Below are 57,671 nucleotides of genomic sequence, written 5' to 3'. Positions count from 1 at the left end.
TGACTACCGCTGCAAATTTAACGACTTTGCAGAGTGCTCCTTCGGTGTCATAAACCGGATTGTACGTCGCTTCCAGCCATACGGTTTGACCACGACTGTCAATACGTTCAAATCGACCTGCAACAAACTCTCCCTTGTTCAAAGTTGACCAAAAGTCTTTGTATTTTTGGGATGAGACTTCCTCTGGCTTGCAGAAAATACGATGGTGACTGCCTTTAGCTTGGCCCAAACTGTAGCCCATCGATTTTAAAAATTGCTCATTAGCCATGAGAACCTGCCCGTTGAGATCGAATTCGATCACCGCCGTCGAACGAAGCAGTGCGTCAATGAAGGAGGCGTTTTCCGATGTTTTTTCCACTCGAGAGGTAATGTTCGTCGCATAGCAGGTGATATGACTCATCCGGCCAGTCGCATCCGCTATGGGCTGCCAATGTGCATGAAGCCACACCAATGAACCGTCAGCATGTAGGTACCTGTACTCGTCAGTGATGGACTTGCCTGCGGCGACTGCTTCTCGAAAGTTGTGAAAGCACGGAAGCTTGGATACGTACTGCGGAACAATATCGGCCATGGCACGACCTAGGAGCCGATCCTGGGGGTAGCCCAAAGCCTCTGCAAAATTTTCGTTGAATGAGATAATTTTAAACGTCGAATCGATACTCAACGTTAGCATTTCACGGTTCAGCCCATCGCGTAGTTGGCGCAGCTCCGATAGCTCGGCTGTCTGAGACTGAAGCTGTTTCTTGATTTTGGTATTGAACACGGGAAATCCCTTTTGGATCATGACAAGTCTATCGGCATGGCCGGCAGGATATTGAGGTCGCCCGACGTGTAGAACACGATATGCCGTTTAGTCTTACTGCGAAGTGGGTGGGCCAGGAGAAAGCCCGGTTGATGTACCTTGGCAAGCCGTTGAAGGGCTAATCACATGGCGAAACTTAAGGTCTGCTCATGCCCACTCATGCGCGATCAGATATCCAGACAGATTTTGCCGAAATGCTGGTTGGTTTCCTGATACTTGAACGCTTCGACAATCTCGCTCAATGGGAAATGACGATCAATAATCGGGCGCATGCCATTAGCATTGATGGCTTGGATCATGTCTTGCTGCTGGCTGCGGCTACCCACCAATACACCCTGCAGACGCACTTGCTTGATCAGTGCCGGTACAAAATTCATTGCACCGCTTACGCCACTCAATATCCCGATGATGGAAATGTGACCAGCAACCCGAATTGCAATCATCGATTGTTCAAGCGTCGCAGGGCCGCCGACTTCGATGATGTGGTCAATACCACGTCCACCCGTTAGAGCGCGTGCAGTTTCGCCCCAGTTAAGGTCTTTGCGGTAATTGATTACATGATCAGCGCCTAGAGCTTTCAGACGTTCAAGCTTTTCGTCGCTTGAAGAGGTAGCAATGACGGTAGCACCGGCCATTTTAGCGAACTGCAGGGCGAAAATTGAAACGCCACCAGTGCCTTGGACGAGCACGGTGTCGCCCGGCTTGAGGGAGTCATCGGCCATCAGGGCGCGCCATGCAGTAAGGCCGGCGGTGGTAAGTGTCGACGCTTCAGCATGGCTGTAGCCAGTAGGCGCGAGGGTGAACGATGTGGCTTTGGCCGTCACTTGCTCACGAGCGTAGCCGTCAATGCCATCACCTGGCACGCTAACAAAACCTTCAACCAGTGGCTCACCGTTGATCCACTCTGGGAAGAAGGTGCTGACGACCGAGTCACCCACCTTGAATTCAGTGACATCCGGGCCGACAGCAATTACTTCACCTGCACCATCGGCCATGGGGATGCGTTTTTCGCTAGGGCCCCACATGCCGCTGACCACCGCGAAGTCGTGGTAGTTGAGCGAGTTGGCGTGGAGGCGTACGGTGATTTCGCCACGCGCTGCGGCTCGGACTTCGCTGCTGCCAACCAAAACCTTTTCATAGCCACCACCGGGTTGGACGAAGATAGTTTTGCTGCTCATAGGGGTTTCCTTATGTTTTCTAATTACGCGAAATAACGAAATGAAAATTTAAAAATTACAATTCGATGATCAGCCTAGCCGCAAAGTCATCAATAGCCTGCTCATTGCGCCGGTAGTAAGTCCACTTACCGATACGGGTGGTTAGCACGAAGCCTGCACGTTGCAAGATAGCTAAATGCGCAGACGCGGTAGAAGGTGAAAGCCCGGCCTTGTGCTGCAAGTGGGTTACGCACACTCCTATCGCAGGATCGCCGTGATCCTGAGGTGGGAAATTACTGAGTGGGTCTTTGAGCCACTCCATCATTAGCATGCGAGTGTCATTGCCCAAGGCTTTGAGCTGTTCGAGTATCATGGTTGGGAATGTTACGCTTTTTTACGAAATGTTCAATAAGTAATCTATTACCCTTCGGAAGGGTTTGAAATCAAAAAAACGCATCCAGCTGAATCGACCCTACGTTTATAGACGCATTGAATGACTGCTTGGACTACCCCGCTCGGCGTGTTGTCATCGTCTTAACGCAAATCGAGGTGAGTTAGAAGGCAGGCTCCAAACCAGCCCGTTAGAACAGGCCTCCCGACGTAAATTTTTACAACGCCAAAATTCCGAGGCTTTCCAATCTGTCGACCTCGCGCTTTGGCACTTTGTGTATCTGAAGAGTTCCTCGGTTACGAATCATCGACAGCTTATCCATCAGCTTGTCCACATAACGCCGACGGAAACTCTCCGTGTATCGGTAGTTCTGCTCTGCGCTTCTTAGGAGTGTTCATATTCGCCTCAAAGCTATCCATAAAAAACGGGGATATACCTGTGGATATTGGCCCGAACACTACGGAATACAGGGTGTGCAATGCAATGGTCAGTAACTGAGCAAGTTTTGTGTTCGGCTGAGCCTTGTTGGCGGTGATCTGCCCGTGATCAAAACTGTGCAGCAGTATTACTCTCAATCGCCTCTGCAGCTGTCAGAGTATTTCTCATCAAACAAGCAACGGTCATAGGACCAACGCCGCCAGGAACTGGAGTCATGGCCGCCGCGATGTCCTTGGCAGAGTCGAAATCGACATCACCGACTAAAACCGAAACTCCGTTTTTCTCGACCCTGTTGATGCCAACGTCAATGACCACTGCACCCGGCTTGATCGCCCTTGCATCAATAAATTCCGCCCGTCCAATCGCTACCACCAGGATGTCGGCCTGACGACATTCAGCGATGAGATCTCGCGTTCGGGAATGCACAATCGTGACTGTGCAGTTTTCCTGTAAGAGCAAATTCGCCATTGGCTTTCGGACGATGTTGGGCCTGCCGACAATTACCGCTTTTTTGCCGCTAAGGTCACCGATTTGATCCTTCAACATCATCAGGCATCCCAGAGGAGTGCAGGGAATCAGTTTGGCTTTCCCCTGGCCCAGCAGACCCACATTGATCGGATGGAAACCGTCGACATCCTTGGCGGGATTTATGGCCGCGATAACCTTCGATTCATCGATGTGGGCGGGCAGCGGAAGCTGCACCAATATCCCATGCACATAGCGGTCATTGTTCAGCTTGTCGATTAGCCTGAGCAGGTCTGCTTCGGACGTATCGCTTTCGAGCAGATGAGGGAAAGAGTCAATGCCGGACTCAAGCGCCTTCTTCATTTTGGTCTTCACGTAAACTTGGCTGGCAGGATCGCTCCCGACTAGTACGACAGCCAGCCCGGGGGCTCTGCCGCGCTTCACCGACGGCAACATTCTTGCGCAAGATTTCGGCAACCGCCTTTCCATCGATTATGGAGGCCTCTGCGTTGGGCGCGTTTTCCAAAGGTTGTGTAGTGGTCATTTCGTCCTACCCATTAGCGGTTATTCGCCGCGACAACATGAACATGGTCATAGCTGAAAAAGCGCTCCAGCGTCAACTACTCCAGGGTGGCAGGATGGCTCTTGCGGCACAGGCAGACGTAGCGATGGTGAAACAGGCGTTGTGGAAAAAAATCCGCTTGAAGGTGAGGCAGCAATCCGACTGCGGGTTGATCGCACTATCCTGAAGATCTTGGGCTGGGGTATCGGTGTTATTGCGCAGCGTACTGATCGAGCACCCCGGTGGATTTCTACCCCTCAAGTCGGGCCGGAATCGACCTGAAGAAAACGCTTGGCGATCTTTACGACGCTATGACTACGCAGTACTAAATCTGTCTACTTATGACGGCGGTAGGGATCCAGTTGCGGCGTACGCTGGAAAAGAAATCATCGACTCGGTCGGTGGGTGCTCGTAGGTTGAGGACAAAACAGCACTGAGTCGGTCGCCCAACAGGTTCCAGGCGTTTTTCTTCTCGGCGGCATAGTCGTGGTGCAAGTAATGGCGTCTCACCCGAGAGCCGGCCAGCACATGGTTTTGGCAGCGATCGATGACGTCCAGGCTGACACCCAAAGCCTGCATCATGGTCGCGCCCGTGCGGCGCAGGTCATGCGGCGTCCAGTCACCGTTCTGGCCGTCGGCCAGGACCAGGGTGTCGTCGTGACGCCGTCTGGAGAGGGCCTTGCGGTTTTTGAACCGGGCTTGGCGATCGCCCACCTGTTTGCTCACCACCTTCACGTCCACGTGCCCATCATCCTGCTTGTTCGGAAAGCACCACAGGGAGTCTCCCGTCAGGGTCTTGAGTTCCTGAAAGAAATGCAAGGCGAAGGAGGAGAGGAAGATATGGTGGTCCTGTTTCTTGCCGCGGGTGCCTTTGACGTTTTCGCTGGGGAGGAACCAGGTTTGCTGGTCCAGATCGACATTTTTCCATTCGGCCTGCAGCAATTCACCAATTCGGCACAGCGTGCCCAGGCTAATCCAGAGCGCGAGCTGCGTTTCCTTCTTTAGCGGACGAATGCCGTCGTATTTTTGGCCCGCGGGGAGGGCGTCGTAATCGGCGGTCATTTGCTGGAAACGGTTGTGCAGTTCCAACAGCTCCGCCGGGGAAAGGATACGGCTTCTTTCCGCCTCGTAGTCGGCGGGGATCAGAGGGGAGATGTCGACCAACTCAGTCGGATCGCCCTCGATCAATAAGTTCCGCCAGGGCTGACGCTTTCTAGCCCAGCTAAACATCTGGGTGAGGTCGGCGAAGAAACTGATGGCTTGCCGGTGAGCGCCGCGGTTGACCACGGCCCGGATCAGCGCCCGAACATCGTGTTCGGAAATATTGTTCACCGCTGTCCTACCGAGTGCTGGCAAAAGGTCCTTGTTAAAGCGCCGTTGCAACTCGGCATTGCCGTCTTTACGCGCGACGCCATCCAGCAGCCAGGCCTTGGCCAGATCCTGGACGGTCAGAGTTTGGACCTTCGTCGATTTTTCCTGATCGGCTTTTGCGTTCGTCGCGGCATGAGCCTGTGCCTTGGCGGTTTTCTTGTGCTCGTTGGGATTGATTTGCTCATCGATGAGCGCTCGGGCCTGGTTGCGGGCCTTGCGGATGTCCGTCAGGGATTTGCGCGGCCAAGACCCGCAGGAGTACTCTTTGTTCTGCTCGCCCCACCGATAGCGATAGAAAAAGCTGACCGACACACCGTCCTTACGGACTGAGATTCGACCGGCCAGATTGCCATCCTCCCGGAGGATTCGGCCGGCATCGTTGGCGGTCAGCGACTCGAGTTCTTTGATGGTGATTTTGGCCATAAAATGGGTTCCCCCTACTTTTACCCCCACAAAAACGTCGGCTCTTGATGGACGTTACTGGACTCTCGTAGAGCAGAACACCGCTGGAGCTCAAGTAAATACTAGCTTAGAAAAATCCACAGTAAAATTTTGGAGTCTTTCAAGAAGTATGAAAAAGGAGATGGGGTGCTAGGGGTCGAGTGTTCGAATCACTCCGTCCCGACCATATTATTCAATGACTTAGCCCAATCTGAAAAGGTTGGGCTTTTTCATGCGTAGGGACTTTTGCGGGGGGCATCCCGTTTTTCTCCTCAAGATTGTCAGCGCCGGCCCGCGAGAGTCGGTTGCAGATATGTAAGGAGGCGTCGGATTTGGCACCGCCTTGCAGGATGTTTGGCACAGGGTGTCTGCCTTAGAAACGCGGGATTTCGCGGAGTTTTTGGCACCGTGGGGCGGCGCAACTCGGCGTGAACCCTGGCCCAGTCGGGCATTGGACGCTGATCGCTGGGAACGGTGGGCGGCGGTGGAAAAAGCCGCTGTTGCAACTCGGCGTCCGTTAGCGAAGACGGCCAAGTCAGGCCGCTGGCAGCAAAGCGATTGAGATACTCACCGACGCTGGCTCGACCCACTTGCAAGCTGACAGCGACCTGCCGGGCAGATAGGCCGACCTCGAATTTGAGACGTAGCACTTCTCGAATCTTACGCATGGATAACCGCTCCACGACGACCTCTCTGCTTCGATAAAAGAGGTCGATGGTAGTGAATTAATCCTGCGTTGCTGCCTGCTTTAAGGGTGGCCGGATGGCCGTGGAGTCCGCAGGCCTCCTTTGCCGCCATACCAGCGCCCGCGAGAATAGTCGGATCGGCGTTGCGCAGGGCGCTTGCCTGGCCGATAGCATCAATACTAGACTTCGCGGCCTTTGGACTGAGACCACCAGCCAACAAGGCTTCTGCACCGCCCAGAATAGAGTCGGGATCATTGCCATACGACTTTGATACTCGGAATATCTCTTTGCGCATATCTTCATTTTGAGCCGGCGACATGTTGGCCGTCTGTCCCAACTGGATCATCCTTCGGTCAGTCTTGGTACTATTTGCTACCGACAGCCCAACACCGATACCCAACCCAGCTCCGGCTAAGTGACCATTAACGCCCGACATCATTCCCCTGAGGGGGACGTGCTTAGGTCGCTCTCGTTGAAGTGCTCTTTAGATGTCATCTCAAACCCCCTCGACTTTAGGCTTCAAGAGCGCCAAGGCACCCGCTGGGTTACGTACGCCAATGCCCATCAGAATCTTCCTCATCAGTGGATCGTTTCGTTCCAGCTGTTCGATGTTTAGCGGCAACTCAAGCACCTGGCCAGCCGTGAGTGCCTCGACGATGCGGATGTCATCATCGATAGAAAGCGTACCCATGTTGATGTGGGACATCTCTGCTGCGAGCAGTTTGTCCAAACCCAGGACGAGGCGGTTGACCGTAAATTGAGGTAGGGCGTTGATCAACTCATCGTTAGTGGCGTAGCCCAGTCGCACGGCCTCGGAAATAGCGATGAAGCACTCCCGGAATTGCCAGGCGCCCCATTGAAAGCTTAGCTTCACGCGCGTTGTGCTTGAGGTGCTCACTGTTTTGCCGCAACTGGTCTAGGTAGTTCGCCCATTATTGAACCGCCTCCCGGCGCTGCACTAGCAGTTGAGGGCGCGCATACACAGCGTCCAACGCACCGCTACGACCTGAGAGGAGCGAGCGGTTCAGTTTGGTGTAGGGCAGGGAGGGCCAAATGGCAGTTCTCCATTCCCGGTCAAGACTATGTTCCAAGAATGGCCTACGTCTCTTGCAATGGCTTTTCGGATCCTAGTGGAATGCGCAAGTGAATGCGCCCTGAAAACGCCATCTGGGCTGACCTGATCAGCAACCATGACAGAGACTTGCGTGCTGCGGGTTACTTGCTGGACAAGGAGCCGCCTACCGACGCAGCGGGCGACTGAAATCGATGGGTTGCTGCCGCATAAGTGGCAACCGGTTTAATCACGCAAGGCGTGATGCCCGGACGCATACCCTGCACTCGCCCTGCTAGGGTTTGTACGTATGTTTTATCATGACACCGCGCACCACCAGAATCGGTCGCAAGCTTTGTATGAATAGTCATATTGGGGAGTATCCAAGTTGGAATCGAGCACTTCCCAGGACCAAATAAATCGGGTCTGACGCTATTAACGAATGATACGAATGGCGCCACTGAGCTGGCGCCATTCGGGCAACGGCAGGGCTGGCCAACGAGTGCGAACACTTCGTTATCCATTAATGCCTTTCAGGGCTGCGTGCTCTCTCTGAACCTGAGTGTGGGCTGGAGACGCTGGAGTCGACCCTGGGCCTTCGATTGAGCCCCGGCGTGGGCGAGTTACTGCGCTTATACTGATGAGATTTCATGCTGCCCAGTTTCGGTGGTCCTGGCGTAAAATTTGGCCCCCAAGAGGCGTGTGGCTGCGTTGCCGTCAGGTTACTGTTGTAGTTCACCCCCAGCGCGTGGTCGTTGTACGCAGCGTCCTCACTGAATTGCTTGGCACTGAAAGTCCCCTCACCTGCAGGCGGCCGTTTACCCCCTTTAAAGTCTGTCACAAGCTTTTCATTCCGAGATCCACTCGGCAGGAACGCAATCAGTGTTCCCGTGGGTTCGGTGACACTGCGACCCAGATTAAAGAAACCATTAAGAATGCTTTCATTCATACCCATCACGCTTTTGCTGGCTATATATTTAACGCCCCCTGTCGGTACAAAAACATCACTGAGATCGAGTGTCTTAAGACTGGACATATCGGTGATCTGCGGGGTAGCCCCCGCAACATCCTGCTGCCCCAAGGCGCGCGAGTATTCGTACGAAGGGCTTGCCGGCAGTTCCTTGAAGCCAGCATCGATACCCATCACTTGAAACTTGCTCAATCCGTAGCCCGCGTGGGGGTTGTTGAATACAAGTGTGTCAAAGCGATCGCCATCGGCATTATCCTGGGCCCAGTCGGCCAGAGCTGCCCAGCTATCGGGTGATGTCACATCCAATTGGTTGGGGTAGTAGTGTAGGTTCGCGGGCCCGTTTTCTGGCCGGGGAGTGATGTCGTATTGTGTGACCATGATAGTTGCGTCCGGATATTTTTTCGCCAGCGCAGTGGAGTAGCTGAAATCTTTGCCTTCGCCAGCAACCAAAACTCGTAGCATCCCGTTAGGGTCGGAAAAAATGATTGGGTTGTCACCGACATAACAATAGAGATTCAAGCCATCATCCGGACCGGATGGGTCGGCACTGAGCCAGCGCCCAATGGACGGCTGGTAGTAACGTGCGCCGAAGTAGTACAACCCCGTCACTTCGTCACGCTCTTTGCCTGCATATCGATAACGCTTCAGTTGGACATCCGTTGCATTGTCGCCGGCGATGAAACTTGTCCCTCCGTAGGGAAAGTACTCTTCATAAGTAATGATCTTGCCGGATGAGTCCAGCTCCATCACGGCCGACCCCAGATAGTTCTCCAACTGGTAGCGCAACTGTGGCGAAGCCACGCCATCGCCTGGAGACCCCACAGTCCAGACCAGACGCTGCGCCAGGCAGCGCTCACCATCCATCACGCGAATCGTGCGGTACTCTTGGGTTAGTATGTTATTGATCAAGCGCCGGCGAATCTCCAGGCCATTGATATAGACAGTATCGTCCAGCATCTCGGTCGCACCGGCACTGCCGAACGTACGGGTAACCTTGCGCAGCCGGACGCCATTGGCATCATAAACGTAGAACGAGGTGTCGTTGGTACCGTTGCTGCGCGTAACCAGGGTGATATTGGCGAGGCGATCGGTATAAGACCACTGAGCGCCTGATAGCCCAGCCCATCGAATCTGATTGCCAGCGGCGTCGAAGAACTCATCGACCCGGGTGGGATCGGTTGTCAAAGTTGCGTCGACACCGTGATTGCTGGTTGTCGATATCGTCACCGCCCTGTTCGTCGATATCGCGGCTTGATGCTGTATGCGCAAAAGGTTTCCGGAGAGATCATAGCTGTAGGTTCGAGTGTAGTTTTGCAGGGCCCGGCCGTCATTCAACGCGGAGAGGGGGATAAAGTCATTGCCGCCGTCACTCACTCCAGGGTGTTCACGACCACTAGCGCTGATCAGTCTGTAGGTCGCGTCATAGGTGTAGTTGGACTGCGGGTCGACTCGCTGGTTGGCATTGAACACCACCTGTTGAGACGCGTCGTCGATAGAGGTGATGTTGCCAACAGGATCATAGACATAACTCAGCGCCTGGAGCGTTCTACTATCCAGGGTATGTTGTGAAACTAACGCCTGGAGCCTGAATGTACTGGGCTCGTAGATATAGCGCGTTGTCACGCCATTGGCATAAGTGATCTGTTGGCGCTGGCCCTTGGCGTCATAGGTGATGCTGTCAACATACACTTGGGCGATACCGGTATCTGCTGGTGTCAAACTGACTTGGGACACCAGGCCGGTTCTTGCATAGGTATAACTTACCCGCTCCGCCGAGACATCATTGAGGCGTCGTAACGCTTGGGTTTCTACCCGGTTCAATGCATCGTAGGTCCAGTCGGTCTGGAATTTCTGCGTGTCATCCAGTTGCTTCCAATCGGCTTCCCGAGAGAAGTCGATTGCCAATTGCCGGGTCTGACTTAGCAATTGCCCTTGAATCGAATATGCCAGATTGACTTCAAGCCCGGCACTGTCGAACAGCGTGTAGGGCTGACCCCGTAAGTTAAGTCCCTGGGCATCGGGAACTGACTCGCCGTACTGTATCTTGCGTACCGTGCGGCGTTCCGGCTCATGGGCCTCAATGACTTGAACTTCCAGCAAGCGCCCCAGGAGGTCATAACGACTTGTCTGGATTGCTCCCCGGCTATCGGTGCCCCAGATCGGCTTGCCTGATACATTATTGATAACCCAACGAGTGCCGCTGTCGACACAGGTACTTTTGATCTTCTGTCCATCAAGGGTAAAGATCACCCTGATATTTTTTAAACCCTGTGTAAGCATCCTGTCGTCTGCACTGTCCAGCAATTGTCCTTGGATATCGAAGTAGTTGAACATAGTCAGCCCGGCGTCTTCCAGACGCTGGTTCGTGGCCTGGGGTGCAAGCAGCTTGGTCACCCGTATGGCCTGCCCCAAGGCATTGAACTGGCGTACTGTCGGGGTGTTGAAGAAAACAGCGGCCTGTTGCAGCGCTGTGCGCTCCCGAGGATCGAGTGTCGGGTCATCGATGTGGGTGCGGTAATAATCAGAGTCGAGCACAGTATCGTTGGTGTCGAACAAGTGCTCGGACCATGGGCAAAACAGGGTCTTTGTAAAAAAACCTTTGGGGGTGTCGACGCGGATCTTACGGTTGAGCGGGTCATACCGAATCAGTGGGCTGACCCCGAAGCGAGAAAGCTCTTCATTACTGATATAGCCTCGGCCTGCACTGTAGACGGGCTCGTACTGTCTGATGGGATTGCCCTTGTTGTCATAGACCGTCGCTCCCGAAACGACCCAGCGCTCGATGCTATGAGTCGAGGTGACCGAGTGATTGGCATTGACTTGCCAGCTCGGCCCTGGATCGACCAATGCCTGACACTGGACAAGGCGATTGAAGCCATCGCTGTACTGTATTGAGTATTGGACACGACCAGTTAACTCGTAGGTTTCAGCTTGCAGGGTGGTGGCGTGGACAGGGACTTGGCTGGGCACCATCGCTAGTCGTGCCCCAACCGCTGATGCGACTTGAGGCGACAGACCTGGCAATTGCAATGGCGCACCAAGGGGGCGTTCGCGCCAACGCTTGAGCATGGCGCCACTGCGGCTTATATAGTGTTGACCAACGAGGGACTCCCACACGTTGGACGATGTGTCGTCAAGCCCGTTCAAGGCCTGAGGTGTGATCCGCCCGCACCAACTGAAGAGATCGTAAGCGGTGTAAGTCGCAGCGCCTTGCAGGTAGGTTTGTGGCTGCGAAAGTGCCGTCTCCAGGTCGAAGGGCTGCTCCCTGCGATCAAGGGAGAGTGATTTGAAACCTACGGGTTGTTTACCTTGCATTCCTCTGAGCGAGGTTGCGCAAACCATACCAAGTGCATCGCAGAGTGTCTGCGATACTGTTTGGTTGGGATCGGTAATTTCCCACGGGGCGAGCGTTCGGTAGTCGATACTGGTAACGTTGATCACGTTACCCAAAGCGTCTTCACTGCGCACAAGCACCAAGTCATAGGGGTCATATTCTAGGGTCTGTGTCGCACCAAACGGATCGATGATGCTGCTGGGCAGATAGTAGTGATCTGTGTCCAGAAAGGTCTGGAGCAGGCCAGGGTTCCACCATAGGCCATCGTTCTCGATATATTTTCCGTTCTGTGCCAAAAGCTGCGTAAGGTCGGCCGCGCTCAGGACACCGTCATAGGCAGTTTGAAGATCAGTTGGCGTTGCCAATGCGGTCCATTGTTGACAGAGCAACCCCTGAGCGCTCGTCTGCCCCAACGGCAACGCCGTTTTTGTTTCAGGGCTCCAGTAATAGCTGCGGTACCGACCGAACAAGGTCAAGTCGGCCTCGGGATCCGCCAGGGCAGTGTCGATCAGGTGGGCAAGCTCCTCGACCGTGTAGGTCTGGCCCGAAGAGGGGGGCGGTGGCGCCCTTAGCAACCAGTTGTATGATTCCACCGGCTGCCCCAGCAAGCGCACATCGTTCCCTGTCAGGTCAACGTACTGGTTGGTATTGCTCGTGACGAAACATTGCGATTGTTCCGGTAATCGAGTGGCGATGTCGGCGCGACGCGGATAGGCGATGCTGGCTCGTCGCAGCACACTGCCGTAGTCGTCGACCTGTAAGGTCATGTCCTGGGTTATACGCGGATCAGCCGGATTACGTTCGTAGTGTAGGCTCAGCGTTTGCAGTGGATAAGCGAAAAAGACGGCATGCTGCTTATCGAGTGGCCGTTGGATTTGGCGTACGTCATAGCCGTTTTCCACAACATGATAAGGCGTGCTCTGCGCATCCGTCGAATCCAGACCATAGATTTCCTGTCGCAACTGAAGACCCTTGAGTGCCAGATGAGCCTGACGAACGGACTCTGTACTCGGCTCTCCTAGCCATTGGAAACGGGCAGGCATAACCCTGGGGGCGGAAGCGTCAGCAGCGAAGTAGTCATTCACAAACGCGTCACATAGGCTGCCATCCATCCAGGCTCCGGTGTGGTACCAGGTGCGGGTCAGAGATGCAGGGGTGTGGATTTCTGCGGTGCCGGAACTACTGCGCAGGTACTCTTCCCGGCTTTGTGTATCGGTATGGTCGACCTGCCCGAAACCACAGAACTGGCGCTCGATAGGGTCATAGTAACCATGGCGATAATTGTAGGTTGATACCAATCTTGTCTGCGAGACACTGTCTATGGCATCGATCCGGTCCACGACCTGGACCGGAAAGGGCAGCTCGGTTACCCAGGGGCGTCCATCGCGCCGATCACGTAGCGCGTAGGTAGTGGAAGGCTGGTAGGAGATATGGGTCGACGCCCCCATGTTGTTATCTACTCGATTCAACAGGTAGGGTTTGCTGCGAGAGCCAAAGTCATAAGCCAGCGGCCCCGGCAAATGGGCATCGCTGAAGACCAGTGCGGCGCTGCCGTTACCACGCACGTCAGCGAACTGGATCTTGCTGCCAGGCCCCCAGGTGTTTGGCAGAGGTATTGCAATCGCCTCGGCAAAAGCATTACCGCTGTGGTTCATGTACAGGTCGATATGATCGGGGTGGACATACAACAAGTCGACCGTTCCGGAGCCATCGATATCGGCAAGGAACAGGCGGTCGATGGAGAAGTCCTCACCGAACTGCGGAGCGTTACCCAACTGGACCCTGCTGCCGAAACGTCCAAACCCGAGACTGGGCCATACCTCCACCGAGCCGTTGGCAATGCGTACCAGATGCTCGCGGCCTGATCCAAACATGTCGGTCATCTGCAAGACCACGCAAGACGAATCTTGGGTTGTCAGCGGAACCCCATCGTCGCGTGGGCGCACGAGCGCCGGCCCGTAGCCTTGAGTACCCAGCGAGGGATAGATACGCACTGATTGATCATCCAGGTACACGACATCGTTCAGTCCGTCACCGGTGAGATCAGCCATCAGGCTATGGGGCGACAGCAGATCGCGAGGGACCGCAGGCAGCACCTCGAAAGGTGCCCATCCGCCGTTTGCCAAGGCCTGGGCATAGCGTGAACCATCAGCACTGACGGCGACCCACGCCGGGCGACCGCAACCGGTTATATCCAGCAGAGTCGAACTCCCGTTGAGCCCCAGGCTCGGGAAGGTCGCGGGCGCAACAGGAGGGGTATAGAGAATGACTTCATCGCTGTTGTCATCCGTATCGATGTGCTTGCAAGGCCCTTGGGGGGCCATATACAAGACGGTACTTTGCGACTGAAACAAAATACCGGGGAGTCCTTGCCCTTGTAGATCGACAAATCGATACCAAGGTGCTGATCCAACTAACGGAGCTGGCACCTCATCGCTCCGACGCAATGCTTCGAAGCGGCCACTTTGCGGTGCGAAGTGGGTGTAGCCAAACTCCAGCGGAGGTAGCGCTTGGCTGGTGTAATCCTGCACTGTGGACTGACAACCCTCCGCCTCGACCATGATCAGCCGCGAGGCGACCGGATTCTGGTCGTAGGTGAATCGAGTCAGCCGAACCAACACCGGCTCGTCGCCCAGCTCCTTGAAGCGATGAAACATGAGTATGTGTTGGCACAACCGGTGAGTTCGGATCTCAAAGCCGGCCGTGTAGGTCGAAAACGGATCTTGCCGTGCCGTCCATTGGGCATGCGCCGGTGGTAAGTAAGGCTGTGGGGGCAATGGATCAAGTGTGTATTGGCCGTAATCGAAAACGACCTCGAAATGCCATTCGGTGGTGGCCAGATCTTCGATCGAAAACACCGGCGTGTCGTTTCCGTAAAGAATGCGCTCTGGGTATCGATTGGTCGTCTGTACGCGTCCCTGTTCGTAAATGGCAGTGGCAATATTGGCGGTATTTTCAGCCTGATAGGTGTACAGCGTTGCGTCGCCATGAGCAGTGATTCGATCTTCGAGCAACCAGGAAAAAATATGCTCCGGTTGTGAAGGATCTGCGATACGTGCGTCAGCCGTTCGACCGAAATGAGACTGCACGTTGCTCGCGTCGATGATTCTCCAGAAGCTGCTTTGTGTCAGCGTATTGATCCACTGTTCGATCAGTGCAAAGCCACCTTCATGGCAAGGTAGATATCGCTTGATAATGAGGCCGTCCTGCTCGCGGGACGGGGTCGAACTGTCTATAACGAGCGGCGTTCCATCAGGTAGGACATAAGTGTCGGTACCGTCATAAAGGGGTTGCCCGGTGGATGTACGGCAGGCAATCGCCGGGATATCGACATTAAAGCCTAATCCGAAGATGCCATTGCCTGCTGCCGACTGGTACTGCAGCGAAAGTGCAGGGGCGCTGCCCTTGCAAGCGGTCAGAGCTATTGGAAGAACCAGCGTTGCGGCCCCTGTAAATGCATTGGCCGAAAACGTTTCACCGAGACCTTGAATGGCACCGCCGCCCTTTGGCAGGGTAACGCTCGATGGTTTGATTCGCGGCTCCTGCACAGCAGGAGTGTCTTCAGTGGTGTCGGGCTCGAGAGATGTCATTTCATCGTCCCTGCGTGTTGACACGCGCAAGGGGATCTCCCCAACGGCTGTAGCCGGGGCGATCAGGGTGCGCCCCTGGACATTGCTCATCGCGTAACCGGGCCTTTTTCCCGGTGACGCACCCACAGAGTTCGCAGATTTTACGATTGCTCTCGCCCGTCAGGGCTGCGCCCACCCGATAGGCCAACTTGTCTGGCGTCGCAGTGTGATGCGGGCAGGCCTCACAGGCACTAAGCCGTTGTTCGAAAAGATCGTTGTCGGTGGTCTTGAATCCTCCACGTCCCCAGGCCACAAAAGAGTGTGCCGCTTTTTTCAGCAACGCACTGTTACTCAGTTCGATACTCGACGACCGAGCGCTTGTGTGACTACTGTTTTCGGGTTGCAGAGACTGTTGTGGATGCGCCAGCAGATGGTCACGAAAGACAGGCGCTATACGTGCCGTAAAGAGCGCTGTGGCGTACGTTGGGTTATCGATAATGGCGGTGAAAACCGCTCTGCTGACCGGTCCATCCAGTCCGAGATAATGACCGGTCTGTAAACAGCCGTCGTCGAGGCTGGTAAACGCCTGGAAGTCAGGAGGCATTGCTTGATTGTCGCTGATTGTCATATTGAAGACCTTTTTGCCGAGGTATATGAGCTGCCTCTAACCAGGGGTATCCACCCGAATGGATACCCCTTTGGTTCTGGGTCGATAGCGTCAGCTGGAAGGAGACTGAAAGGCTGCCCGGACATATTGTGGATTCAAGGCATTGCCATCCGCGGAGAGCAGGTCAGAGACCGTTATCTTGTACGTCACCCCCGGCTTCAGGTCGGCAATCAGGTTGATGGTATTCGGTATGCCTGGGGGGCTCACCACGCTCAGTACTTTGGCCGCCGGGTGAAGGAAGTAGTTGGCGACGTCTTGTGCCGAGGCTTGGTCCAGAGGGTCACTGAAAGTCAGCGCGACAGGCGCCTTTATGTCGGCCCCTGGAACGGCGTAGAGCAACTTGAGCGTGGCGGGTTGAGGACCACCGGCGCAGGGAGGGGAGGGTTCAAAAGAAACCGCCCGGCGGTAGGTTTCAATGCGGCAATCCAAGTCCGTCGCATGGCAGCCGGTTTCTGGATGATCTGCCTTGGTCGGGATATGGCTGAAGAATGCCTCTACCTGGCTTATTGCAGCAAAGATGACAGACGGATAAAGCGGATTGAATACGCTTTGCAGGACAGAGGGCGCCAGATAGTCTGCGACTGATTTGCAGAGCAAACCTGTAGGCCCTACCGGTTGCGTATCCGAGAAACGGCTGACCAGATACCCCAACACCAAGGCCAACCCTTGCCACTCCAGTGCTTCGGCACGTACCAGGCCGCCTTGCACCAGGACGTACTTTTCTTTGCCCAGTTTCAGCGAAAAAGCATTGGCCCCGCGACTCGCCGCATCCAGGATGAAGTGGGTGTCCGGGTAGATGGAATGGAAGAGCTTGAACAGCCACAAACAATAACCTGCTCGCTGCGGGTCACGTACCGAATAAGCCTGCTGGGAGTGTTGCGCTTCCTCGGCCTGTATCCGGGTCAGGAATCCCAAATCTATGGCATGCTGCGGAATTTCCAAGGTAAACCCATGGTCGCCCTGCAGGGTAATTCCGCCGGTGCCCGCGCCTGAGCTGCGCAATAAGGTTGCTGCGCTTTTTCCGGCATTAGCCAGGAACGCATCCACGGCTTGCGTCGGACGCGCTGAAAGAGCCGTGCTCTTGAGGTTGGCAGCGTGAGCATTGATTGCCGCGTCATGGGCTCGGGTTGTTACAGCGGGCTCGGTGCCTCGATGAACCGCCAAGCCTTGGTCAGCTAACTCGTCGTAGTACAACTGCACGGAAAAGTCGCCAGACAGGATACCGTCCGTGTCGATCAGGTGCCCGTCCAAGTTGATAGGTTGCCCGATGGACGTCGAGATATTCCACACGCCACCCGTGTAACTTTTGACTTCCAACTTGGTGATTTCAGTGGGTGCGCCGTTGGCTAAGAGCACCTTATAGCCTGGCCTTAGCATCTGCGCCTGGATCAGTTTGCGGTCCGCGCCCAGAAATGTGTGATTCATGGTGACGGTGACAGTGATTTCTTCTGCGCCAAGAAGGAATGAAACATAAGCCATTTCCGGCTGGACACTGGTCACAGTTGTCCCGTTGGAAAAGGCGACGTCACGTACTTGAGACTGACCGTTGGGGTCGTACGCAAGTACAGAATCACCGACCACAAAGGTCTGGATGGCTTTAGTCTGCGTGGTCGACTGGCGCACCGGGGTGTCGAAGGCCAGGCAGGAACAGGTGCAATTACAGCATGTTCCCGTTATTGCATCGCAGACCAGAACCAGATGGTTAACGGGCCATCCATTGGCTTTGCACGTGTTATTGATTTGCGTTGACACGCTGCCACAGTGTTGAGCTTTGCACATATCCGTCATGGTGTTTCTCCTTGTCATAAGCGCGGGGTGCTGCCTAAGGCCGGTTGGCGATGTAACTCACCAGCAGGCCGATAGAGATCAACTTGGTCGGGTCAATCCACCCTGTCTCGGTGGCGGCGATGCCAGATGGCACACCGCTTTTGGTGACGATCAGCGACCAGGGCTGATCGACCCAATCGGTGATGCTAAGGCCGGTAGCCGTCGCGACACCATTGGCTGCATTGAAGGTCAGAGGGACCTTGTTAGCGTTGGCCCCGGCACCTATTTCAAGAGAGGTTACAAGATTGCCTCCCAGCGTGATGTCATCGGGCAGTTGTAGCAGGGCGTCGATCCCTACCACCTGGTTGAGGCCTAGGTTGGCCGGGAACCATCCACGAGCCATGACTACGGTAAAGGCTTGTTGCGTGGCGTCTCTGGGGGGGTGCGTAAAACCGAACCATTGAGTGGGGAAATTGGCGGCAAGATTGAAAGCGCGCTGGGCGCGATATGGAATGTTATTGATCTTGCTGCGGACCTCATTCGCAAAGGGTGTGCCACCGTCCAGTGCGGTGTAGCGCAGCCTGATTACCACATCGGTCAGGCTGGTATAGTCGAGTCGGTTACTCTCTTTGGGCATTTCCAGTCGGTAAGCGCCTATGGCGCCTGTACCTTCAAATGGCAAGTAGCGAGCATCGTTGAGATCCAGCTGGAACATACCGGCATCGTCAATACCGCTTGAAAGGACCACCTTCTGGCTGGCCCTCCAGTTTGCCCGGAGTACGCTGGTATCAGGGGTTTGAGAGCTGAGGCCCAACAGGTAGTCGACACCATCTATATCGGGCTTGATCAGAATCTGGCTGCCGGTCTGGGTCAGCGTGGCCTTGATGTTCTGATTCGGCCCCAGAATCGCTGGAATGGTGATGGAAATCGACTTGACCTGCCTGGCGTAGTGGCCCGGATAGTCGAGATCAAACAAGTACTCGCTGAGCAGGACATCGCATACCCCGGTATTTTGAAAGCGAACAAATGCTTCCGGGTCCAGGGCCAGTAAGGAGATGGTTTTTTCAATCTCGAAACTGCGAGTGTTGTTGCGATAATAAGCGGCCTCCATCTGGCTCAGACTGATCATCAGCTGTTCACCGGCCAGCAGGCCTTTATGCAGCCCGTCCCAATAGTCGAACGTGATGAAACGGTCGGTCGAGTTGATCTCGAACTGGTAAGCCTGCTGCGCGGAAACTGCCAGCTCCAAGGCCATTCGGTAAGCTTGCCCGTAGACGGTGCTCAACCGTGCAACCATCCATTGGTACAGCTCTACATTGGTGAATTTCTTACGCAGGAAGTCATCCACTTCAGCGGCATTCGTCAAGGTTTGGCGATGCGTCGCCAGCTGTTGCTGCAGGGTTTGCAGTTGCAAGTTGGAGGCGACGATTTGGCTGTCCAATACCTGAACATCGTACTTGGCTTGAGTCAGTGCCTGTTGCCATTCCTGTTCGCGTCGCTCGAAGCCTGAGACCATCTGGCTGACATCGCCTACACCCTTGGAAATCTGTGCCATCACTTCAAAAATTGAAGCCGCAGCTTTCAAGCTGTTACCTATCTCTCGCCCACCATAGGTCATGGCAAAAGGTGAGCCGGCGTTGGGTATCAGGAACGCGCCGGACGACAAGCCATTCATGATGGTACTGGTGGTGCTCAGGACGTTTGACAGAATGACCATGGCTACTTGCAGTTGCTCGGCTGGGATCAAGCCCTCATCGATTAACGCCTGGTAGAAAGACTGCCGTGCAGTAACGGCCTGATTACTGATCTGCAACCCAGCAATGCGCTCTTTTGCCTCGGCAATCTGCAAGTCCATCGACCGGGTCGTGAGATTAAGTATCTGGATCTGTTGGCCGGCGCTCAATCGTGCAAGTGCTTCGGCATCGTTCTTCTCCAGCGCGCCCAACAGCAGGCTGCCAATTTGGCTGAGTTGCTGGGTGAAGTCCTTGGCCATACGGAAAATAGTCGTGAAACGATAGGGGGGCGCGCCCGCCTGTAGCTGATCAACCACTTTGGACGCGGCTCCCGCCGCAGAGGCCCGAACCAGTGCCATCGGATCAATGGGTGGTTCAAACAAGGCCAATTGACGCACGACGCCATGAATATTCATGCAATGACGGATCTTGAACAGGCGTTGTTCGACCATGTCCCAATATTTGATCAGGTCGCTGTTTTCAGGTACGCAGAAGTAAGAGTCCAGATCATTGAACGGGACGTAACGATCGCTGCTATCCAATGGTATGGCGACTGCCTCGGAGAGCCCCGAGACGTTTTCCATGTCAATCAAAAATTGCGGGATATCGGTACCGTACTTCGTTTGTATATCTTTGAACGTCGCCGGTGCTTCAGTCGCGCAACTCCCGACGTCAATCGGACGCGGCCCCAGCAGTTCACGGGCGACGATGTAGAGCAACGTCGCCTGGCTGACTGACTCCCAGGTGTCCTTGGTGTACTCGAAATCACCCCAGTCGAGCAGTAAACCGACATACCGCATCACAATCGCTTTCGGGTAGGCCGTTCCACGAAGACGAGCAATGACGTGAGGTTCGAAGGGATGGTTGTTATAAGCCTGGATTTGCAATGGGTCGGTCAGGATGTCTTTCAGGTGCTCAACCGACAGGTCGCGAAAAGCAACCAGTTGCCAGAATCGATTGTTCTGATCTTTCACCGTCGGATCAGAACCAACCGGTATGGTTGGGTTGAAGATGTATTCAAACCACTGCCGGGCCTCGGCGAAGCGCTGGTTGGCCTGCAATTGGCTTGCGATCATCCAAGGGCCGTAGAGATAAATCTCCCAGAAGTAAAGGCCATACGGTCCTTTGTAGTCGATGGCGTCACCATCAAGCAGCAGGGGCGGCTTGATGTTGGGGGAGGGGGCCCCCTTGTTGTAGAAGCGACTGAATGGGAACGCTGGAGTAGCGGGCTCGACCTGGGTGGATGGCGAGAGCAACCTGGGTACACCCCCGGAAAATAGTGCCCGGCTCAGACGACCGATGGCGCCAGTCGACAACCGCTCGACTGACCAGATAATGCTCTCGAAGGGAGCTGGGGAGTCGGTGTAGTTGCCAGAGATCAATGTTGTCTGGTTCGTTTCACTGCCTGCGTGGACTGATACATATTCCTCGAGTCGCTTGATGCCCGGTTCAGTCGAGCGCAGGATAAATGACTCGTCTCCGTTATCCCACAAGAACCATAAGGGCTGGTTGATGACCGGACTGGTGAATCCGGCCCGGTCGCTGACGTTGAACAAAACCTCCACGCTCTTTGTAGGTATCCAGACATCGGTGGCCCCCTGACCGACCGCATTGATCAGGAAGACGTTGTCGAAGTCGGTCATCCGCATCAACGGCACTTGGTCAGACGCGACAACTGCTCGAGGAATCTGTGGCAGGTAGGGTTTGGGGGCTGTGGGGTTGAGGTTGTAGGCGCCAAGAACCGGATAGGTCGGTGAGACATCGAGCCCATTGAGCAGCAGGCGTGACTGGTTTGCATAGGTAGCACCGCTCGTCCCTTGATTCGAGGCAGCTATGGCGTACTGGCTGGAGTTATACAGCGTTTGGGCCAAGGCCATGGCATCGGGATTAGTGATGACCTTTGGATCAGGGGCAACCGGTGGAATGGGAGTGCCGCCCGGCAGGTCGTAGAACCAGCCATAGTTGACGATAATGCTGTCTTGCGCGTCGTTTTTGCCCTTGATCAACATGGGCGTCGCGATCCTCCATTCCGGGCGGTTGACGTTGAAGTCGGCCGGGTTGATCTGTGGTGTGCTGTACCCCCCCTGCATGGGGGCGAAATTGATGACAAAGTGGTCAAGCGTTTGTGGGCTGGTCCACTTGCCGCTGAAATTGATAAAGCTGTACTTCAGCGTTGCCCCTGTGTCGGCGGAGTTGTTCGCGCTTCCTCCCTGCACCATTGAGGCTGATGTTGTGTCCTGTTCTACCCAAAACAGAAAAAGTCGGTCATAGGCGTAAAGCGGAGAAACAATCGGCGAAGGTATAAGCAGGTCGACTTTCTCAAAGGCGGTCCATCCAGTGGTATCAATCCGTCGTTGCAGGTAGTAGGTGTAGGGCGCGGTTGCCGTGCGCGACAGCAGGTACAGCATGGGCGTCATCGTGCCCTGGGATGAGGGGTCCGGCGCAATGCCATAGTAAGAGCCGACGGGCTTCAGCTGTGCAAGTGACTCGAAGGTTTCAAAGTAGTCAACATAGGCATCGTTGACCGTTATCGGGGTGATATCGTTAGCTGTGAGGTTATCCTGAATGTTCTGAAACTGTGGGGTTTTGTCCAGGCGTAACTGCGGCTCAAGGTAGTTCTCCGGGTAGAGGAAAACCTTGCGATTAGCTTCCCATAACGGGTATGACCCGATCCAGCTCCACCAGATCTCCGGAATGCTCAGTTTTGAGATACCTGGTTCCAGCATCATTCTGGCGCGTTGCATATAGAGCTGAACCGAGAGAAGGGCTTGCTTGATGTAAGAGATGTCGGCACATCCACTCATTTGAGTGTCGATCAATAGGTAGGCGTAGAGCTCGTCAATGTTGTTGATCGTGGCAAATGTGCGGTTCAGTGTATAAATCGCGTAAGGCGTCAGCACATCACGCTTGGCTTCGTTCACCGCGTTCTCGACGGGACGGTAAACAGTCTCCCAACCCTGGTTGCCGTAACGCGCTTTGAGCGATCCAATCGTCGAAGTCGATGCTGCCGAGTACTTGGTCCACGTGGAGGTATCAACCTGTGCCGGCAGGATATTGAGCCGAGCCAGCGACAGAGTTCCGTCAATATCCAGGCCAAGGTTTGTGGCCGTGTCGAAGCAGGCTTTCATTGTGACAAGCCCTGCCACAGTGCTGTCGTCCGCAGAGGTGCCATACAGCGTTGAGCGCAATCGGCAGATCTGACTTACCGGCCAACCGCTCAGCGTTGAGAGGACCTCGGTCTTTTTATCGACCAAGCAATCTTGTCCGGCAGGCAGAGAAAAATACTCAGGCAAGCGCTCTTTAGTGTCATCCCAGACCTCGCGCAAGCGCTGGTAATTCCACATGGCCCGCACATTATCCAAAGTAAGCGTATTCAACGCGGCGATCCCGAAGGGCGCAGGGCAGTCGATTACAAAGGTGATGTCACTGGCGTTAAATCTCAGTTGCTGATTCAGCGTGACGACTCGAGACATCAACACCATGAAGTCACATATTGCCGGCGAGGGAGAGACCCATCGACCGGGCTGACCTACCGGTGGTTGCAAGAACGCAGCCACATAGTCTGTCAGACCTACTGTCGCGGCAATGTCCGGGCCAAGGGCCAAGAGCGTACCCGTATCAGAACCCAGCACAACCCCCAGTTGTTCTGACAACTGGAAGCGCTGTACACCACGGTTGGGGTGCTCGATATTTGGAGCTCCGCCGTAGGACAGCAACACGGCAACCACATGCTCGATCCGACCTTTGGTCAACAGTAGACGTGCCTGTACCTGGGCAATCATCGATTGACGGTCTGGCTGCGAGGCAAATAGAAACGATAAATCTGTTGCAGCGGTAAAACTTACCGTTAACACCCCTGTGCTGCTTAGTACGTTGTGGCTGACCAGTGCATCGAATGCTTCCTTGGACTGCTGTGCGTCAATCCGTGGGGAAACAAAGGACGCCACATCAAGAGGATCGACAAAAGCAACGCTGGTAAAGTCCACAACCTTTTCTAAAACGGCACCATACACGCTCAGAAAGCCTGCCTGATGTGTACTGAGCCGATCGAAGAAAACCTGCGACTGTTCGCCAGTAATATCCTGGCTGATGAAGCCTGGCCCCAGCACCAGCCAGTCCTGTGCCGTCTGCCAAAGCGCGGCGAGAATATTGGGCAGCGCCGCCAAGGTGAACATCGGGGTGTAGTGCTTGCTGACGGTGCCACGCAGCGAATAATCCAGCGCGTAGACATTCAGACGTGATTCTTTCAACCAGCTTGCCCAGTCTGCTACAGCCATAGCGCTATCGAGATCAGCGACTACGGGGATCTCGAGTAGGTCGAGCAGAATCAGATATTCGCCAACCGTCAATTTGGTCTGGCGCGCAAATTTTGCATAGCTGTAAAGCACAGACAGGTTCGGTACGCTGAGAGGGATCTGTACTGCATTCGCCGTCAAGTCGCCTGACAGTTTCAGCGATGCCAGAACCCGTTGCCCAATTGCGGTCAGATCATCATCCACGACATTCAGGCCGGCACGAAGCCGACTGCGCAGCTCCGCCAGTTGCGAGCTCGGTGCGGCGGGGGCATCGGGAGCCCACTCGGCGACTATGTCCTGATAGGTGATGTTGCCTGGGTATATCGGGTGATAAACAGGGAGTGCATCGGAAGGCGTATTGGCGGTCGGGATCACCACCATCACCGCCTGTTCTACCGCCTGGGCGAACGCGCCAGTCACGGTCAGAGCTATATCACTGACAACTGTGGCGACGACTTTGAGTTCTCCCGCGACTCGCACCCGCATACCCACTTCTATTTGTTGCTTGAAGGCGGTGTTGGTGCCGGTCACCGTAGTGCCCTGCACCGAGACGGTTCCTTTGGCGGAGAACGCAGGCAGCGCACCTACCGTCGAGCCCAGTATCGATGCGCTATTGAACAATCGGTCAAACATATCGAGGGGGCGCCCCGGATCGTCGATGCCTATTGTCTTTAGCGGTTGAAACAAACCGAGGGTTTCTTCCACAGAGCAACCCAGGCGTTGTGCTAAAGCCACTGTTCTACCTACAGCGGATACCGCATCAGCGTCGATGCGGCCTTGGCCAAGGGTCTGTATCAACCAGTCCAGATCGGCGTAGGGGAGTGTGCTTGCATTGGCCAGGCGTATGAATCGATTGAGCCTGTCCAATGCGGCCAGGTCGAGATTGGCAATACGGGATACTGGCATTGACGAATCGGAACGATCAATCATCACTGAAAGACACTTATCTGCCGCGAGCCCTTTGTTTATGAACAATAAAGTGGCTAGTCCGGCCGCCTGCTCCTGTGCCGACAGCTGTTGGTTCAGCAATGCTTGCAGTTGTGCAAAGTCGAGGCCGGTACGCTGGGTGAACACCAGGGAGAAGCCAAGATCAGTGGAGGGAAAGTCCATCATGGTCGAGGCGCCAGCATCTATATTCCAGAGTTGGACGGTGGTGAGTCGAGTCGCACTATCGACACTGAGCACCTGGGCACGTTGAGGCCCCAACTGAACGAAGTCCCCCACTTTCACCTGACTGGTAAAATCGGTGCCGTCACCGGTTACCGTATTTTTACCTTTGGCGACACTAACCGTCCCGCTGAGCAGCCTCTTGAGTAAACGACCGTCACCAATGCCGTAGTAAGGACCTATCGCCTCAGCGCTGGTCAACGCGGTTGTGACTATTTGCGTGGTCGTGGGACTCAGACCAAGGGCCTCACGACCAATGGCTAGTGGGCCGGGGAGTTCAGATGTCGCAGGAGTTGAAACTTGCGCCTGATAGGTTTGGTAGATGTTTAGTAAAGAAGGCCCAAGAGTTGCGCAGTAAATCCGGGTCTGGGCTAGAGGTAGAATGAAAGGCAAGACGAATGGATAGGGTTGATCGGTCAAGGCCCTAAACACGTCATTCCAATGGGTAGAGCTGGCAATGGATGCTTCCAGGACTTCGTTGATGATTTGCAGATAGGGAACAAGCTGGCGAGTCATCTCCGGAGTCAGGGGAATATTCTCAATATCCGGGCGCCGCTCACTCAAATGCCAACCACTTGGAATGCCGGCATTGTAAGTCTTGTTGTCGATATACTGATAAATGATACGGAGCATGTCGACCATATAGGCCGAAGGACTGAAGATTGACTGATCAGGATCGCAACTGCAGTAGTCCAGCGATCCGAAGAAGTCCTGGTAACTCGGGATTGCTTCTATTAATGCGGCAAGATCAGCATCGGCAGTATTCATCGCTCCTGCACGGTAAAACGCAGACCCCACCGACCCTTTCAGCGCAAAGGCTGTCAGCTGGGCACGTAGCTTTGCTTGAACCGCAGCACGGTGAAGCAGACGAGCCGTTGCGGGGTCAATGTCGAGACGAGTTGCCTGTTTCTCGACAAACTCATCCTCTGACTGTTGAGCAATGTGATGCGCTGAAACCAGCCCAGCTTTCACCAAGCGATCAGCTAGATGTGGATCATCGGTGACTTGCTGCAAGCGCTGATAGGTTTTCAGGGCCTCTATGTTGTCCGCAGACAAGCTGGAGAGAATCATCTGGGATTGTGCAGTTTTTTTGAAAAAATCGTGCTTTCGAAGATTGAACTCAGGATTTTGCGAAAAAAACTTTACAAACGTTCCGCCAGAAATACCCATTGTAAACAGCATGATTTCACCTTCCTTGGTGCGGCCGTTTGTTTTCGATGGTGCTGAAAAAGAGCTATTGCCCATGGAGCAGGCAGAGGTGTATTGGGTATAGCGTACCTTTGGCAAAATGCCATTAAGAAAACTATTTTGACCATGCGGTGAACGTCATCAGCTAATAATAATTTCGCATCCACTTGATTTTATTGAATTAAGTCCAGGGCGCATGAAAATCATGCACGTGAGATGTTCATCTGAGGGACGTGATTGCGCGGCAGTGCTATCTTTCAAGTTGGCGGTAAGAAGCATTGGGGCGAAACGGGTGAAGTGGTGATTTTTCGCCTCTGTCATAGCCGCAAAATGTTTGTAGTGGCCTACCCACGGTCAGCATGATCCGTACGATTACGTTAAGCACGTGCTTATGCCTGTCGAAGATCGTATCTCAGGAAGAGGTGTAATTCCTGTGTTCACACGTGATCAAGTTAACCGCAGTTACTTGACTGCAATTGCTACCGTTAGCAGGTTGGTTCCTGGAGTTACCGTTGACGTAAGATAAGTGCCTCGGATTAAGGAGAGTGATGGATGAACTCTAAGGCCCCCCAACCATTCTCTCTGGCTCTGCGCTCCTATTCTGGTCAGGTCGAGCTTCACGAACATGACTTTCATCAAATCGTCCTGCCCCAGTCTGGTTGTATGGAGATTGAGGTCGATGGACGCGGTGGCAAGGTCGATGCGAGCCAGGGCGTGGTGATCGCCTCCGGGGCCCGGCATACATTCCTCGCCAACACCCATAACAGTTTCCTAGTGCTGGACGTATTGACTCAGCGTGCCGATGTGCACAAAAGCACCGTACAGTTGCTTGACCCTCTCAATGAAAAACGCTTTTTTGCGGTCAGGCCCGATATTCGTTATTTGCTCGATTACGCAAGCAGCAATGGACCACGGTTGATCAGTTCGCCTACGATGGCTGAGTCATGGAGCCGGTTGCTGCTGGGTTCTTTATTGCAGCCAGAGGTTGCACCGAACGATCCCGGGCAGTTTATCCTCGCCAGGGCATTGGCCTACATCGAACAGCACTTGAGTACGCCCATGACGGTGTATGACATTGCCCGTAACGCTGGGACCAGCGAGCGGCGCTTGTATGTCCTGTTCGGGCGGCACCTGAAAATCACCCCGTTTACCCATATAGCGACCTTGCGCCTCAATCTGGCCATCGACCTGTTGCACCAGAGCGCTCTGTCGATCACTGAGATTGCGCATCGCGCCGGTTACGCCGACCAGAGTGCACTGAGCCATGCCCTGAAGAAAGCCCGTAACCTGACCCCGGCCTCGGTGCGCAAGCAAGCGCGCGGCCACTAAAAGCAGCAGACTTGAACAATTTTTTAGCGGGCTTGATCAATACGTCCTCGTACAACCTATCTATTGTCCCCGCATCAGGATTATCCGCAGACGGGCTAGCATGAACACGACTAACGCATCCAGCGCCATCACCAAAAGCGCCGTAGGTGCCACTCTGATTGGAGTGATTGCGGTGTTCCTGTGGGCGTGTCTGGCGCTACTGACCACCTTGACAGCCGGAATTCCGGCCTTTCAGTTGCTGGCATCGAGTTTCGCCGTCGCGTTCGTGGCGAGTATCTGCATACTCGGCTTGCGTGGCGCTGGGGGGTTCAGCAGTTGGCGACAGCCCTGGTATGTATGGGCAACGGGGTTCGCCGGCATCTTCATTTACCACTCGTTGTATTTCTTTGCCCTGAAGACCGCACCGGCGGCTGAGGCCAGCCTGATTGCCTACCTGTGGCCTCTATTGATCGTCCTGCTCTCAGGGTTTTCTACTGGCGAGTCGTTGCGCAAGCGCCAACTGCTAGGAGCCTTGCTCGGCCTGGCGGGGACAGCCTTCATCATGCAACAGCGTGCCCAGGGTGAAAGCGTCGGCATGCCGCTTATCGGTTATGCCGCAGCCTTTGCCTGCGCGTGGGTCTGGTCGATCTATTCGGTGGTCAACCGGCGTTTCAGTAATGTCTCAAGCAGCATCATCGGTGGTATTTGCGGCCTGATCGCAGTGGCTGGGCTGCTCTGCCACCTGGCTTTTGAAACCACGGTGCGGCCGGACGCAGGCCAATACGCAGCAATCATCGCCCTGGGGCTGGGCCCAGTGGGTCTGGCCTTCTTCGCCTGGGATCACGCGACCAAACACGGAAACCTAGCGATGCTTGGCGCCCTGTCTTACCTGGCGCCGCTGGTCTCCACCCTACTGCTTATTGCCGTGGGGCAAAGCGATGCCAAGCCGATCCTGATAATTCCCGCAGTGCTGATCATCACGGGAGCTGTCATTGCCACTTTCCGGTCACGCAAGGCCTCGCGGTGATATCGACCTGGACTCTCGTTGAACCGAGCACCGCTGGAGCTCAAGTAAAGACTAGCTTAGAAAAATCCAGAGTGAAATTTTTGAGTCTTTCAAGAAGTATGAAAAAGGAGATGGGGGGCTAGGGGTCGAGTGTTCGAATCACTCCGTCCCGACCATATTTTCTGAGTAAAGCCAGATGCTTAAGCCGATCAGCCAGATCGGCTTTTTTGTGCCTGCGCAAAACCTGCCAAACCATTCCTATAGCCCGCACAGATAAGGTGGGCGGCCAAACACACCTCCCCAACTCTGTTATCGTGGCGCCCCTCTGAACGCAAGGAAGCACTCACCCATGGATTTTTGGCACCCTCTGGCAATCACCCTCCTGCTGGTGGCTGGCACTCAGGCGGTGGCCGCCGAAAACAATAACCCGTTCCAGGCGGCGCTTATGCTCACCTCGGTAGCGCCCTTTGTGATCACCTCGGGAGCCACTGCGGGAACCTTATATATCCCAGAGCTTTTCAAATCGTCCAAAAGTGACGCGCTGGCGTTTATTGGTTCCGATGGCGAGATCCGTGGTGCGCAGTTTGAGCAGGCGTGCAGGTATTACCGTTCGGCCTACAAGCCACCGCTGATGTCTGACGCGCAACTGGCCCTGGCGATCGCCGCCGCAGGTTGACGTCGGCGACACCACCGCCAGGGAACCACCGAGCCCCTGCGAGGCTGCGACAGTTCCCACAGTTGATTTCGTTACCCCTTACTCCTCGACCCGTGTGGCTGGCAGTGTGCTGTCATCCAGGCGGGCGACGGTCTTGGGCTTGAGCATCGACAGCACCCAGACAAAGAACACCGGCACAAAAATCACCCCCAATACCGTCGCACTGAGCATCCCGCCGACCACGCCGGTGCCGATGGCGCGTTGGCTGGCAGCACCCGCGCCGGTGGCGATGGCCAGGGGCACCACGCCGAGGATGAAGGCCATGGAGGTCATGACGATGGGGCGAAAGCGCAGGCGCGCGGCTTCGATGGCGGCATCGCGCAGGGAGTAGCCCTGGGCCCACAGGTCCTTGGCAAACTCGACGATCAGGATCGCATTCTTGGCCCCCAGGCCAATGATGGTGATCAGCCCGACCTTGAAGTACACGTCGTTGGGCATACCCAGGCTGGTCACGGCCAGCACCGAGCCGAGGGCGCCCACCGGGACGATCAGCATCACCACAAAGGGGATGGCCCAGCTTTCATACAGCGCCACCAGCAGCAGGAACACCACCACAAAGGCCAGGGCAAACAGCTGCAAGGCCTGGCCGCTGGCGATCTTTTCCTGGTAGGACAAACCGGTCCATTCATAGCCGATGCCCGCCGGCAATTCCGACACCAGGCGTTCGATCTCGGCCATGGCTTGCCCGGTGCTGACGCCGGGTGGGGCATCGCCGGCAATACGGATCGACGGGTAGCCGTTATAGCGGGCAATCTGCACCGGGCCTTGTTCCCACTGGGTGCTGACAAAGGCACTCATGGGCACCAGGGCCCCGAGGTTATTGGGGATGAAGAGCTTGAGCACGCTGTCCGGCGTCATCCGGTCGCGCTGGTCGGCCTGTACCACCACCCGCTGCTGACGCCCGGCATTGGCAAAGTCATTGACCACCGCCGAACCGAACGCGGTGGACAGGGTGCTGTTGATCGCATCAAACCCCACCCCCAGGGCCTCGGCTTTTTCCCGGTCGATGGTCAGGCGCAATTGCGGGGCCTCGGCCAGGCCTTCCATCATGGCGTAGAGGATCTTCGGGTTGCCGTTGGCCTGGCCCAGCAACTGGTCCCGTGCCGCCAGCAAGGCTTCGCGGCCCAGCCCTGCACGGTCCTGCAGGCGCAGGGAGAAGCCCCCGGAGTTACCCATGCCATCGATGGGCGGTGGGCTCACCGCCATGATCGCGCCGTCGCTGGGGTTGGCAAAGTGTTGATTGACCCCGGCGGTTTCGGCTTCGGCAGATTGGTCATCGCCGCGCAGTGACCAGTCCTTGAGAGTCGGAAAAGCCAGGCCGGCGTTTTCGCCCATCCCGGAGAAGCTGAAGCCCAGCACCAGGAAGGTGCTGGCGACCGCCTCGCGGGAGGCCAGGAACTGCTCCAGTTCCTGGCCGGTGGTCGAGGTCCGTTCCCGCGAGGCGCCGGGTGGCAGTTGCACGTCAACGATCATATAGCCCTGGTCTTCCACGGGCACAAAGGACTCCGGCAGGCGCAGGTAGGTAAAGCCCAGCAGGGCCACCAGCCCCAGGTACACCAGCATCACCCGCCCGGTGCGTTTGACCAGGTGATGATTGAGCGCGCTGTAGCGGTCGGTGAGGCGCCCGAACAGGCGGTTGAAGGCGCCAAAGAATCCGCGTTTCTCATGATGCCCCTCGGCCACGGGCTTGAGCAGGGTCGCGCACAGGGCCGGGGTGAAGGTCAGGGCGAGGAAGCCGGAGAACAGAATCGACACCGCCAGGGTCAGGGAAAACTGCTGGTAGATGACCCCCACCGAGCCGGCCATGAAGGCCAGGGGCAGGAACACCGCCGACAACACCACGGTAATCCCGATGATCGCTCCCGACACCTGGCCCATGGCCTTGACCGTCGCGGTGGCCGGCGACAGGCCCTCATCGGCCATGATCCGCTCGACGTTTTCCACCACCACAATGGCGTCGTCCACCAGGATGCCGATGGCCAGCACCATGCCGAACATGGTCATCATGTTCACCGAGAAGCCCAGCAGGTACATCACCATCAGCGTGCCCAGCAGGCACACCGGCACCACGATGCTGGGGATCAGGGTATAGCGCACGTTCTGCAGGAACAGGAACATCACCAGGAACACCAGGACCATGGCCTCGACCAGGGTATAGATCACCTTTTCAATGGCCACGTCGACAAGCCGCGAGGTGTCATACGGCACCGAGAATTCGACGTTGGGTGCAAAGTTGACTGACAACTCCTGCAGGCGCTCCTTGACCGCACTGGCGGTCTTCAGCGCATTGGCCCCCGGCGACAATTGCACCGCTGCCCCCACTGCCGGCTTGCCATTGAGGCGCGTGGTGAAGTTGTAGTCCTGGCTGCCGACCTCGATCCTCGCCACATCGGCCAGGGTCACCTTGGAACCATCCTGATTGGCGCGCAGCACAATGCGCCCAAATTCCTCGGGGTTGTCCAGGGTGCCCTTGACCGCCAGGGTCGCGGTCAATTCCTGGCCGACGGCGCCCGGCGAGCTGCCGAAGCTGCCTGCGGGCACCTGGACGTTCTGCGCGCTGATGGCCCGGCTCACATCGTCGATGGACAAGCCGTAGCCCACCAGGCTTTGCGGATCGAGCCAGATGCGCATGGCGGCTTCCGCGGCAAAAAATTGCAGCTTGCCCACGCCTTCGACCCGGCGGATTTCGTTGTTGATATTGCGCGCCGCGTAGTCGGCCAGCAGGGTCGTATCCTGATCGCCCGTGTCCTCCTTGTAGCTCAGGGCGTAGATCAGCAGAAAGCCCGCACTGGTCTGCTCCACCTGGATCCCCTGGCTGAGCACCGCCTGGGGCATGCGCGCCTCGGCTTTTTTCAGGCGGTTCTGGACCTCGACCTGGGCCATGTCCGGTTGGGTGCCGGGCTTGAAGGTCACGACGATTTCCGCCATGCCGTTGGAGTTGCTGGTGGAGTCGAAGTAGAGCAGGCCCTTGGCGCCATTGAGTTCTTCCTCGATGACACTGGTCACCGAATCCACCAGCACCTTGGCCGACGCCCCGGGGTAGGTGGCGGTGACGGTGATTTGCGGCGGGGCGACACTCGGGTATTGGGCCACCGGCAGGGCCGGGATGATCAGCAGCCCGGCCATGGAGATAAATAACGCAATGACCCAGGCAAACTTGGGGCGCTTGATAAAAAACACAGACATGGTGAGACCTCGAACGCGGTGATGCCGGGCTTACTGGCGTGCTGCTTGTTGTTGGGCAGTGGGGGCTGCGGGGGCTTTAAGCACCACTTTGTCACCCGGGGCGAGGCCGGCCTGGCCGCCGATAATCACCCGGTCACCGGCCTCCAGGCCCTGGGTGATCTGCCAGCGTTGGCCCTGCATGGCGCCGGTTTGGACGGCGCGTGGGCTGACACGGTCGTCGGCATCCACCACCAGCACCTGGGCCTGGCCGTCGCTGCCGCGCTGCACGGCGCGCTGGGGCACGAGCAAGGCTTGCTGGTCGGTGCCCTGGGGCACGTTCACGCGCACATACATGCCCGGCAACAACACCCCTTCAGGGTTGCTGAAGCGCCCGCGCAACGACACCTGGCCGGTGCCACGGTCTACTGCAATATCAGAGAACAACAGCGTGCCCTGGCTGTGGTAGTCGGTGCCTTCGACCAGCAGTGATAGCTGCGACGGGTCGCCCGCCGACAGGCTGCCGTGCTTGAGGGCCTGGCGCAGTTTCAGCGCCTGGGCCACCGGCTGGGTGAAGTCGGCGTAGATCGGGTCCAGTTGCTGGATGCTAGCCATCAATGTCGCTTCGCCTTGGCCGACCAGGGCGCCCTCGGTCACCAGGGCGCGGCCGATACGCCCGGAGATCGGCGCGCGGACGGTGGCGTAGCCCAGGTTCAAACCGGCGGTTTCCAGGTCGGCCCGTGCCGATTGCTGGGCGGCCTGGCTGCTTTTCAGGGCGGCGCGGGCGGTGTCGAGGTCCTGGCGGCTGATGGCTTCGACGTCGGCCAGTTGTTCATAGCGCTTGACCTTGGCCTGGTTCTCGAACAACTGCGCCTCGATCCGTGCCAGCTCGCCCTGGGCCCGTGACGCAGCAGCCTTGAGGGGCGCGGGGTCGATCTGGAACAGCAGGTCGCCGGCCTTGATCTCGGCGCCTTCCTCGAAGTGGCGCCGCAACACGATCCCGGCCACCCGGGCCCGCACCTGCGCCACCCGGACCGGCTCGATACGCCCGGGCAGTTCCGTGGACAGGGAGAAGGCCTCGGGGGCGACAGTCACGGTCTCCACTTCCCGGGGCGGCGGGGCCGTTTCGGGCTGGTCGGGGGCGCCACAGCCGGCGAGGCCGACAAGGGCCACTGCGGCAAAGCTGAAAATACGCAGGTCGCGCAAAGCGTTCATGTGTCACCTGGAGGCTAGGTCTGGAAAGGTGCGCATGATATATAGCTGCCCCTATTGAGACAATATCGTCTCAAAAGATTCTTTTGTGTTTAAAAATGTCATTTTCCTTGAGGTCGGGGGGATTTTCGGCACAATGCCTTCCACTTCACGCCCAACCAATGAGCCAGTTGCCATGTCTTCGCCCGCTCCCAACGAAAAACTTCTCAAGGCCCTGGCCGTTGCCATCGTTGACCATCCCCGGGCCACGCTCCAGGAACTGGCGCGCGCGGCCGGCATCAGCAAGGCCACGCTGCACCGCTTCTGCGGCACGCGGGAAAACCTGATCGAGATGCTGTTGGCGTACTCGCGCGAGGTCATGCAGCAGGTGGTCGACGACTCGGACCTTGTGCGCGCAGCACCGGCCGAGGCCCTACGGGACTTGATCGACAAGCACCTGGCGCACCGTGAGTGGGTGTTGTTCATGGTGTTCCAGTACCGGCCGGACACCTTGAACAACCATGGTTGGCAAGCGTACCTCAGCGTTTTGGACCGCTTCTTCCTGCAAGGGCAGCAGGCTGGGGTGTTTCGCATCGATATCGCGGCGGCGGTGATGACCGAGCTGTTTACATCGCTACTGTGTGGCCTGGTCGAGGCGGAGCGCCTGGGCCGCGCCGCGCCGGCGGGAACGGCCTGGGTGATGGAGCAGATGTTCCTGCATGGGGTAACGGCCGCGCAGCCGCACTCAGCGTTGTCGCAGGGTCTGCGAGGGTAGTTCGCCAAACAGGGCCTTGTACTGGCTGGCAAAGTGGCTCAGGTGGTAAAAGCCCCATTGGGCCGCCGCATCGCCAATGCTCACCTCGGCTGGCGAGGACATGGCCAGGCGCCGCCGTACCGCATTCAGGCGCACGCTGCGCAGGTAATCCACCGGGTTGGTGTCGGCGATGGTCTGGAAGCTGTACTGCAGCGCGCGTCGGCTGACGTGCAGGCGCTGGCACAGATCAAGAATGGTGATGGGCTCGTCATGGCTGGCGAGGGCGATCTGCTGGCTCATTTTCACCAGCGACTGACGTGCCGGCACACTGGGGCGCCGGCGTTTTCCAGCGCTCTCCACGCTCCCCAGCAGGTCCAGGAAACCACCGAGCAGGCTGTGTTCCATCAGTTTGGCCGTGGCCTCATTGAAGCGTTGCGGCGTGCAATCCAGTGCCTGGCCCAGTTGCTGCCGGATGCGCTGGTGCAGTTCGCTGGTGCGCTGCCAGGGCGACTGCAGCGACGGTGCCGTGGTCAGTTGCCGGTAGCTGCGTGGGCTCAGGTTTAGCGCGGCCAGACTCAGGACTTTGTCGCGGGCAAAGGTCGCGGCAAAGATCTGGGTGTTTTCCGGGGCGTGGAACATGAATTCTTCATGGGTGTTCAGGATGGCCAGGCAGTTCTGCGTGCCCTGGCTGTCGGTGCACACCGGAATCGAAAAGCACATGCGCTCGGCGGGCGACTGGCCGTATTGCACGATGCGCCGGTTCAACTGCTCGTGGAATATCTGGAAGGGCCCGCTGCACAGCTGCCGCAAACGGCTGGCAAACCGGCCGGGGGACAGTTGGTCGTAGGTCTGGTCCCAGTCGTGTACCGAGCGCGCGTGCTGGCTGGCGTCGGTAAAGCTAAGGCTTTCGATCTGCGTCATGGTCATCACCGGTGCGCGGGTAGCCGCCGGTGGTTGAACATCCCCTGCGGCGGTTTGTGCCTCAATACATCACGGTTGCCCTGGGGCATGCAACCCATTGGGCAGCCTTGTGGCAAGTGTGCCGAATTTGGTTAACGGCCCGACCGCGTTGCTCCCTACAGTCCAGACGGGTCCGAAACCTCTCGGTCCGCCTCTTCGGAAGGGAGTGCAATCATGTACACGCATTATCAGAACGCCGAAAAAAAATTCTGGCACCCAATGCGAGCGGCCGCAGCCGCTGCGGGCGAACAGACCCTGATCATCGCCAGGGGCAATGGCAACTACGTCACCGATATCCATGGCTGGCGCATGCTCGACGGCATCGCCGGGTTGTGGAACGTCAACGTCGGCCATAACCGCGAAAGCGTCAAGCAGGCGATCCATCGCCAGATGGACGAGCTGGCGTACTACCAGACCTTCGACGGCATTGCCCATCCCCGGGTGTATGACCTGGCGGAGCGCTTGACCGGGATGTTTGCCCAGGAAGATATGCAACGGGTGTTGTTTTCCAGCGGTGGCTCCGATGCCATTGAAACCGCCCTGAAAATGAGCCGCCAGTATTGGATTGCCGCCGGGGAGCCCGAGCGCACCCGGTTCCTGTCCTTGCGCAATGGCTACCACGGCGTGCACATGGGCGGCACGTCGGTCGGTGGGATCAGTGCCTATCACTTCAACCATGGGCCGCTGCTTGAAGGCTGCACGCTGCTCGACAGCCCCTGGACCTATCGCAACCCCTGGGACTGCAGCGACCCCCAGGCCTTGACCGACCACTGCATGCATCAGCTGCAAGCGCAGATCCTCGCACTGGGGCCACAGACGATTGCCGCCTTTATCGCCGAACCGGTGCAGGGCGCGGGCGGGGTGATTGTGCCGCCTGCGGGCTACTGGCCGCAGCTGCGCGCGGTGTGTGATCGCTACGGTATTTTGCTGATTGCCGATGAAGTGGTCACCGGTTTCGGGCGCAGCGGTTCGATGCTCGGTTCGCGGGGCTGGGGCGTGGCGCCGGACATTCTGTGCCTGGCCAAGGGCATCTCCGCCGGCTACATCCCGTTGGGCGCCACGGTATTCAATGGGCGCATTGCCCGGGCTATCGAAACCGCCGACAACTTCGGCCAGGTGATCATGCACGGCTACACCTACAGCGGCCATCCCACGGCCTGCGCGGCGTCCCTGGCGGTGCTGGATATCGTCGAGCAGGAAGACCTGCCAGGCAACGCGGCGAAGGTCGGCGCCTATCTGCTGGAGCGGCTCAAACCTTTGAGCGAACGCTTTGACGTGGTGGGCGAGGTGCGCGGCAAAGGCCTGATGCTTGCCCTGGACCTGGTGAGCGACAAGCGTCTGCGCACCCCCATCGACCCGGCCCTGGGCTACGCCTCGCGCCTGGCCGAGCGTGTGCGCCTGGAAGGGGTGCTGGTGCGCCCGGTGGGGACCAAGATCATCCTCTCGCCGCCCCTGACCCTGACGCTGGAAGAAGCCGACCTGATCTGCCATGCCCTGGAAGTCGGCCTGGCCCATACCTGATCCCCCCATGAGCGGCGCCCATCGGGCGCCGCACTGATGATTGCCTTGAGGAACCCTGTTTATGAGCGACATTGCCTTGCTACCCGCCGTTACCGAATTCCTTGCCCGCGCACCGGCCAACTTTATTGATGGCGCCTACCGGCCCAGTACGTCTACCCAGCAGATCGCCATCCATAACCCGGCCAACGGCCAGGTGATCAGCCACATCGTCGATGCCAGCGACGAGGATATCGAGGATGCCGTCGCCAGTGCGCGCAAGGCCTTCAAAGGTGCGTGGGCGAGCACCTCGCCTTATGCCCGTGGCGTGATCCTCAACACCTTTGCCGACCTGCTGGAAACCCATGCCGAGGAATTGGCGCAACTGGAGACCCTGTGTTCGGGCAAGTCGATCAACCTGTCACGCGGCCTGGAAATGGCCCAGAGCGTGGTGTTCCTGCGCTACTTCGCCGGCTGGGCGAGCAAGATCAACGGCCAGACCATGAGCCCTTCGATTCCGTCCATGGGCGGCGAGCAGTACATGGCCTACACCCTGCGTGAGCCGGTGGGGGTGGTTGCCGGGATTGTGCCGTGGAACTTCTCGGTGATGATCGGCATCTGGAAGATCGCTTCGGCGCTGGTCACCGGCTGCACCATCGTGGTCAAGCCCAGCGAATACACGCCGTTGACCCTGTTGCGGGTAGCCGAGCTGGCGTTTGAAGCCGGTGTGCCGGCGGGCGCCTTTAACGTGGTCAATGGCACCGGGCAGGTGGGGCAGCAATTGATTGCCCATGCCCAGGTCAGCAAAGTTGCGTTCACCGGCTCGGTGCCCACCGGGATTGCCGTGGGCAAGGCGGCGATGGCCGCTGACCTCACGCGGGCGACCCTGGAGCTGGGTGGCAAGAACCCGGCGGCGCTGTTGGCCGATGTCGATATGGACCAGGCCGTGGCCGGCATGGTGCAGATGGCTTATGTGCACCAGGGCCAGGTGTGCGCCTCGCCGGAACGCCTCTATGTGCATCGTTCGCGGATCAGTGAGTTCCTGGAAAAACTCGGGCAGGCCCTGGGCACCCTGAAAATTGGCTCGCCCCTCGATGAGAGTACCCAGTTTGGCCCGCTGGCCAACCAGGCGCACCTGGAGAAGATTCTCGACTTCTTCGCCCGGGCCAACCAGAACAACACCGTAATCTGCGGGGCCAAGGCCATTGACCGGCCGGGTTACTTTGTCGAGCCGACGCTGATCCTGGCCAATGGCCCGGATGATCCGTTGCTGCAAGAAGAAGCCTTTGGCCCGGTGCTCTGTGTATTGCCCTACGACACGGAGGAGGAACTGGTGACCCTGATGAACGACTCGCCCTACGGCCTGACGGCCAGCCTGTGGACCAACAACCTGTCCAAGGCGCTGCGCCTGATCCCACAGATAGAGGCCGGCACGGTATGGGTCAATATGCACACCTTTCTTGACCCGGCGCTGCCATTCGGCGGGGTCAAGGCCTCGGGCATGGGCCGCGAGTTTGGCGATGCGTTTATCGAGGCCTATACCGAGCTCAAGTCGGTGATGATCCGTTATTGATCCACAGGGGGTCAGTCTTCGGGCAGGTTGTCGAACAGGGTTTCGAGCAAGCTGTTGAGCTTGTTGAGCTGCGCGTCCGTCAGGCCCTTGAAGCTGTTCTTGAAGATATCCGCCGTGATCTTGTGGCTCTGCGCGATGGTTTCGTACCCGACCTCTGTCAGCGAGACCTGGGTGACGCGCCCATCGTTGGAGCAGACATTGGTCTGTACCAGGCCGTCGGCTTTCATGCGGTAGACGATCTTGGTGATCGTCGGCAGCTTGGCAATGGCGTGGGTGGAGATTTCCGAGATGCTCGACGCGCCGTTGTCCTTGAGGATCAGGAGGATGCGCCAGCGGGGGATGTCCATGTCGATTTTTTTCAGGGCCTTTTCCATCGCCATGGAATAGCGCCCGTTGACCCGGGCGAGCCAGTAGAAGGGAAACTCTTCTTTCTTGAACTCCTGGCTGGCAGGGTTATGACGATTCACACGTTTTTTCGCGGTGGTCATGCTCAGGCTTCGAGTAGTGGGCAACGGTCAATTGTTGCATATTCGCGAGATTGACGTCGCACCCTGTGAGAGCTGGCTTGCCTGCGATGCAGTGCTCCAGTCAGCATTTCAGGTGGCTGGCACACCGCTATCGCAGGCAAGCCAGCTCCCACAGGGGATCTTCGCATGCTAGACATCTTTGGCCCCACCACAACTCAAATGTGGGGTTATCAGGTCGCAAGCATTTCCTGATGCTTGCTGCTCAGCCCCAGGTACGCCTCGATCACCCGTGGGTCGTCGGCCAGTTGCCGGGCGGGGCCGTGCATGGCGATCTGGCCGGTTTCCAGGACATAGGCGTAGTCGGCGACCCGCAGCGCGGCCCGGGCATTCTGTTCCACCAGCAGGATCGACACTCCTTGCTCGCGCAGGCTGCTGATGATGCGGAAGATCTCGCGGGTCACCAGGGGCGCCAGGCCCAGGCTGGGCTCATCGAGCATCAGCAGGCGTGGCTTGGCCATCAGCGCCCGGCCCACCGCAAGCATCTGCCGCTCGCCACCGGACAAGGTGGCGGCCAACTGTTCGCGCCGTTCCCACAGGCGCGGGAACAGGTCGTACACCTGCTTGAGGGTCTGGCCGTGGTCGCGCTCGCCCCGGCGGTGGCGCTGGAAGGCGCCCAGCAGCAGGTTGTCCGCCACGCTCATCGAAGTGAAGAGTTCGCGCTTTTCCGGCACCAGGCCCAGGCCGCGGCCGACCATCACTTCCACCTCGGGCACGGTTTCCAGGGTGCCGTCGAAGTTGACCTGGCCCCGGGAGCCCAGCACGCCCATGATCGCCGACAGCAGGGTGGTCTTGCCCGCACCATTGGGGCCGATCACCGTCACAATCTGCCCTTCGCCGACGCGCAGGCTGGCGTTGCTCAAGGCTTGCACCTTGCCATAGGCCACGCTCAGGTTATCGATCTGCAACAGGGTGGTGCCGACGTTGCAGGGTTCCATTGGCATATTCATACGTCTGCGCCTCCCAAATAAGCTTCAAGCACGGCGGGGTTGTTTTGCACTTCTTCAGGCAGGCCCTGGGCGATGGGCTGGCCGAACTCCATGACCACCACGCGATCCACCAGGCCCATAACGAAGTCCATGTCGTGCTCCACCAGCAGGATCGCCATGCCTTCGGCGCGCAGGCGCCTGAGCAAGACAGCCAGCGCCTGTTTCTCCTGGAGGCGCAGGCCCGCGGCGGGTTCGTCCAGCAGCAACAGGCACGGGTCGGCGCACAGGGCGCGGGCGATTTCCAGGATGCGTTGTTGGCCCAGTGCCAGGCTCGCGGCGTCCTCCTGTAAATAGTCACCCAGGCCGACCCGTTGCAGTTGATAGCGCGCCTCGGCCAGCAGTTGCTGTTCCTCGGCGCGGTCCAGGTTCAGGCTGGCGGCGATCACGCCCTTGTGCCCGCGCAAGTGGGCGCCGAGGGCGGCGTTTTCCAGCACGCTCATCCCGGGCAGCAGCTTGACGTGCTGAAAGGTGCGGCTCATGCCCAAGTGGGCGACATGCCGCGAGGTTTTGCCCGTGATCGGCTGGCCCTTGAAATGAATGGCGCCCGAGGTGGGCGTATCGACCCCGGACAACAGGTTGAACAGGGTGCTTTTGCCGGCGCCGTTAGGGCCGATCAGGGCGAGGATCTCCCCGGCGTCGATATGCAGGTTCATCTGGTTGTTGGCCACCAGCCCGCCGTAGCGCTTGGTCACCTGGTTGGCTTGCAGGATGCGCGTCCCCTGTTCGGCGGCGTCACGCCGGGGCAGGGCCTGTGCCAGGGGCAACGGCGCGCTGCGGGTGCGGGCCTTGAACCCTTTGCCCAGCCATGACGTCAGGCCGCCCGGCGCGCAGTGCATCAGCAGCACGATGAGGATGCCGAAGACGATGGTTTCGTAGTTGCCAGCGTCGCCCAGCAGGTGCGGCAGCCAGTCTTGCAGCCACTCCTTGAGCACGGTGAGGATGCCGGCGCCCATCAGTGCGCCCCAGATACTCGCCACGCCACCGATCAGCGCCATGAACAGGTAGTCGATGCCCATGCCCAGGCCGAACGGGGTCGGGTTGACGAAGCGCTGGGTGTGGGCGTACAGCCAGCCTGACACGGCGGCAAACAGTGCGGCGATGACAAAGATCACCATCTTCGAGCGGAAGGTATTGACCCCCATGGACTCGGCCATCAACTGGCCGCCCTTGAGCGCGCGGATCGCCCGGCCTTCGCGGGAGTCGAGGAGGTTATGGGTGACCAGCATCGCCGCGCCCAACACCAGCCAGATCAGGTAGAACATGTCTTCACCCTGGTCCAGGGCGATTCCGCCGAGGGTAATGGCCGGCAGGCCGCCGACGCCGGTATGGCCACCCAGGGGTTCCAGGGTGCCGAACAGGTAGTAGAGCGAAAGCCCCCAGGCGATGGTGCCCAGCGGCAGATAGTGCCCGGACAGGCGCAGGGTCAAGGCACCCAGCATCAGTGCCACGGTCACCGTCAGCGCCACACCCACCAGCAAGGTCAGCCATGGCGAGGCACTCGCCCAGTGCAGCCAGGCCGGCAGTTGTTCGGCGGTGGTGAGCCAGGCCGTGGTGTAGGCGCCAAGGCCGACAAACGCGGCCTGGCCAAAGCTGGTCATGCCGCCGACGCCGGTCAGCAGCACCAGGCCAAGCACCACCAGGGCATACAGGCCGATGTAGTTGAGCAGGGTCACGTAGTAGGGGGCGAGCACCAGCGGTGCCAGGCCCAGCAGGGCGATCAGCGCGAGGATCAGGTAGCGCGGCTTCATTCGTGTTCCTCCACATGACGGCTGGTGAGGGAGCGCCACAGCAGGAACGGAATGATCAGGGTAAAGACGATCACCTCCTTGTAGGCACTGGCCCAGAACATCGAGAAGGCTTCGATCAGGCCCACCGCGAGAGCGCCGAGGGCGGCCACCGGGTAGCTGACCAGCCCGCCCATGATGGCGCCGACAAAGCCCTTGAGGCTGATGATGAAACCGGAGTCGAAGTACAGGGTGGTGATGGGCGCGATCAGGATCCCGGACAGGGTGCCGATCAGGGCCGCGAGAACGAAGGTGCTCTTGCCGGCCATCTCCGGGGAAATCCCCATCAGGCGTGCGCCCATGCGATTCACCGCCGTCGCACGCAGGGCCTTGCCGTACAGGGTGCGTTCAAAGAACACAAACAGGCCGATGATCAAGCCCAGGGACGCGGCGATGATCCACAGCGTCTGGCTGTTGAGCGCCACCGGGCCCAGTTCCAGGCCTTGTTCGGAGAAAGGCCGGGTGCGCGCGCCTTCCGGGCCGAACAACAACAGGCCCATGCCCACCAGGCTCACATGCACTGCAATCGAGACGATCAGCAGCACCAGGGAGCTGGCCGAGGCGATGGGTTGGAAGGCCAGCCGATAGATCAGCGGCCCCAGGGGCACCACCAGCGCCAGGGTCAACAGGGCCTGCAGCGCCATGGGCAGTTGCGCCAGTGGCAGGGTGTTGACCAGGCCCACCATGGCCATGGCGTAGGCGATCTTCACCAGGCTCTTGCGCGGTAGGCGCCAGGCGTGGGGGCGGCGCAGCGAGGCGAGCAGGTCGAGGGCGCCATCGAGCAGGGTCAGGGCCAGCAGCAGCCAGACCAGTGCGGTCGGGTGGCCGGCCTGCAGGCTGGCCATGGTCAGGGCGCCATAGGTGACGAACTCACCCTGGGGGATCAACAGGATCCGGGTCACGGTAAACACCAGGAGAATCGACAAGGCCAACAACGCATAAATGGCGCCATTGGTGATGCCGTCCTGGCCAAGCAGCAAGGCTATCTGGGCATTCATAGGGCAACTCTTTGCACGGGGTCATCAGGCTTGCGCCGCCCGTCGGACACGGCTGGCCGAGCGGGCAGGGGCGCGCGGTCTCAGTCTTTGAGCAGGGTCCAGGTGCCATTTTTCACCTGGATCAGCTCCCGGCCGCGTTCATCGAACCCGCTGTGGTCAGCCGGAGTCATGCTGTAGACACCTTGGGTGCCGGCCAGCTCGTGGGTGCTTTCCAGGGCGTCACGCAGTGCCCGGCGAAACTCCACGGTGCCCGGCGCGGCTTTGGCGGCGGCCAGGGGGATGGCGGCTTGCAGCAGCAGGCCGGCATCGAAGGTGTTGGCGCCGAAGGTGGCGGGCTTGCTGCCATAGAGCTTCTGATAGGCGGCGGTGTAGTCGGCGGCGATTTTCTTCGAGGGGTTGCTGTCGGGCATCTCATCGAGGACCAGCATCAGGCTGGCGGCAAGGATCGTCCCTTCGACCTTCTTGCCACCGAGCTTGAGGAAGTCCGGTAGCGCCGCCCCATGGGTCTGGTAGACCTGGCCACGGTAGCCCTGGTCGAACAGCGTGGCCTGGGGCATCACCGCCGGGCTACCGGGGGCCGCGACCAGCACCGCGTCGGGGCGGGCGGCGAGCACTTTGAGGCTTTGCCCGGTGATGGAGGTGTCCTGGCGCTGGAAACGTTCGTTGGCGACGATCCTGATCCCATGCTCGCTCGCCAGGGCTGTGGCGACCTTGGCCCAGTTCTCGCCATACGGGTCGGCGGTGCCGATCAGGCCCAGGGTTTTCACCTGGTGCCGGGCCATGTGCTCGAACAGCGCCTTGGCGATCAACTCGTCATTTTGCGTGGTCTTGAACACCCATTTCTTCTCGGCCGTCATCGGCAGGATCACCGCCGCGGTGCCCACGGGCGACAACAGCGGCACCTGGGCCTCGGCGACAAACGAGATCACCCCGATGGCGTTGGGCGAGCCGCTTGGGCCGATGATCGCATCCACGTTGTCTTCGCTGATCAGCTTCTTCAACGCCTTGACCGTGGCCGTCGGGTCGCTGCCGTCGTCCAGCGCGATGTAGCGGATGGCCTGGTCGCCGACCTGGGTCGGCAGCAGCGCCACGGTGTTTTTCTGCGGCACGCCGATCATGGCCAAAGGGCCTGCGGCCGAGGTGATCACACCGACCGTGACTTGCGCCTGGGCCAGGGATACGCAGGCCGCACTCAGTAGCAAGGTGGACACAGCTTTTTTCAAGAGCATGGAGTTCTCCGAAGCATTGCAAGGCTAAGCAAGCGCCCGTCCCTCGGCCCGTCGCCGCTTGAACAGCGGTCGCGGTGCGCGATGGAGGCGAACCCTTGGCGGTTGCCGCAACGGCGTGAGCCGCTATTGATGGGCGAGTAGGGCGATAGCAGGTTGCATGCCAGAAAAATCTGCGGTGGTTGTGTGAAGCGGGATTTATCCCGGGCAGCGGCCGGTGTGTTTGCCCCTTGAAGGCGAGGCAAGCGAGCGTTATGCGAGGGCGCTAGCTCGCGGTTTTATCGCTATTTTCGGTGGATTTTTTTATCAAAAAATACGCAATAAATTAGCTGTTTTTGATGGTTTTTTTTCACGATAAAACAATCGGTAACTTTTCGTTTCTACGTATTTTTTGAGATGTTTTGCGCTCCAGGTAAACAGAAGGATCGTGTGAAGGGTGGTTTGTTTTTTATTTATCTATATGAAATATAAGAATTTATTATTTATTTCATGTTGAATTGAACAATTTTCAGAGTGTTACCGAAATGCACGGCTCCGGTGCGTTCGCTGAAAAATGTGCACCGAAAATACCCATAATTTTAAATAGACAAATCAATTGACATTTCACGTAAATATTATGATTTTAGATTTAAGCGTTGGGCAGGGTTTTACCTGCCCAGTCCACTGACAGGCGACGTACAGGCGTCGCAACATTGAGCGGGAGGTGACATGACCATCGTCGTCGAGCATTTGGCTTTGGGAGGTAATGGTCTGTCGGTGATGGTCAAGGACACGATCGACATCGCAGGTTATGCAACCCGTGCCGGCAGCCGAGCCCTGGAGCGCGCAGCGGCGGCATCGGAGCATGCCGAGGTGGTCAAGGCCCTGCTCAAGGGCAATTGCCAGATCCTGGGCAAGACCAGTCTGCATGAGCTGGCCTTTGGCACCACCGGGATCAATCACTGGAGCGGCACCGCCGACAACCCGCTGTACCCCGGCTACATCCCTGGCGGTTCCTCCAGCGGCTCGGCGGCGGCGGTCGCGGCGGGGCTGGTGGACTTCGCCCTGGGGACCGATACCGGTGGCTCGGTGCGGGTGCCGGCCGCCTGTTGCGGGGTGTTTGGCCTCAAGCCGAGCTTTGGCCGGATCAGCCGTGCGGGGGTGATGCCCAGGGTTTCCAGCCTCGATTGCGTTGGCCCGTTTGCCGCCAGCATGGCGCTGTTGATTGCGGCCATGCAGGTCATCGACCCGGGGTTCGTTGCCCAGGCCTGTCCAGCCGACCTCAGCATTGGCGTAGTGCCGGTCGCGGCGCATCCGCAGATCCTGCAAACCCTCGACCAAGCATTGGCCCGCAGCGGTTTTGCCCTGCACCCCACGCCGCTGCCCGGCATGCAGGCGGCCTACGACGCCGGCCTGGCGGTAATCAACCGTGAGACCTGGAACGCCTGCGGCCACCTGCTGCCCGGCGGCCTGCTGGGCGCGGATATCGCCGCGCGTTTGCAAGCTGCGGGCTTGACCGGCGACGACGAACTGCAGCAGGCCGAACAGGTGCGCGAGGCCTTCACCCGCGAGGTGGATGCGGCCCTGGCGCAACACCCGATCCTGGCCTTGCCGACGATGCCCGATTACCCCCTGGCAGTGGCGCAGGCCGCGGACACCCGCGCCGCCATCGGCATGACTCGCCTGGTGCGCCCCTTCAACCTCTCCGGCCACCCGGCCCTGAGCCTGCCGCTGCAAGGGCCGAGTGGCCTGCCGGTAGGCCTGCAACTGATCGCCGGCAAAGGCCAGGACGCCTTGTTGTGCGCCGTGGCCCTGATGATTTCGCAACGCCTAGAACAACAATCAGCCTGATTATTTTTGGAGGTATTCCATGACTGCACTCCGTGCACAAAGCCCGAGGTCCGACCTGTCGATTATCGACGGTGAAGACTTCCAGCAACTGCTGGACGACATCCGTCGGCGCGCGCGCAGCGGTGAGTTCGACCAGCAAAAACACATCAGCCCCGACATCATCCAGCGCTTTCGCGAGCTGGGGGTGTACCGCGCCCTGGTGCCCAAGCGTTTTGGCGGTTACGAGTGTTCGCCGGCGCAGTTCTGCCAGATGGTCGAAGACATTGCCCACGCCGACGGCTCCGCCGGTTGGGTGGCGAGTTTTGGCATGAGCCTGGTGTACCTCTCGGCGTTGCCCCTGGCGAGTATCGAGCAGGTCTACGCCAGCGGCCCGGACGTGGTGTTCGCCGGGGGCATCTTCCCGCCGCAACCGGCCGCGTTTGTCGACGGCGGCCTGGAGGTCAACGGGCGCTGGAAGTTCTCCAGCGGCTGCATGGGCGCCTCGTTGATCGGTGTTGGCATCGCCCCGAAAAACGGCGACATGCTCGGCCTGCCACGCATGGCCGTGATGCCCCGGGACAAGGTGCGCATCGAGCAGACCTGGGACGTGACCGGCTTGATCGGCACCGGCAGCCACGACCTGGTGGTCGAGGGCGTGGTGGTGCCCGAGGAGTGGACTTTTGTGCGCGGCGGGCCGTCGAGCCTGACCGAACCGCTGTTTCGCTACCCGTCGCTGTCGTTCGCCACCCAGGTGTTGTCGGTGGTCGGGCTGGGCGTGGCGCGGGCTGCGCTGGATGAACTCAGTGGCATGGCCAACGGGCGCATTTCGGTGACCGGCGCGCCGTCCTTGTCCGACCGGCCCCTGGCCCAGGTGGAAGTGGCCAAGGCCGAGGCGGCCTTGCTCTCGGCCCGGGCCTGGTTCTACCAGGCCATCGACGACGCCTGGAGCAGCATCCTCGCCGGCGACCCGGTGTCGGTGGCGCAAACCAACCTGCTGCGCCTGTCGTCGACCCATGCTACCCGCGTGGCCGCCGATGTTGCGCGCACCGCGCAGATGCTCTCGGGGATGAGCGGGGTGTACCGCAGCAGCCCGCTGTCGCGCTTTGTCAACGATGCCCAGGTCATCACCCAGCACGCCTTTATGGGCGACATGACTTACCAAAGCGCCGGGGCGATTTTCTTCGGCAACAAGCCGTTGCCCGGCTATCTGTGACGTTCGATTTTCAAGAAAAAAGGTGACTGCAATGAGCGATACCAAAGCCTTGCGCGTGCTGTTTTGCATGGGCATCAACCAGAACTTCTTCGACGCCCCACGGGACGAGCAATTGCAGGTGTGGGCTGCGTTCAGCCAGATGTGGAATGGCATCCATGACCTGCCGGGCGTCACGGTGTTCGGCAACATGGACGATGACCAGAGCATGGTCGGCCCGTCCACCGGCTACCCCTGGACCACCTACCTGCTGGCGGACGTGCCGGACATTGCCAGCGTGCATGCGGCCTGCAACCTGTTTCGCAGCACCCCGGTGGGTGACGGCACCTACAAGCTGTGGAAGTACTGCAAGGTCGAGGCCCGCACCGGCCGCGAACTGATTATCCAGCGCTGAGGCCCGGCCATGAACGAACAGCTCCAAGCCCTGGCGCAACGCCTGGAAACCCTGGAAAGCGCCAACGCCGTACGGGCCTGCATGAACCGCTACATGCAGCTGTGCGACGACCTGGGCGCCCACTCGCCGCTGGATGAACTGGCCGACCTGTTCACCCCCAAGGCGATCTGGGAAGGCAAGGGCAGCACGTACCAGGAAGCCTTTGGCGGCTACCACGGGCGTGCCGCCATTCGCGGGATGTTTGCCACCTACATGGTCGAGCCCGCGCACTTTGCCCTCAACGTGCACTTCCTGACCAGCGAACAGATTGACGTTCGGGGCCAGCGGGCCAGCGGTGCCTGGGTGATGTTGCAGACCTCGACCTTTGCCAGTGGTGCGTCCCATCTGAACAGTGCGCGCCTGAGCGTGACCTTCGAGTGTGAAGACGGCCACTGGCGGATCGCCCATTTCCAGACCGAGAACCTGTTCAGCCGCCCCGTGAGCCTGTGGAACCACAGCGCCCGGTTGCCGGTGCCCCATAAGCCGGGTGAGTGAAACCCGCATTCAAGTGAGTCGGCCCGGCGGGTCGACGAGGAGACATCGTGAATAACCTGATTCAAGCCGTAAACCTTGACAGTTGCCCGTCCGAGCGCGTCCTGTCGGACCGTGTGCACACCTCGCTGTACACCGACGCCCAAGTCTTCGACCAGGAGCTGGAGAAGATTTTCTACAAGACCTGGATCTGGGTCGGCCACGTCAGCGAAATTCCCGACGCCGGCAGCTACAAGACCACCTATGTCGGCAAGCAGCCGGTGATTGTGGTGCGTGACCGCAAGCAGGCGATCCATGTGCTGCTCAACCGCTGCCGCCACCGCGCCGCCACGGTGTGCGAGCACAAGAAGGGCAAGACCAACAGCTTCGTCTGCCCCTACCACGGCTGGAGCTACGCCCTCGACGGTTCGCTGCGCGGCGTGCCGCACCCGGAGAGCTACGCCGACAGACTGGACAAGGGCGAGCACCCGCTGGTGAGCCTGCGGGTCGAACAATACGCCGGGATGATTTTCGCCACCTTCAACGATGCCATCGAACCGCTGGAGGACTTCCTCGGCGCGGCCAGGAAATGGATGGACCTGTTTATGAAACAGGGCGGTGGCTACCCGATCAAGGTTGCTGGCGAACACCGCTTTCGCTTCCCCGGCAACTGGAAAATCCAGCTGGAAAACACCACCGACGCCTACCACTTCCCGCTGGTGCACAAGTCGTTCCTGTCGTCGGTGGATAAGCAGACCGAAGAGATGCTCAATTTCGTCGGCGGCAGCGGCTACGTCGAAGACCTGGGCAACGGCCATAGCGTGATGGTGATGATCCCGGACCTGATCGACCTGGAAGCCAACCTTGAGTTGCCGATCCCGGCGCGGTTTGAGGAACTGGCCGGGCAACTGCGCGAAGAAGGGCATGACGAGCAGGCGGTGCGCCGCATCGTCCGCGCCGTGGGCGGTTCGGGGTTCAACCTCAATCTGTTCCCCAATATTGCGTGCTCGATGGCGTTCTTCCGGGTGCTGCAACCGATTGCCGTGGACGAGACCGAGATCCACCACGCGGTGATCACCATGGACGGCGGCCCGGCGGTGGCCAACCGTTACCGCTTGCGCCTGCATGAGCACTTCCAGGGCCCGATGGGGTTTGGCACGCCCGACGATTCCGAGGCGTGGGAGCGGGTGCAGAAGGGCGCCAGCGCGGGCACCGACCTGTGGGTCATGCTCAATCGCGGCCTGGCTGGCGAGCAGGCCAGCGCCGATGGCCTGGTCAGTGATGTCAGCGCCGAAACCGGCATGCGCGCCGGCTATCAGCAGTGGAAAAAAATGATGTCGGCCCAGGAGACCCAGTGATGATCAACCTACAACTGCTCAACCAGGCCAGTGCCTTTATCTGGCAAGAAGCGGACATGCTCGATCACGGTGAGTTCCAGGCATGGCTGGCGCTGTGGACCGAGGATGCCACCTACATCATCCCCATCGACCCCCTGGAAACCGACTTTGAAAACACCCTCAACTATGCGTATGACGACCATCACATGCGCCAGTTGCGGGTCACGCGCCTGACCAGTGGCGAGTCGATTTCCACCACGCCACGGGCGCGTACCGTGCGCACGCTGTCGCGGTTTCGCCTGCTGGCCGATGACGGCGCCACCGTCACTGTGCGCTGTGCGCAGAACCTGCGCGAATGCCGCAAGGATGTGCTCAAGCACTACACCGCCGATATCACGTTCGAGCTGCTGCGGGACGGCGACAGCTTCAAGATCCAGCGCAAGCTGATCCACCTGATCAACTCCACCGACACCCTCGCCGGTATCGGTTACATCCTGTGAGGGCGCCGGCATGACACAGATAGCCTTAGTGACCGGCGCCGCCCAGGGCCTGGGGTATGCCATCGCCGCCCAGTTGTACGCGGCGGGGTACGCGGTGGTGCTCAGCGACCTGTCCCAGGCGGCGGCAAACGCCTCGGCCCGGCGCCTGGACCCGAGCGGCGAGCGCGTGCTGGCGCTGCGTCTGGACGTGGGCTGCAAGGCCGACTTCGAGCAGGCGCTGGCGGCGACTGTCCAGCGTTTCGGCGCCCTGCATGTGTTGGTCAACAATGCGGCCATGACCCTGGCCACGCCGTTGATGCAGATCAGCCCCGAGGAGTTCGAGCGGGTCACCAACATCAATCAGCGCGGCACCTTTCTCGGATGCCAGGTGCTGGGGGCGTATCTGGCCGGCCAGGGTTATGGGCGGATTATCAATATGGCGTCCCTGGCCGGGCAGAACGGCGGGACCGCGACCGGTGGGCATTACGCGGCCTCCAAGGGCGCGATCATCACCCTGACCAAGATCTTTGCCAAGGAGCTGGCGGCGCGTGGGGTGACGGTCAATGCCATCGCCCCGGGGCCGATCGACTCGCCAGCGGTGCATGCGGTGGTCGCGCCCGAGCGCATGGAGCAATTGCTCGCAGCGATCCCGGTCAAGCGCCTGGGCAGCGCCGATTACATCGGCCGCCTGGTGGTGCAACTGGCGGAGCAGGATGCCTATTTCGTCACGGGGGCGACCTGGGACGTCAACGGCGGGCTGTTTATGCGCTGACGCGACAACGGGCCGACCGTGATCGGCCTTGGCCAATAATAACCAGCGGAACGAGCCGATATGAGCGTGCAAACATTATTGAAAGTGGTGGTGCAAAAGCGCCAGGAACAGGGCCAGGGGGTGGTGGTCCTCGACCTGGCCGACCCCGATGGCCAGGCCTTGCCGGCCTTCGAGGCCGGGGCCCATGTGGATATTCACCTGCAACCGGGCCTGATCCGCCAGTACTCGCTGTGTGGCGACCCGGCCAACCCCCAGGTCTACCGCCTGGGCGTCTTGAAAGATCCGGGCTCGCGCGGCGGCTCCGTGGCGGTGCATGAGCAATTGCTGGAAGGCCAGGTGGTACAGATCAGCGCGCCGCGCAACCTGTTTCCCCTGGCGGCCGATGCGCAACACTCGATCCTGATCGGCGGCGGCATCGGCATCACGCCCATGGTGGCCATGGCGTATGCCTTGCAGGCCCGGGGGCAGGCGTTCCAGCTGCACTATTGCGCGCGTTCGCGCAGCCTCTGCGGCTTTATCGACGAGCTGCAGCACGCGGCATTTGCCTCGCGGGTCCACACCCATTTCGATGACGAAGACCCGGGGCAGCGCCTTGATCTGCCCGTGGTGCTCGGGGTGCCCGGTGCGGGAGTGCATGTCTACGTGTGCGGGCCGGCCGGCTTCATGGATTGGGTGATCAGTGAGGCGGTCAAGGCCGGGCATGCCCAGGATCATATCCATCGTGAGTACTTCCAGGTCGAGGTCGATAGCAGCGGCCAGGGCTTTGAAGTGGTCGCCGCGCGCAGCGGCAAGCAGGTGCAGGTCCTGGAAGGCCAGAGCATCCTCGATGCCCTGGCCAGTGTCGGCATCAAGATCGAAATCTCCTGCGAGCAGGGGGTGTGCGGGACGTGCCTGTGCGATGTGCTGGAAGGTGAGCCCGACCATCGGGATGTCTACCTCACCGACGACGAAAAGGCCGCCAACGACCAGATCCTGGTGTGTTGCTCGCGGGCCAAATCGAAAAAACTGGTGCTGGACATCTGAATTGGCGGAGGGCAAGACCATGGTAGATACAACAGGTTTTCGCAACGCAATGGCACTGCTCGGCGGCGCCGTCTCGGTGATCACCACCGATGGCGCGGCCGGGCGCTTCGGCTTTACGGCGTCTGCGGTGTGCAGCGTCACGGACCAGCCGCCGACCCTGCTGGTGTGCATGAACCGGGCGTCGACATCCAATATCAACTTCAAGAGCAACGGCGTGTTGAGCGTCAACGTGCTGACGGCCGATCACCAGGCAATTTCCGGGGTGTTCGCCAGCCGCGAGATGAATACCGAGCAGCGTTTTGCCTGTGCCCAGTGGCTGACCCTGGAAAGTGGCGCGCCGATTCTGCAGGAAGCGCTGGTGAGTTTCGACTGCCGGATCGCCCAGGCCCACGAGGTGGGTTCCCATACGATTTTCTACTGTGAGGTGCTGGGTATCCGCAATGGCGAAAGCCAGGAAGGCCTGGTGTATTTCAACCGTGCCTATCATCGCCTGGGGGACGCATCGAAGGCCGCTTCCTGAGTGTTGCCAGGGTTCTTTAAAACAACAATAAGCGTGCCCCGCACGCATGCGTCTTTTTGCAGCCAGTGGTTATAAAAACAAGACTGCGGATTAACTGCCCCTTAGTGATCTGCCCCACTCAAATGTTTTGCGCGCATAGAAAGGAACCACCGATGCCTCTTGAAAATAGAATGGCCCGCGACTGCGTGTTCGTCGGCCTGCTGGGCTGCTTTACGCCGCTGTTTGCCCAGGCAGACTTTATCAACGACCGTCAAATCAGCCTGGGCCTGCGTAACTTTTACCTGGACCGGGACTTTCACCAGACCGATGCCCCCAAGTCCAGGGTCGGCAGTTGGTCCCAGGGGTTCGACTTCAAGGCCGCGTCCGGTTACACCGAAGGCCCCGTGCAGTTTGCCCTCGATCTCTACGGGCAGTACGCATACCGCCTGGACGGCGGCGGCGGGCGCGGGCCGGACTCGGTGATCCCCTACGACGACAGCCGTGGCGAACCGGTGCAGGACTATGGCCGCGCAGCATTCGCGGCGAAAGTCCGCTACTCGAAAACCGAACTTAAGCTCGGCGAACACCGCCCGACCTTGCCGGTGGCGTATTACGACGATACTCGGCAACTGGTGACCACGTTTAATGGAGTCAGTATCGAGTCCAAGGACATCGACAAGTGGACATTGACCGCCGGGCGCTTCAACCAGATCAGTTCGCGGGAGTCTTCCGACCGTGAAAAGATGTACCTGTTTAACGGCCCGGATATAAAACGCCGCAGCGACGGCCTGAACTTTGCCGGTGCCACGTATGCACTGACTCCACAGTTGGCCGCGACGTATTTCTACGGCCAGTTGGAAGATATCTACCAGCAGCAATACTTCGGCCTGAGCCATGACCTTGACCTGGGGGGCGGCTATGCGTTGAAAAGCGACCTGCGATACTTCGATAACCAGGAAGATGGCAAGGCGCTGTACGGCAAGATCGATAACCGCTCCTATGGCCTGATGAGCGCTTTGAAAAAAGGCGGCCATACCTTTGGCGTCGCCTACCAGCGCATGCTCGGTGAAAGTGGCTTCCCCACCCTCAACGGTTACGCGCCCCAGCCGTACCTGGTGAACTGGTCCGTGGTGTCCTACGTAAAGCCCAATGAAAGCTCCTGGTCGGTGAGTTATGACTACAACTTCGCGGCGATGGGCATCCCCGGGTTGAAGTTCAAGACCCGCTATTTTCGCGGAACAGGCATAGACCGCGGCAACAACGCCCTGGACCAGAACGTTGAAAGCGAACGCTGGCTGGGCCTTGGCTATGTGGTGCAGGACGGGACGTTCAAGAACCTGGGGCTGGAGTGGCGGCGTTACGACGTCAAGACCCGCTACGGCAATGGTCGCGCGGCGGGGCCGGACTATACGGAAACGCGCTTGATTACGACGTATGTGGTTAAGTTTTGAGGTGGCCTAAAGTCTTGCGATGGTCATGCTGAGTTGGCGCTAAGCCAAAAGAAAACCCCAGTCGTGATGGCTGGGGCTTTTTGCTTGGTTTTATATCTGTTCTATCACAACGAATTTAAATGGGAAACCAACTTTTCTTGCTATCAGTATGTCGCCCTCCACAAATACATTTATTGTTTCATTGCTGGTCGAAATATCGACGATTTTTCGTGTTGTCTTGTCTGGGAACTGAACAGTGTTTCCGATCTTGAATGCCGCTAAATTCTCAGGAGTATTGTGCAGGTAAAATCCTGGCCACTTTCTTGCAATGCCTTTTATCCAATTAGAGTCGGTGACATAAAATGACAGGTCTTCCTTTGCGCATTCAATCTTGTTGATTGCTGCGGATACCTTGTCTTTAGGGAGTGTCGCGAACCAGCCTGCCGGGTATAACGAAACAGAGACGTTACCCTCAGTATCTGCTGGCTGTCGTGAGGCCGAGCAGAGTTGATCTTGGAAGGTTACAGTTCCAGCGAATTGCATCCTTGCGGCTTCACCCTCAAACAACCAAGCGACATTGGCTGTATACAGCGCAGTGAAAGAGACCAGCGTTACTGTGCCTGCAATGCGAGCCGTCCTGCTTGCGCGCAAAGCTGAACCAGCGAGCACCAGGAGCGAGAAGATAACAATAATGTTCAGCCCCATAAAATACCGGTCGGGAAATGTACCGGTGTACCCACCTAGAACCTCTGTCAGACTTTTGCGCATATATACTGTAAAGAATGCGTATATGAAATAAGCTATTGCGCACATTGATATAAGTGTTTTGACTTCTCTCGATTTTTCCTTTGCCAGTAGTACCCCGAGCAAGGTGATAAGCGCCAGGGAGAGCGTTACAACAATTGTGTCGGAGAGTTGGTTGTAAAAAGGAAAGGCCAGCGGGTAAATGAAGGCTCTCGCGAGGCTCACTTCGATTAGGCTTTCGAGTCTAAAGCTACCAATCACACCTTTGGCTGGGGAGGCCGTTATCCTGAAAAAAATCAGTGCGCCAATGACGAGGCAGCCAAATAAGACAGCTCCGTATTTTTTAACGAATTTTTTGAAGTCGCGATCAAGCAAAGTGAAAGTGGAGAGCGCGAGAGTCAGTATCAAACACACTGGATTTGTAGCGGCACATAGTAGCAATATCGTATCGATGAGTGGAGTTGCAGCGGCCTTCCTGCTTTTTATGAATATCAACAAGGTGGTAATGAAGACGAAGTAGTAGCCGATATTGGATATTTTTCCGAATATCTCGCCCGAAGAATCCCCCAGGGGAATCAGCAGAGTGGCTAGAAAAACAATCCATCGAATGACTTCTGGAATTAGACCCTTGGTGACGTAATAGCAGAGGACACTTACTGACGAGTAAAAAAAATACGACCAAAAAGAAAGTGCTTCAGGGTAACAAACTAGTTTGTCGCCACAGAAAATATCAGATGTTAATGTCGCCAAATAAATGAATAGTAGGTTTCCCCACACGAAGTAGTCTGGTTTAGCGTTAACTATGGCATACCACCAGCCTTTACTCATGGCATGTCCCAACCAAACGCCATCCTCGGTGTAGGTAAAGGAGTTGGTCAGGGGCTCGAGGTTCCTGAGCGTTAGAATCGCTCCTGCAAGAATGAGCATGGCAATCACCCCAAGGGCCAACCCCGCCCGGGTGTTGGAAAAGAACTCTCTGTAGCGGACGTGCATTCGCGGCTCCATGTTATAGGTATTTTCCTGTGTTCATTTGAACAGGGTGTCAAAATGACATCGCTCGAGATTCTACTAGCGAATGCTGGTATGTGTCAGGGTAGAAAAGGTGATTTGGCGGGGTATTTGTTCAGTTGGGCACTGAAATCAGGAACTTTTTTGAAGAAGGTCTGTCGCGGCTGTGCGAAGGGGGGGCTTTGGAGGTGGGGGGCAAATCCCAGACAAAGAAAAGCCCGCGATGGGGAGTGCGGGCTTAAAGGGTTTCACTAGGAGCTGGGATCACCCTAGGCCCCCGACTGTGAAAGGGATGTGAAAGCGCGAAGCGATCTTTTTGCACAAACCTTATCCGCTTTAAGGTTGGGAATCGTACTGGTGGAGTATGCCATCATGTCTTGGGTGCAGCCCTTTGCGCGAATGAGGCAGTGGGGTATTTGATTGCCAGTTGTTCAACCGAGTGATGAGTCCATGGCCGACCGCCAATCCCCCCTGATCGAGGCCAAGGCCCTGCTGCGACTGGACGAGCGTCACCAGGCGGCGTTGCTGCAACCGACCGATTTCCAGCTGTACCCTGGCGACCGCGTCGCAATCACCGGCGCCTCCGGCTCGGGTAAAAGTGTCCTGCTCAGGGTCCTTGCCCTGCTGGATGCGCCCACGTCGGGGCAGGTCCTGTGGCACAACCAGGCCATCGCTCATGCGCGGATTCCGACCTATCGCAGCCGCGTCTGCTACCTCTCCCAACGGCCTGCGCTGCTCGAGGGCACGGTGGAGGACAATCTGCGCTTTCCTTACTCGCTCGCCACCTGGCGCCACTTGACGTTTGATCGGCAGAAGGTCTGCGCATTGCTGGCCCATGGCAGAAAGGCGCCGGACTTCCTGTCGAAAAACGCCGGGGATTTGTCGGGCGGCGAAGCCCAGGTGCTGGCGCTGATTCGCACGCTGCAGTCAGACCCGGATGTGTTGCTGCTGGACGAACCGACTGCAGCCCTCGATCCCGCATCGTCCAGTGAAGTCGAAGCCTTGATCCGCGCCTGGTTTGACAGCAGTAGCGCCCATGCCTATATCTGGGTGTCACATGATCATGAACAGGCCCGGCGGATGAGCACGCGGCAGTTGCACATGGACGCCGGGGTCTTGAGCGCGGTGGGCCAGGCATGAATTACCAGAATCTCAGCGCCACCGACCTGGCAATCTCCGCCTCACTGATCCTGATCAATGGTGCGTTGTCCCTGCTGTTAAGGCTGGGCCTGGGGCGCGAGCTGATCTGGGCCGCCATCCGCACGGTGGTGCAATTGTTGGCGATTGGTTATCTGCTGGGCTGGGTCTTCGCGTTTGCCTACTGGTACGTGGTGCTGCCGCTGATGTGCCTGATGACGCTGATCGCCGGCCTGTCGGCGGCCGGCCGGGGCAAGCGCACCTACAAGGGCCAGAGGGTCGATAGCATCGTGTCGGTGTGGGGCAGTTCCTGGCTGGTCACGGCATTGGGGTTGTTTGCGATTATTCGCATCCACCCCTGGTACGAGCCGCAGTATGCCATCCCCATCCTCGGGATGATCCTTGGCAACACCCTGACCGGTGTGTCCCTGGGCATCGAGCGCATGACCCAGGAACTGACCACCGGGCGCAACAGCCTCGAGATGATCCTGGCCCTGGGCGGCTCACGCTGGGAAGCCGCCCAGGGCGCGATCCGCCAGGCGGTGAGGGCCGGCATGATCCCGACGCTCAACCAGATGACGGTGGTGGGCATCGTCAGCCTGCCGGGCATGATGACCGGCCAGGTGCTGGCCGGCGAAAGCCCGCAGGACGCGGTGCGTTATCAGATCGTGATCATGTTCCTGATTGCCGCATCGTCGGCATTGGGCACGGTGGGGGCGGTGCTGCTGACCTACCGGCGGCTGTTTTGCGCGGACCATCGCTTCTTGAGGTATCGCCTGGAGGAACGCTTGGGGTAGCCTTGTTTCCTACAGACAACAAGGAGTCGTCATGCAACGAAGAACCCTCAACCCCCCGACAGTCTTCAACTCCCTGCAATACGGTTTCAGCCAGGCCATGGAAGTGCGCGAGGGCCGGCGTATCCTGCTGTCCGGCCAGGTGGGGGTGGACGCTGACGAGCGCACCGTCGGCCCCGGCATCGCCGAGCAGACCGCCACTGCCCTGGACAATATCGCCAAGGTTCTGGCGGCAGCCGAAGGCGAGCTGTCCCATGTGATCATGCTGCGCCTGTATATCGTCGAGTCCGCCCGCGACCAGCAGGAACCCATCGCCGCCGCGTTGCGCGAGCGCTTCCCGGAAAACCCGCCGCCGTCGTCGTGGATCATTGTCAGCGGCCTGTCGCTGCCCGAGTGGTTGATCGAGATCGAGGCGGAGGCGCTGATCCCGGGGTGATCAGTAGCGCATCATCACCGACTTGAGCTCGGTGTAGTCCTCGATAAACGCGCTGCCAAACTCCCGGCCAATGCCCGAGGACTGGTTGCCGCCGAATGGCACGGCCGGGTCGAGCAGGGTGTGCATATTCACCCACACCGTGCCGGCATTGATCGCCGGGACCATGCGCAGCGCCTTGCCCAGGTCGTTGGTCCACAGGCTGGCGCTGAGGCCGCCAGGGGTGTGGTTCATCAACGCCAGCAACTCGTCCTCGTCGTCGTAGGGCAGGAAGGTGGCGATGGGGCCGAAGGTTTCCTCGGTGAGCAGTGTGTCGTTGATGCTGTTGGCGAGAATGATCGTGGGTTGCAC

At 58.5% G+C, this 57,671-nt stretch carries 39 protein-coding genes and 3 pseudogenes (2 of these 42 running past the window's edge); 19 read left to right on the top strand and 23 right to left on the bottom strand.

From position 1 onward, the window contains the following. The 13 genes and pseudogenes from AO268_RS33715 to AO268_RS09590 all read right to left on the bottom strand — a co-directional run. Positions 1-673: pseudogene (locus tag AO268_RS33715) on the bottom strand (PAS domain-containing protein); its annotated part reaches 14 nt to the left of the window's first position; the annotation flags it as partial. A gap of 296 nt (positions 674-969) precedes the next feature. Continuing rightward, the gene (locus AO268_RS09650) at positions 970-1,980 is read right to left on the bottom strand and encodes a zinc-dependent alcohol dehydrogenase family protein (RefSeq protein ID WP_099168545.1); all 1,011 of its coding nucleotides are present in this window, start codon (positions 1,978-1,980) and stop codon (positions 970-972) included. Positions 1,981-2,035: 55 nt separating this feature from the next. Beyond that, positions 2,036-2,332: an ArsR/SmtB family transcription factor gene (locus AO268_RS09645; RefSeq protein WP_099168544.1), complete on the bottom strand. Its 297-nt coding sequence runs from the start codon at positions 2,330-2,332 to the stop codon at positions 2,036-2,038. A 564-nt stretch (positions 2,333-2,896) separates the two neighbouring features. Further along, complete coding sequence (locus AO268_RS09640) at positions 2,897-3,742, bottom strand: bifunctional 5,10-methylenetetrahydrofolate dehydrogenase/5,10-methenyltetrahydrofolate cyclohydrolase (RefSeq protein ID WP_373562123.1); 846 nt, start codon at positions 3,740-3,742, stop codon at positions 2,897-2,899. 134 nt (positions 3,743-3,876) lie between these two features. After that, positions 3,877-4,061 (bottom strand): annotated as a pseudogene (locus tag AO268_RS33120) (LysR family transcriptional regulator); the annotation flags it as partial. 93 nt (positions 4,062-4,154) lie between these two features. After that, positions 4,155-5,609, bottom strand: coding sequence for a tyrosine-type recombinase/integrase (locus AO268_RS09630; RefSeq protein WP_099168543.1), 1,455 nt, complete (start codon positions 5,607-5,609; stop codon positions 4,155-4,157). A 422-nt stretch (positions 5,610-6,031) separates the two neighbouring features. Beyond that, a pseudogene (locus AO268_RS09625) lies at positions 6,032-6,295 on the bottom strand (IS21 family transposase); the annotation flags it as partial. Beyond that, entirely contained in the window at positions 6,288-6,713 is a 426-nt protein-coding gene (locus AO268_RS09620; protein ID WP_176561356.1) for a hypothetical protein, read from the bottom strand. The gene AO268_RS09620 and the pseudogene AO268_RS09625, both read right to left, overlap by 8 nt. Before the next feature lie 96 nt (positions 6,714-6,809). Then, the gene (locus AO268_RS09615; RefSeq protein WP_169864314.1) at positions 6,810-7,187 is read right to left on the bottom strand and encodes a hypothetical protein; all 378 of its coding nucleotides are present in this window, start codon (positions 7,185-7,187) and stop codon (positions 6,810-6,812) included. 700 nt (positions 7,188-7,887) lie between these two features. Continuing rightward, on the bottom strand, positions 7,888-15,258 hold the full coding sequence (locus AO268_RS09605; RefSeq protein ID WP_099168541.1) for a SpvB/TcaC N-terminal domain-containing protein: 7,371 nt from the start codon (positions 15,256-15,258) through the stop codon (positions 7,888-7,890). Position 15,259: 1 nt separating this feature from the next. After that, on the bottom strand, positions 15,260-15,865 hold the full coding sequence (locus tag AO268_RS09600; RefSeq protein ID WP_232243861.1) for a hypothetical protein: 606 nt from the start codon (positions 15,863-15,865) through the stop codon (positions 15,260-15,262). A gap of 90 nt (positions 15,866-15,955) precedes the next feature. Continuing rightward, positions 15,956-17,692, bottom strand: coding sequence for an Ig-like domain-containing protein (locus tag AO268_RS09595; RefSeq protein ID WP_076961364.1), 1,737 nt, complete (start codon positions 17,690-17,692; stop codon positions 15,956-15,958). A 34-nt stretch (positions 17,693-17,726) separates the two neighbouring features. Further along, entirely contained in the window at positions 17,727-26,048 is an 8,322-nt protein-coding gene (locus tag AO268_RS09590; protein WP_099168540.1) for a neuraminidase-like domain-containing protein, read from the bottom strand. Between the two features lie 558 nt (positions 26,049-26,606). Here AO268_RS09590 and AO268_RS09585 point away from each other — a divergent pair. The 3 genes from AO268_RS09585 to AO268_RS09575 all read left to right on the top strand — a co-directional run bounded on the left by AO268_RS09585 (position 26,607) and on the right by AO268_RS09575 (position 29,044). Further along, positions 26,607-27,383, top strand: a complete 777-nt coding sequence (locus AO268_RS09585) for an AraC family transcriptional regulator (RefSeq protein ID WP_099168539.1) — start codon at positions 26,607-26,609, stop codon at positions 27,381-27,383. A gap of 100 nt (positions 27,384-27,483) precedes the next feature. Then, on the top strand, positions 27,484-28,389 hold the full coding sequence (yddG, locus tag AO268_RS09580) for an aromatic amino acid exporter YddG (protein ID WP_076961367.1): 906 nt from the start codon (positions 27,484-27,486) through the stop codon (positions 28,387-28,389). 328 nt (positions 28,390-28,717) lie between these two features. Continuing rightward, positions 28,718-29,044 (top strand): DUF2388 domain-containing protein, encoded by a 327-nt coding sequence (locus AO268_RS09575; RefSeq protein WP_099168538.1) that lies wholly within the window; start codon positions 28,718-28,720, stop codon positions 29,042-29,044. Positions 29,045-29,122: 78 nt separating this feature from the next. Here AO268_RS09575 and AO268_RS09570 read toward each other — a convergent pair whose 3' ends face one another. Both AO268_RS09570 and AO268_RS09565 read right to left on the bottom strand, forming a co-directional pair. After that, complete coding sequence (locus AO268_RS09570; protein WP_099168537.1) at positions 29,123-32,269, bottom strand: efflux RND transporter permease subunit; 3,147 nt, start codon at positions 32,267-32,269, stop codon at positions 29,123-29,125. Positions 32,270-32,299: 30 nt separating this feature from the next. Next, a complete protein-coding gene (locus AO268_RS09565) occupies positions 32,300-33,460 on the bottom strand; it encodes an efflux RND transporter periplasmic adaptor subunit (RefSeq protein WP_076961370.1) in 1,161 nt (386 codons plus the stop codon). Positions 33,461-33,632: 172 nt separating this feature from the next. Between AO268_RS09565 and AO268_RS09560 the strand changes: the two genes are divergently transcribed. Then, entirely contained in the window at positions 33,633-34,211 is a 579-nt protein-coding gene (locus tag AO268_RS09560) for a TetR/AcrR family transcriptional regulator (protein ID WP_076961371.1), read from the top strand. On the opposite strand, the gene AO268_RS09555 is transcribed toward AO268_RS09560, so the two are convergent. After that, on the bottom strand, positions 34,182-35,111 hold the full coding sequence (locus AO268_RS09555; protein ID WP_169864330.1) for a helix-turn-helix domain-containing protein: 930 nt from the start codon (positions 35,109-35,111) through the stop codon (positions 34,182-34,184). The genes AO268_RS09560 and AO268_RS09555 overlap by 30 nt on opposite strands. A gap of 213 nt (positions 35,112-35,324) precedes the next feature. Here AO268_RS09555 and AO268_RS09550 point away from each other — a divergent pair, with 213 nt between their 5' ends. Together AO268_RS09550 and AO268_RS09545 are read left to right on the top strand one after the other, a co-directional pair. Then, a complete protein-coding gene (locus AO268_RS09550; RefSeq protein ID WP_076961373.1) occupies positions 35,325-36,671 on the top strand; it encodes an aminotransferase class III-fold pyridoxal phosphate-dependent enzyme in 1,347 nt (448 codons plus the stop codon). Positions 36,672-36,732: 61 nt separating this feature from the next. Then, entirely contained in the window at positions 36,733-38,220 is a 1,488-nt protein-coding gene (locus tag AO268_RS09545) for an aldehyde dehydrogenase family protein (protein ID WP_099168535.1), read from the top strand. An 11-nt stretch (positions 38,221-38,231) separates the two neighbouring features. Here AO268_RS09545 and AO268_RS09540 read toward each other — a convergent pair whose 3' ends face one another. The 5 genes from AO268_RS09540 to AO268_RS09520 all read right to left on the bottom strand — a co-directional run bounded on the left by AO268_RS09540 (position 38,232) and on the right by AO268_RS09520 (position 43,744). Beyond that, positions 38,232-38,708, bottom strand: a complete 477-nt coding sequence (locus tag AO268_RS09540) for a MarR family winged helix-turn-helix transcriptional regulator (RefSeq protein ID WP_099168534.1) — start codon at positions 38,706-38,708, stop codon at positions 38,232-38,234. A 209-nt stretch (positions 38,709-38,917) separates the two neighbouring features. Then, on the bottom strand, positions 38,918-39,694 hold the full coding sequence (locus tag AO268_RS09535) for an ABC transporter ATP-binding protein (RefSeq protein WP_373562122.1): 777 nt from the start codon (positions 39,692-39,694) through the stop codon (positions 38,918-38,920). Further along, the gene (locus AO268_RS09530) at positions 39,691-41,481 is read right to left on the bottom strand and encodes a branched-chain amino acid ABC transporter ATP-binding protein/permease (RefSeq protein ID WP_099168533.1); all 1,791 of its coding nucleotides are present in this window, start codon (positions 41,479-41,481) and stop codon (positions 39,691-39,693) included. The genes AO268_RS09535 and AO268_RS09530 overlap by 4 nt, the downstream gene beginning before the upstream one ends. Then, entirely contained in the window at positions 41,478-42,515 is a 1,038-nt protein-coding gene (locus tag AO268_RS09525) for a branched-chain amino acid ABC transporter permease (protein ID WP_076961378.1), read from the bottom strand. The genes AO268_RS09530 and AO268_RS09525 overlap by 4 nt, the downstream gene beginning before the upstream one ends. A gap of 80 nt (positions 42,516-42,595) precedes the next feature. Further along, the gene (locus AO268_RS09520; RefSeq protein ID WP_099168532.1) at positions 42,596-43,744 is read right to left on the bottom strand and encodes an ABC transporter substrate-binding protein; all 1,149 of its coding nucleotides are present in this window, start codon (positions 43,742-43,744) and stop codon (positions 42,596-42,598) included. 705 nt (positions 43,745-44,449) lie between these two features. Between AO268_RS09520 and AO268_RS09515 the strand changes: the two genes are divergently transcribed. The 10 genes from AO268_RS09515 (at position 44,450) to AO268_RS09470 (ending at position 53,225) form a co-directional block, all read left to right on the top strand. Beyond that, positions 44,450-45,571 (top strand): amidase, encoded by a 1,122-nt coding sequence (locus AO268_RS09515; protein WP_099168531.1) that lies wholly within the window; start codon positions 44,450-44,452, stop codon positions 45,569-45,571. 19 nt (positions 45,572-45,590) lie between these two features. Then, positions 45,591-46,763, top strand: a complete 1,173-nt coding sequence (locus AO268_RS09510; RefSeq protein WP_099168530.1) for an acyl-CoA dehydrogenase family protein — start codon at positions 45,591-45,593, stop codon at positions 46,761-46,763. Between the two features lie 31 nt (positions 46,764-46,794). Further along, a complete protein-coding gene (locus tag AO268_RS09505) occupies positions 46,795-47,154 on the top strand; it encodes an IacB protein (RefSeq protein WP_099168529.1) in 360 nt (119 codons plus the stop codon). Between the two features lie 9 nt (positions 47,155-47,163). Further along, positions 47,164-47,688, top strand: coding sequence for a nuclear transport factor 2 family protein (locus tag AO268_RS09500; protein WP_099168528.1), 525 nt, complete (start codon positions 47,164-47,166; stop codon positions 47,686-47,688). A gap of 47 nt (positions 47,689-47,735) precedes the next feature. Further along, positions 47,736-49,022, top strand: coding sequence for an aromatic ring-hydroxylating oxygenase subunit alpha (locus AO268_RS09495; protein ID WP_076961384.1), 1,287 nt, complete (start codon positions 47,736-47,738; stop codon positions 49,020-49,022). Between the two features lie 2 nt (positions 49,023-49,024). Next, positions 49,025-49,501, top strand: coding sequence for an aromatic-ring-hydroxylating dioxygenase subunit beta (locus AO268_RS09490; protein ID WP_099168550.1), 477 nt, complete (start codon positions 49,025-49,027; stop codon positions 49,499-49,501). Between the two features lie 10 nt (positions 49,502-49,511). Then, on the top strand, positions 49,512-50,252 hold the full coding sequence (locus tag AO268_RS09485; protein ID WP_099168527.1) for an SDR family NAD(P)-dependent oxidoreductase: 741 nt from the start codon (positions 49,512-49,514) through the stop codon (positions 50,250-50,252). Between the two features lie 60 nt (positions 50,253-50,312). Next, complete coding sequence (locus AO268_RS09480; RefSeq protein WP_099168526.1) at positions 50,313-51,275, top strand: PDR/VanB family oxidoreductase; 963 nt, start codon at positions 50,313-50,315, stop codon at positions 51,273-51,275. Between the two features lie 19 nt (positions 51,276-51,294). After that, complete coding sequence (locus tag AO268_RS09475) at positions 51,295-51,795, top strand: flavin reductase (protein WP_099168549.1); 501 nt, start codon at positions 51,295-51,297, stop codon at positions 51,793-51,795. 170 nt (positions 51,796-51,965) lie between these two features. Beyond that, positions 51,966-53,225, top strand: a complete 1,260-nt coding sequence (locus AO268_RS09470) for an OprD family porin (protein ID WP_257154360.1) — start codon at positions 51,966-51,968, stop codon at positions 53,223-53,225. A gap of 90 nt (positions 53,226-53,315) precedes the next feature. Here AO268_RS09470 and AO268_RS09465 read toward each other — a convergent pair whose 3' ends face one another. Further along, on the bottom strand, positions 53,316-54,941 hold the full coding sequence (locus AO268_RS09465) for a hypothetical protein (protein ID WP_099168524.1): 1,626 nt from the start codon (positions 54,939-54,941) through the stop codon (positions 53,316-53,318). A gap of 465 nt (positions 54,942-55,406) precedes the next feature. Between AO268_RS09465 and AO268_RS09460 the strand changes: the two genes are divergently transcribed. Genes AO268_RS09460 through AO268_RS09450 form a run of 3 tightly spaced genes read left to right on the top strand, consistent with a single transcriptional unit; the run spans position 55,407 to position 57,323 of the window. Then, entirely contained in the window at positions 55,407-56,096 is a 690-nt protein-coding gene (locus AO268_RS09460; protein WP_076961389.1) for an ABC transporter ATP-binding protein, read from the top strand. Beyond that, positions 56,093-56,890, top strand: coding sequence for an ABC transporter permease (locus tag AO268_RS09455; RefSeq protein ID WP_099168523.1), 798 nt, complete (start codon positions 56,093-56,095; stop codon positions 56,888-56,890). The genes AO268_RS09460 and AO268_RS09455 overlap by 4 nt, the downstream gene beginning before the upstream one ends. A gap of 31 nt (positions 56,891-56,921) precedes the next feature. Beyond that, positions 56,922-57,323 (top strand): RidA family protein, encoded by a 402-nt coding sequence (locus AO268_RS09450; protein ID WP_076961391.1) that lies wholly within the window; start codon positions 56,922-56,924, stop codon positions 57,321-57,323. Here AO268_RS09450 and AO268_RS09445 read toward each other — a convergent pair whose 3' ends face one another. Then, on the bottom strand, positions 57,324-57,671 hold the 3' end of the coding sequence (locus AO268_RS09445) for an aldehyde dehydrogenase family protein (RefSeq protein WP_099168522.1). It continues 1,140 nt past the right edge of the window; the window shows 348 of its 1,488 coding nt (coding positions 1,141-1,488); its start codon lies off the right edge, out of view — the gene reads right to left on this strand; it ends in the stop codon at positions 57,324-57,326. It abuts the gene before it with no gap.

Source organism: Pseudomonas sp. ICMP 8385 (assembly GCF_002699915.1).
GTDB classification, from domain to species: Bacteria; Pseudomonadota; Gammaproteobacteria; order Pseudomonadales; family Pseudomonadaceae; genus Aquipseudomonas; species Aquipseudomonas gessardii.
This window is presented reverse-complemented; position numbering and strand designations above follow the sequence as displayed.

Bases quoted from the DNA above. Each gene is read 5' to 3' on its own strand.
- AO268_RS09450 (WP_076961391.1), top strand. From the start codon at position 56,922: ATGCAACGAAGAACCCTCAACCCCCCGACAGTCTTCAACTCCCTGCAA.
- AO268_RS09565 (WP_076961370.1), bottom strand. From the start codon at position 33,460: ATGAACGCTTTGCGCGACCTGCGTATTTTCAGCTTTGCCGCAGTGGCC.
- AO268_RS09515 (WP_099168531.1), top strand. From the start codon at position 44,450: ATGACCATCGTCGTCGAGCATTTGGCTTTGGGAGGTAATGGTCTGTCG.
- AO268_RS09640 (WP_373562123.1), bottom strand. From the start codon at position 3,742: ATGGAAAGGCGGTTGCCGAAATCTTGCGCAAGAATGTTGCCGTCGGTG.
- AO268_RS09530 (WP_099168533.1), bottom strand. From the start codon at position 41,481: ATGAAGCCGCGCTACCTGATCCTCGCGCTGATCGCCCTGCTGGGCCTG.
- AO268_RS09535 (WP_373562122.1), bottom strand. From the start codon at position 39,694: ATGAATATGCCAATGGAACCCTGCAACGTCGGCACCACCCTGTTGCAG.
- AO268_RS09545 (WP_099168535.1), top strand. From the start codon at position 36,733: ATGAGCGACATTGCCTTGCTACCCGCCGTTACCGAATTCCTTGCCCGC.
- AO268_RS09460 (WP_076961389.1), top strand. From the start codon at position 55,407: ATGGCCGACCGCCAATCCCCCCTGATCGAGGCCAAGGCCCTGCTGCGA.
- AO268_RS09575 (WP_099168538.1), top strand. From the start codon at position 28,718: ATGGATTTTTGGCACCCTCTGGCAATCACCCTCCTGCTGGTGGCTGGC.
- AO268_RS09570 (WP_099168537.1), bottom strand. From the start codon at position 32,269: ATGTCTGTGTTTTTTATCAAGCGCCCCAAGTTTGCCTGGGTCATTGCG.
- AO268_RS09475 (WP_099168549.1), top strand. From the start codon at position 51,295: ATGGTAGATACAACAGGTTTTCGCAACGCAATGGCACTGCTCGGCGGC.
- AO268_RS09525 (WP_076961378.1), bottom strand. From the start codon at position 42,515: ATGAATGCCCAGATAGCCTTGCTGCTTGGCCAGGACGGCATCACCAAT.
- yddG (WP_076961367.1), top strand. From the start codon at position 27,484: ATGAACACGACTAACGCATCCAGCGCCATCACCAAAAGCGCCGTAGGT.
- AO268_RS09630 (WP_099168543.1), bottom strand. From the start codon at position 5,609: ATGGCCAAAATCACCATCAAAGAACTCGAGTCGCTGACCGCCAACGAT.
- AO268_RS09500 (WP_099168528.1), top strand. From the start codon at position 47,164: ATGAACGAACAGCTCCAAGCCCTGGCGCAACGCCTGGAAACCCTGGAA.
- AO268_RS09555 (WP_169864330.1), bottom strand. From the start codon at position 35,111: ATGACGCAGATCGAAAGCCTTAGCTTTACCGACGCCAGCCAGCACGCG.
- AO268_RS09510 (WP_099168530.1), top strand. From the start codon at position 45,591: ATGACTGCACTCCGTGCACAAAGCCCGAGGTCCGACCTGTCGATTATC.
- AO268_RS09550 (WP_076961373.1), top strand. From the start codon at position 35,325: ATGTACACGCATTATCAGAACGCCGAAAAAAAATTCTGGCACCCAATG.
- AO268_RS09465 (WP_099168524.1), bottom strand. From the start codon at position 54,941: ATGCACGTCCGCTACAGAGAGTTCTTTTCCAACACCCGGGCGGGGTTG.
- AO268_RS09455 (WP_099168523.1), top strand. From the start codon at position 56,093: ATGAATTACCAGAATCTCAGCGCCACCGACCTGGCAATCTCCGCCTCA.
- AO268_RS09595 (WP_076961364.1), bottom strand. From the start codon at position 17,692: ATGACGGATATGTGCAAAGCTCAACACTGTGGCAGCGTGTCAACGCAA.
- AO268_RS09645 (WP_099168544.1), bottom strand. From the start codon at position 2,332: ATGATACTCGAACAGCTCAAAGCCTTGGGCAATGACACTCGCATGCTA.
- AO268_RS09520 (WP_099168532.1), bottom strand. From the start codon at position 43,744: ATGCTCTTGAAAAAAGCTGTGTCCACCTTGCTACTGAGTGCGGCCTGC.
- AO268_RS09540 (WP_099168534.1), bottom strand. From the start codon at position 38,708: ATGACCACCGCGAAAAAACGTGTGAATCGTCATAACCCTGCCAGCCAG.
- AO268_RS09605 (WP_099168541.1), bottom strand. From the start codon at position 15,258: ATGACATCTCTCGAGCCCGACACCACTGAAGACACTCCTGCTGTGCAG.
- AO268_RS09505 (WP_099168529.1), top strand. From the start codon at position 46,795: ATGAGCGATACCAAAGCCTTGCGCGTGCTGTTTTGCATGGGCATCAAC.
- AO268_RS09590 (WP_099168540.1), bottom strand. From the start codon at position 26,048: ATGCTGTTTACAATGGGTATTTCTGGCGGAACGTTTGTAAAGTTTTTT.
- AO268_RS09650 (WP_099168545.1), bottom strand. From the start codon at position 1,980: ATGAGCAGCAAAACTATCTTCGTCCAACCCGGTGGTGGCTATGAAAAG.
- AO268_RS09480 (WP_099168526.1), top strand. From the start codon at position 50,313: ATGAGCGTGCAAACATTATTGAAAGTGGTGGTGCAAAAGCGCCAGGAA.
- AO268_RS09560 (WP_076961371.1), top strand. From the start codon at position 33,633: ATGTCTTCGCCCGCTCCCAACGAAAAACTTCTCAAGGCCCTGGCCGTT.
- AO268_RS09585 (WP_099168539.1), top strand. From the start codon at position 26,607: ATGAACTCTAAGGCCCCCCAACCATTCTCTCTGGCTCTGCGCTCCTAT.
- AO268_RS09600 (WP_232243861.1), bottom strand. From the start codon at position 15,865: ATGACAATCAGCGACAATCAAGCAATGCCTCCTGACTTCCAGGCGTTT.
- AO268_RS09485 (WP_099168527.1), top strand. From the start codon at position 49,512: ATGACACAGATAGCCTTAGTGACCGGCGCCGCCCAGGGCCTGGGGTAT.
- AO268_RS09470 (WP_257154360.1), top strand. From the start codon at position 51,966: ATGGCCCGCGACTGCGTGTTCGTCGGCCTGCTGGGCTGCTTTACGCCG.